This is a genomic window from Bacillus sp. AFS055030 (assembly GCF_002574545.1).
Taxonomy (GTDB): Bacteria; Bacillota; Bacilli; order Bacillales; family Bacillaceae_G; genus Gottfriedia.
Map to the genome: position 1 here is coordinate 1 of NZ_NUGT01000014.1, position 57,671 is coordinate 57,671.

Below are 57,671 nucleotides of genomic sequence, written 5' to 3' on the forward strand. Positions count from 1 at the left end.
TCATGAGGAAGTAAACCAGCAAAAATTAGAATGTTCCTTACTCATGACAGGTTTTAGTGGAAATCAACCAAAGATTGGCGTAGTTGACAAGCTCATTTTTCAACACTCTAAAGTTGCATCTGCAGCTTTTAGTAGAATCATCTTTTCCGCCGTGAAGAAATACCTCCTTAGAGATGATCTAAAGGGGTATTTTTTTATGTTATAAAGAGCAAGAAGTTTATAAATAATATTTTGAAAAAGTTCAGCAATATACCAAATTGGACCATATTCTTGAAGAATAAGAGGAAATAATAGAAAATAATACAGAGAACCAAAGCTGGTTTGTGACCCGAATTATTAATTTTTAGTGTTTAAAAGAAATCATCGTTAGCATATATAATTGGATAATCATCCACTGAATGTGACGATAAAGGAGGGAAATGAATGAAACCTATCTCTATTTTAATAGCGGATGATGAACAGGAGATTGCTGATTTAATAGCCTTACATTTAGAAAAAGAAGGGTATCATATTATTAAAGTTTCAGATGGACATGAGGCTGTTCGTGTAGTCGAGACTGGGTCAATAGATTTGTTGATATTAGATATTATGATGCCAAAAATGGACGGTTATGAGGTAACTCGGCTCATTCGCGAGCGGCATAATATGCCAATCATATTTTTGAGTGCTAAAACATCTGATTTCGATAAAGTACAAGGACTGGTTATTGGAGCAGATGATTATATAACAAAACCATTTACCCCCATTGAATTAGTTGCACGTGTGAATGCTCAATTGCGACGCTTTATGAAGTTGAACCAACCGAAAGTAGATGATCATAAAGCTCTTTTGGAATTTGGTGAAATAATGATTTCCCCTGATCAACGGACAGTTTTGCTTCATGGTGAAAACATTGGGCTAACGCCGAAAGAGTTTGATATTTTGTATTTATTAGCTAGACATCCGAAGAAAGTTTTCAGTGTAGAAACTATTTTTCAGCTCGTTTGGGGTGATGCCTATTTTGAAGGTGGTAATACAGTAATGGTACATATTCGCACCTTGCGGAAAAAACTCGGAGAAGATAAACGAAAAAATAAGTTAATCAAAACGGTTTGGGGAGTGGGGTATTCTTTTAATGGATAAAATTATACACAGTTTTCGCTCCAAAATAATCGTATTATTCGGTTTAAGTATGATGCTGGCTGGTATGATCACTTATTTAATTTTTAAAGGATTACAGCTTTATTATCACACGATGGTTCGTTTTGGTGACCCTTTGGCCCAGCTTCGTCAATTCATGCAGAGTATTGGAGACGTTAACTTCTTTTTATTTCTATTTATCCCACTTTCGATATTGTTTTTCTATTTACTCACTAAGCCCTATTCTACTTATTTTAAAGAAATAGCAAACGGAATTCATTATCTTGCACGTGGCAACTTTACACATCGAGTTTCAATCCAATCAAATGATGAATTTGGAGATATTGCTCAAGCAATTAATCTAGCAAGTGAAAAATTAGAAGAAGCTGTACAAAGAGGCGATTTTTCAGAAAACAGTAAAGAACAGTTAGTTGTAAATTTGGCTCATGATTTACGTACTCCGCTAACCAGTGTATTAGGTTATTTGGATTTAATTCTTAAGGATGAGAAGCTAACTAAGGAACAAGTTAAACACTTCTTAACGATTGCTTTTACTAAATCTCAGCGTTTAGAAAAGCTAATCGATGAATTATTCGAAATAACTAGAATGAACTATGGGATGTTACCGCTTGAAAAAGAGCAAATAAATTTAAGTGATTTACTGTTTCAATTAAAAGAAGAATTGTATCCTGTTTTCGAGAATAATCATTTGATTGCACGAATGAATCTGCTACCACATTTGCCTATTTTAGGTGACGGAGAGATGTTAGCTCGTGTGTTTGAAAATCTTTTAACAAATGCAAATCGTTATGGATATGATGGTCAGTTTGTCGATATTAATGGGTTTGTTGATGAGAAAGAAGTGGTTATTCAGGTTATTAATTACGGAGATTGTATTCCTCCTGAGGAACTCCCATATCTTTTTGATATGTTTTATACTGGTGATAAAGCAAGAACTCATCAAGAAGATAGCACAGGTCTCGGTTTATTCATTGCAAAAAATATTGTGGAACAACATAATGGAACAATTACAGCAGAAAGTAGTGTAATCAAAACAGTTTTTGAAGTTCGATTACCGCAAGAAAGTAGCTCAATTGACCAAGTTTAAAAGAGTATTTAAGAAAAATTTAAAGTTTACCCCACTTTTTATTTAAAAAATTTTTCCTATTCTAGAATCAATCAGAAATAGGAGGAATGTGATAATGAAGAAGTGGGGATTTTTAGTGATAATAGTAATTTTACTTAGTTTTACAATCGTGAATAAAGAAACGACGCTTCAAGATAGCGTAGTCATACAAACAGATAAAAAAATGAACGATGAACAATTAGATGATAGTAAGTCTTCTGAAAGTTTCCAAACGAAGAGCATAACAAAAGAATCGGTCTATAAAGGGAATTTACTCTTGGTAAACAAAAAATTTCCAGTGCACCAAGGGAGTATAAAAAAAGATGTTTTAAACTTATTTACTCACAAAGAATTGACAAAGGGATATGAATTGTTTGATACGAACATCGAATTGTCAGAGGATGTTGCCAGCAAATTTTTAAAGATGATCATTGCTGCAAACAATGAAGGGGTTAGGCATTTTAAAATTAATAGCGGCTTCAGAGACTTTGATGAGCAAAATGTGCTTTATCAACAAATGGGTTCAGACTATGCCATGCCTGCGGGTCGTAGTGAACATAATTTAGGTTTATCACTTGATGTAGGTTCTACCAAAATGAAAATGAATGAGGCACCTGAAGGTAAGTGGCTAGCAAATAATGCTTGGAAATACGGCTTTATCATACGCTATCCAAAGGATAAAACACAAATTACAGGTATTCAGTATGAACCGTGGCATATTCGTTATGTAGGATTGCCACATAGTGTGATTATGGAAGAAAAGAATTTTTCTTTAGAAGAGTATTTGGATTTCTTAAAAAAACAAAAGTCTATTTCAACTACTATAAATGGAGAAGAATACAAAATCTCTTATTACCCCGTTCGTAAAAGTACGACGATTCAGGTGCCTACCAATCTTCATTATGAACTATCAGGAAACAATATGGATGGTGTGATTGTGACGGTATTTAATAACTCAAAGGAGGATCGCATTGCAAAATGAAAATCGTAAAATTAATGAATAAACTAATTGTTTTTGCACTATTCGCCTTTTATCTATATGCAATCATTCGAGTTATTCTTTTTAAATTCCGCTTTAGAGATCTAACCTATCTTACGGATCAACTACAGACGAATCTAGGGAACCCTGTTCATCTCATAAATGAATTTAAAATGGGTAATTTTATCCCATTTAAAACAATATTCCTTAATAGTCATAGACTATCATCTTGGCCAGATTTTAGTAATTTAGTTGGAAATATTGTAGCGTTTATCCCATTTGGAATGTTTCTTATTCTCTTGTCGAAAAATAGAGGGATGTCATTTGGAGGCGTATTCGTTGGTTCTTTTTGTTTTACTTTATGCATAGAAAGTTTACAAGTTGTTTTTTCTTTAGGGGTTTTTGATGTGGATGATCTAATACTAAATACCTTTGGTGGATTATTAGGTTATTGTGCGATTAAACTTTGTGATACTGTTTATAATAAATTTATTCATACATCAAGCAGTATCCAGGATAGAGAAATTGTTGATAAATAGGAATTTTAAAGAAACGGCTGCTTTTGAGTAGCCGTTATTTTATTAAAACGAGCTAAATACAATGTTAGAATAGATTGAAGTTGTGGAGTAGACACTAACTGTAGAATGGATTGTCAAAACAAAATCATAGAAAATCTATGGTTTTTTTGATATATGTAGAGAGTACATATTAAAAAAGAAAAAAATGGAAATGGGGGATCTGATGACTCAGGGAAACGTAAAAAATGATGCAGGATGGAATTTTGACAATAGTTATGCAAGATTACCGGAATTCTTTTTTGCTATTCAAGACTTAAATCCGGTCAGTTCGCCGAAATTAGTTGTTCTAAATGAGCCATTGGCATTATCACTTGGTCTCGATGTTCAATCGCTTCAAAGCGAAGAAAGTGTAAATGTTTTTGCCGGGAATCGAGTACCAGAAGGTGGATTGCCACTTGCTCAAGCATATGCAGGGCATCAGTTTGCACACTTTAATATGCTAGGAGATGGAAGAGCTTTATTACTCGGTGAACAGATTACGCCAAAAAATGAGCGATTTGATGTACAACTGAAAGGTTCAGGTAGAACACCTTATTCACGAGGTGGAGATGGTCGTGCAGCACTTGGCCCGATGCTTCGCGAATATATTATAAGTGAGGCGATGCATGCGTTAAGGATACCAACTACAAGAAGCCTAGCCGTTGTAACGACAGGTGAACAAATCCAGCGTGAAACTCGATTACCTGGGGCAGTAATGACACGAATTGCTGCTAGTCATATTCGTGTCGGTACGTTTCAGTATGTTTCCAGATGGGGCAGTGTGAATGAACTTCAAGAACTTGCTGATTATACAATTCAAAGGCATTATCCTGAAATTGATCAAAATGATCAGAATCGATATCTTTCACTACTTCAAGGCGTCATTAAGCGCCAAGCTTTCTTAATTATCAAATGGCAATTAGTTGGTTTTATACATGGTGTGATGAACACTGATAATATGACGATTAGTGGTGAAACAATTGATTATGGTCCATGTGCATTCATGGATGCATATGATCCTGCAACTGTTTTTAGCTCAATTGATTTACGCGGTCGCTATGCATATGGAAATCAACCAAAAATGGCTGGATGGAATTTGGCTCGATTTGCTGAAACATTATTACCTTTATTGCATGATGATCAAGAAAAGGCATTAGAAATAGCACAGAATGCCATTTCTGAATACCCTATTATTTATGTTGATAATTGGATCGCAGGAATGAGAAAAAAAATAGGCCTATTTAATGAAGAAGAACAAGATAAGACATTAATTGATGAGTTACTTGAAATAATGGAAAGGCAAAAAGCTGATTATACGAATACATTTAGAGCGTTATCTTACGGTAATCAAGATGAGCTACCTTTATTTGCTTCATCTGAGTTTAAACAGTGGGAGAAGCAGTGGCAGGATAGATTAAGTAGACAATCAGAATCAAAAGAAGCCTCTCTTCAATTAATGCGAGACAATAATCCGGTTGTCATTCCAAGAAATCATCGCGTAGAAGAAGCTCTAGAAGCAGCGGTAGAGAACGGAGATTATAGCGTGATGGAGAAATTGCTTAAAGCACTTTCTACTCCATTTGTTGAATCAAAAGAACAGATAAATTATTGTACACTACCTCCTGATCCGGATCGTCCTTATCAGACTTTCTGTGGTACTTGATGATAAAAATACTACCTTTTTCAAGGGTAGTATTTTTATTTTTAAGAAAAATATTGAACATATTTTTAGTGAATTTGAGCATACACTTTGAATAATTCTCAAAAATTTACTATATTAGAAAAAGTACTTAAAAGTTTTTAAAAGAGGGGAACGTTCCCTCTTTTTATATTTTGGCCAGTAGAAAGAAGTGGGGAAGTTGAAGAAGCAACAAATTTATATCATTTTATTTTGTATTATGGTGGTATGGGGATTTAATGTAATTGCCACTAAAGTTCTAGTAGAGAACTTTATGCCAGTTACGATGACAGCTATTCGTGTTTTCACTGCTGGAGTAAGTGTTTTTATCATTTTATTTTTAATAAAAAAAGTTCGTCTGCTTACTAAGAGGGAGTTTGGGTATGTTTTTTTTGCGATGTTATTGAATGTCGTTGCACATCATTATTTTTTATCGATCGGTCTTTCTCAAACTTCAGCATCAAACGGGGGGCTAATTCTCGGAATGGGGCCGCTTTTAACAGCCTTATTGTCGGTTTTCTTTTTAGGTAGTGTAATGAACTTTGTTCGAATTTTAGGCGTGTTATTTGGTTTTGCAGGTGTTGCATTTATTGTGTTCCAGAGCGGTGGAGGTTTTCATGGCGTTTCACATGGCGATTTTTATGTGTTTTTAGCAATATTGGCGCAAGCATCTAGCTTTGTTTTAATAAAAAAGGTTTCAAAAACATTAGATCCAAGATTAATGACTGGATATATGCTAGTTATGGGTTCAATTATATTATTTGGAATTAGCCAAATTCTTGAGCCAGGTGGAATGGCTAGTATGGTGCATCATTCAGTAGGAATTTGGGCGGTATTTTTTGCATCAGCCGTTATTGCAACAGCTATGGGGCATATGCTATATAATTTTGCCCTCGGTAAAGTTGGCACAACAGAGGCGGCCATCTTTTTAAATCTAAATCCATTCTTTTCACTTATTGGCGCGGTATTATTTTTAGGTGAAAAAATTGTTTTAACTCAAGTAGTTGGATTTATTTTAATTTTAATAGGTGTGATGTTTGGTTCAGGAGTATATGAAGATGTATCTCGCAAATTTAAAAGGGATCATCAAATCCAAATCTAAAATAAAATAGTAATGTATTTTAAGACAATTACCGATTAGGTGATTGTCTTTTTTCATTTAGAAATGATTTCTAATTCTTCATTTCATGAAAAAAACCTGCTTATTTAGGGCATATTATAAAGTATTCAAGCTATTAGGAAGGACTCATCAAGATGACAATCGATCCAAGAACTCATTCATTAAATGCAGAAACATATGAGAATGAATTAGAAATACCTAGTTGGTTTATAAAATTAAATAAGTTTAAATCGAATTTAAATAATATGGAAATAGAGTCTCATTTTTATGAACAGTTCTTAACTTTATTAATGAATGAAGAAAAAGCGTTAGAGCTGCAATATAAAAATTTAAAGTATATTGAAAAGCTAGAAAATGAAATTCAAATAATGGAAGAACGATATCGAAAAGTAATGCACTCGAAGCTTGGCAGATTCATTCAGTTTTATTGGAAAGTTAAAAGATGGCTAATTAGAAAGTTAAGAGGTTGGTGAGTAAGTTTTGAACAAATTTGAAATTCAGCAAAGATTAGAAGAAATAGAAAAAATGAAGATTGAAATTTACCAACGAATGAAAAAGGAAATCCCGGAAGACTTAATATTTTCAAAATACAATTTTAAAAAATTAGTAAACGGTATTAGCGTAATCATCCCGACATACAAAGGTGAAAAAGTAATAAAAAAATGTATTGAATCATTAAAAAATCAAACTTTGTCACCTAAATATTTTGAAGTAATCTTTATTATCAATGGAGAAAAAGATCATACAGAAGAGATATTAATGAATTTCATGAAGGAACATACTATTCAACATTTTACCATTCTTCATTCAGAAGAAGCTAGTGTTTCTGCTGCAAGAAATATGGGGATTGAACAAGCATCTAAAAAATACATTACATTCTTAGATGACGATGATTATATTTCACCTAACTTTCTTGAAAAACTATTCGATCATGCAGATGAAGATTCTGTTGTTATTTCACAAGTTGTTGACGTAGACCTAGAAGGTAAACTTAACCCTAATAATCCTGTTAACTCGCAAATTAAAAAAGCATTAGATACTAAAATGTTTACTTATACGGATTTAAATAGTGTTTTAACAATGAATGCTTGTAAGTTAATACCAACAAAGAAAGTAAGAACGGGGCGGTACGAACTTGGTTTAAAAAGTGGAGAAGATGTAGTATTCTTTACAAAATTATTTGCTTTGCATCATTTTCATCTAAAAATTGTTCCATTAGAGGAGCAGGCAATTTATTATCGAGTTTTAAGAGATAACTCAGTTTCTAGACGTAATAATTCTTTTGAGTTTAATGTAAAAGAACGTTTGGAAGTCATGAAACATCTTGATGGACTACTAGGAGAAACGAATAGTCCAACAATCCAACAATTCATTAAAGGAAAAATACATGCTCAATATGGGTTTATCGACAGATATATAAACAATAATAATGAATTGAGGGATAAGGTAATCGAAGAAGTAAATAAACATTGTTTCGTCTATTTCCCTTATTTTAAGTTATACAATAGCCAGACGCGTTCTTTAATTATTTCCTATTGTTTCCCACCATACGTTGATACGAGTGGAACTGTTATGGCTAAGCGTATTATCGAAAATAATGAAGTGGTGGACGTAATTTATAATAACATGTCCAAAGTAAGGGATGTTGATTATAGACAAAATGCAATGGTGGATGGTTTTATTAATAATCGGATGGAAATATCATCTACTAGTAGTTTTAAACAATGGAAATCAATGAAAGACTTTATTAAAAAATCGCTTAAGGAAATTAAGCTTAATGAAAGAAAAAATGGTACATATCATAAAATTTATAGCCGAGCATTATGGCCTGCTTCTCACTTTTTAGCATTTGAATATAAATTAAAAAACCCGAAGGCAAAATGGATTGCAGAATTCTCTGATCCGATTCTATTAGATATTCACGGAAATGAACGAAAGTCTGCCATTATTGATTTAGGGTTTTATAAAAAAGTAAATGCTCTATTAAAGAAAAAAAATTTTCCAATAACGTTTAATAACAATATGTTTTTTTGGTGCGAATACATTGCTTATGCATTTGCAGATGAAATTATTTTTACAAACGAAAATCAATTGAAATACATGTCAGAAATGTTCCCAATAAAAGAAATGAGAGAAGTCATTTTAAGCAAAGCAAAAATTTGTCATCAACCGACTTTACCGAAGCAGTATTATTACGTTAAAGCAAGTAAATATAAGATTGATGAAAACAAAGTAAACCTTGGATACTTTGGAACGTTTTATCAAACGAGAAAATTAAATGAAATAATTGAAGGGCTTAAGTTAACTAAACCTGAACTACGAGATAAAATTAAACTTCATGTTTTCACTTCGGATCCTAAATCACTAGCAAATGAACTTTCAGGTGAAGTGATTGAAAAGCTTGTAAAAGTAAACCCATACGTTAACTTTTTGGAGTTTTTAAATTTCACAACAAAATTTGATTGTCTAATTGTTAATGACGCATTTACGAAGGATTACAAAAATATTAATCCATACTTACCTTCTAAATTAAGCGATTACAAAGGTAGTGGGAATAATATATGGGGAATAGTTGAAGAAGGTAGTATTCTTAGTAGGTTTGAAACAAAATACAAATCAGAAATAGGCGATATTGAAGGTGCTACTAAAGTGTTTGAATCATTAGTTACGGAGAAAGTAATTCAACAATTCCAGCAGCTTGATGAAGAATTATCGAATGAGAAATCAATGTAAAAGCGAATATAAACAAAGTTAATTTTAATAATTTTGTAAAGGGTAGATTCATTATGATTAAAAAGAGTTTTAATTTGCTAGGACCAATTCTAATCGGATTGGTCTGTAGCTATTTACTTGTTATTTGGTCTCATAATTATTTGTGGAAGAACAATGTTAATCTATATCAGAACTTGATCGAAACAGATTTTTTTAGGTGGAACTTTCTGATTGTTTCAGTCATTGTTTTAATCCTAATAGTAGGACTTCTTGTGCTTGGGTACAACGTTTGGTGGATCTTAATTACTACTGTAGGCTCAATCGGAATGTTCTCATATGCGTTATCAGAAAAAATTAAATATACTGGGGAACCATTTCATCCAAGTGATTTATTTTTCCTGCGTGACCCAATCGTATTTTTACAGTTTTCAAAACTTCCATTTCTTCTTAAATGGGGTGGACTACTTGCCGTTATTACATTTTTATTTTTAGGAACTTTTTTCGCATATAAAGAATGGCGAAATGCTTCTATGAAGAAAAATAGTCTGCGATTTCTTTTAATCGTATCGCTTGGCGTATTTTTTTCATTTGGTACGAAAGAAGGATGCGCTTATTTTGTAAAAAACTCGAATGTAAAATATATTCCGTGGAATTATGAAACGAGTGTTGAACGATATGGGATGTATAATGCATTTTTAGTAACCTATGTAAATAGCAAACGCGAAGAACCTAAACTATCGTCTAAAGTAAAAAATGAGGTTATTAAAGAGTTAAAGTCTTTAAAACCACTCACTGTACCTAAACAAAAACAATTACCAGATGTTTTAGTGATTCAAAGTGAAGCATATAGCATGTTAGATGACATGAAATTAAAATGGAATACTAATCCAAATGCACCTCTTTTGTCTATAAAAGAAGGCATTCATGGTACTTTAATTAGTAATACATTTGGTGGTCGGACAGCTAACGAAGAGTTTGAAATATTAACTAGTTTAAAATTAAAGCGGAAATTTGAAAATCGTACACCATATCAAGAAGGAAAAATGGCAAATAGAACTTCTCCTAGTTTCATTCAAGATGTTAGAGAATTTGGTATGGATCCAATCGCACTTCATCCGTTTAAAACATCATTCTTTAAACGGAGAGAAGTCTATCCTAACATAGGGTTTAATCAATTTTTGTCGGAAACAGATTTAACTTCTTGTAAAAAATTTGGCTCATACATATCTGACGATTGTGGCTCGAAAAAAGCATTATCATTAATTAATAAAAAAGGTAGTCAATTTGTATTTTTTGTGACAATGCAAAATCATTTTGATTGGCGTAAAGGCCACTTTCCTGAAGAAAACATGAAAGTTAGTGGAGTGCCTATGGATGAGGAGTTAAAAGGAAAAGTGGAGAGTTATGCAAGTGGTATTTATAAAAGCGGTAATTCTCTAGTTTCAGTATGGCAAGAAATTAAAAAACGTAAGAACCCTACGATCGTCCTTTTTTATGGAGATCATCGTCCAACATTTGGCGATAAAAAGGCAACATATGAGCATTGGGGAGCACCAGTGGAGAAGAGTGAAGGACAAGATTGGTATAATGAAACACCGATGTGGATTTGGAGCAATGACAAAAATACAATGGACAAAATAAGAAACTATTCGAAGCCATTTTTAGAGAAAGGAAATCTAAAATTAGAATCCTACGAAATTGCACCTCTCTTAATGAAAGTCTTAACAAACAATCAGATTGAACAGTCATGGTATGATTGGGTGCTTCAAAATCATTCAAATGATATTTGGGATTGGGTGATTTATGATCGAGTATATGGTGAAGGGGTAACCTTTAATAGAAAATAAAAATCGGGCCAATAGGTCCTTTTTTTATTGGGTAAAAAAACTGACTTATTTTTAGATGTTGGAAAGAAATCTTATTGTATTTCAAAGATGTTTACATAAATTGGGAGTTCTTGAAAAAAATACAAATAGAGATGTTTTAATTTTAGGAGGTTTGAAATGAGGAAACTAGTTTTTTTAAAAGGGCCGTTAATTTTTTTAATCGCCTTTGTTAGTTTTTTTAGTAATGTTCAACCAAACAATGTAAGTGCTTTTACAAACCAAGTGCTTCAAATGGGTGCAACTGGAGAAGATGTCATTGAATTACAGACTCGTTTAAAATACAACGGTTATTACACTAGTAAAGTAGATGGTGTCTTTGGATACAACACATACTGGGCGGTACGGAATTTTCAAAATAATTTCGGAATGCCAGTCGATGGAGTTGTAGGGGCAAAGACAAAAGCAATGTTAGTGAAAGCTACCAAATATGAAAATAGCGGTAGCACTGCTGGATCGAATGTGCCAAATGGTTATTCGCAAAATGACATTCAGTTAATGGCTAATGCAGTTTATGGTGAATCGCGTGGTGAGCCATATATCGGACAAGTGGCGGTGGCCGCAGTTATTTTGAACCGTGTAAGTAACCCTTCATTTCCGAATACAGTTTCAGGCGTTATTTTTGAGCCACGTGCTTTTACTGCAGTAGCAGATGGACAAATTTATTTAACACCAAATGAAACAGCAAAAAAAGCTGTACTGGATGCAATAAATGGTTGGGATCCAAGTGAAAATGCAATTTATTATTTTAATCCTGATACAGCAACAAGTGCTTGGATTTGGAGTCGACCACAAATAAAACAAATTGGCAGACATATATTTTGCCGATAGGAAAGGAGTGTTTGTGTGATTAAAGAAGCTGCAATAGGAGTTTTAGCAGTTGGTATTTTAGGAACATCATATTGGGGTTACCAAGAGCATAAGGCTAAAAACGAAATTAATATACAAGCAGAAAATAACTATCAACGTGCATTTCATGAATTAACGTATGAACTTGATCTATTACACGATAAAATTGGCGACACATTGGCAATGAAATCGAAAGCATCGATCTCACCAGCATTAGTCGAAGTATGGGGACTTACTTCTCAAGCACACTCCAATGTTGGGCAACTGCCTTTGAGGTTGTTACCTATTAATAAAACAGAGGAGTTTCTAACTGATATTGGTAATTTTAGTTATCGGACTGCTGTAAGAGATTTGGATAAAGAACCATTAACCGAAAATGAATATGCTACGTTGGAAAAATTATATGAGAACTCTGCTGAAATTCAAGGTGAAATAAGAAAAGTTCAGCATATGGTATTTGAAAATAAATTGCGTTGGATGGATGTAGAACTAGCCTATGCCAGGGATGAAAATCCTAAAAATAACGTCATAATTGATGGGTTTAAAACGGTTGAAAAGAATGTAATGACATATTCTGATGCAAATGCAGAACCTTCGCTGACAAATTATAAAGTAAATCGTTCAAATCTATCGAATGTAAAAGGTGAGAAAATAACAGAAGAACAAGCAAAGGATATTGCTAGAAAGTTTCTAGCATTAAATAGTACGGCCCAAATTAAAGCTGAGCTTACTGGTAAGAAATTGAAAGATCGTTACTATAGTTTAGAAATAAAGGAACCAAAGACGAATAGTGAAATTTATATGGATATTACCGAAAAGGGAGGATATCCTGTCTGGGTAATTGATAGTCGAGACATAAAGCCACAGAAAATCGACTTAAATCAAGCTTCAATTAAAGGTCTAAAATTTTTAGAACGCAATAAATTCTCAAATATGGAACTTACTGAAAGCTCGCAATACGATACAATCGGGGTATTTACCTATGTAACAAAGCAAGACGACGTAAGGATTTATCCTCAATCAGTAACGATGAAAATTGCACTGGATGATGGAAGTATAGTTGGATTTTCATCAAGAAATTACTTAGCTGCACTTAAAAATAGAACGATCCCAAAACCGAAAATTTCGGTTGAAGAAGCACGTAAGGGAATTAATTCAAACTTGAAAATAATGGAAGAGCGTCAAGCGATTATTTTAAACAAACTAAATCAAGAAGTCCTTTGTTATGAATTTGTAGGAACAAGAGGAAATGACACATATCAAATATTCATTAATGCGGATACTGGAATCGAAGAACAGATCAAAAAACTGAATGTCTTAGTCGAAAACTATGATTGAAAGTTAAAATAGAAAAGGGAAATGGTTTTAATTATAACCATTTCCTTTTTCATTTTTAGAGCTAGCTACCATTTAAAATATTTCATGTTTAGGATATTTAGATGAAAATACTATTTTAATATTTATGCCTACGATCAGCGCAAAATCGATCGATTACTCTGACAAGATATCATACTTTAGGCTTGTACAATGCTTTATTTTAAGCGACTTTTGGAGTAGCTATTTATAAAGTTAATTCATAAAAAAATATTTTTTATATTTGTCCTAATGTCCAAAATGATGAATATATATTTCTTGAGATTAAAATTCTAGAGGGAGAGAGGTAAGTGATCGATTCTGTTTGCTAGTAGAAGTTTAATTGCATTGTAAGCGTTTTCCTTAGAGAGAAAGGGGGATGAAATGAACATATTATTATGTTGTGCTGCAGGTATGTCTACAAGTTTATTAGTTACAAAAATGGAAGCTGCTGCAAAATCTGAAGGAATTGATGCAAGGATTTGGGCAGTGGGTGCTAATGATGTTAAAAATCATCTAGATCAAGCAGATGTATTACTTGTAGGTCCCCAAGTAAGGTACCTACTTCCACAATTAAAAAAAGAAGGTTTACAAAAAGGAATACCAGTTGATGCCATCAATCCGGTTCATTACGGGATGTGTAAAGGAGCAGAGGTCCTGAAATTTGCAATCGATTTAATAGGTTCATAATTTCATATAGGGGTGATTTGTGATGGCCAACTTTACTCAAATGTTAGAAGAGAAAGTAATGCCTGTTGCTGGTAAAATTGCAGGTCAAAGACACTTGCAAGCATTGCGTGATGGAATTATTTTAACACTGCCTCTTATTATTGTCGGTTCCATTTTCTTAATTTTAGGCTTCTTACCATTTGACGGATATCCAGATTTTATGGCAAAAACCTTCGGTGAGGCCTGGCAAACTAAGCTTCTTTATCCTGTAAGTGCTTCATTTGATATAATGGCGCTCATTGCAGGATTTGGTATTGCATATCGACTCGCTGAACATTACAAAGTAGATGCATTGAATGCTGGTGCGATCTCGATTGCCGCATTTATATTATCAACGCCATACTTCACAATGTTTTCTCCAGAAGGAGCAACTGCTGCTATTAAAGTAGGCGGGGTACTTCCTATGGCATTGTTAGGTAGTAAGGGTCTGTTTGTTGCTATTATAATTGCGTTATTCTCAACTGAAATTTATAGATGGGTAATTCAAAGAAATTTTGTTATTAAGATGCCAGATGGCGTACCACCTAGTGTAAGTAAATCATTCGTTGCTTTATTCCCTGCATTTTTAGTCATTTTACTAGTATGGATTATTCGTTTATTAATTGAAAATACACACTATGAAACTCTACACAATGTCGTTGGGGATCTCTTACAAGATCCACTTAGTAGACTTGGAGGATCATTAGCTGGCGCGTTAATTGCTGTTTTATTAATTCAATTATTATGGTCAGTTGGTTTGCACGGTGCGGCAATTGTTGGTGGTGTAATGGGGCCAGTATGGTTAGCAGCAACTGATGCAAACCGTTTAGCTCTGCAATCACATCATGCAATGCCAAATGTTGTTACACAACAATTCTTTGATATCTTCATCTACATGGGTGGTTCTGGTGCAACAATTTGTTTTGCAATTATGATGTTATTATTTGCAAAGAGTCAGCATGCAAAACAATTAGGAAGGCTATCGATTGGACCTGGTATTTTTAATATTAATGAACCAATTACATTCGGTGCTCCTGTAGTAATGAATCCATTGCTTTTAATTCCATTTATTCTAACGCCATTAGTACTTGTTGTCACCACATATATAGGAATGAAAACGGGATTTGCTCCAAAAACACATGGTATTGCAATTCCTTGGACGACTCCACCAATTATCGGCGGTTGGCTAGCAACTGGAGGTAACTGGAGAGGTTCTGCAATGCAATTGATTAATCTCGTTGTCGCATTCTTAATTTACTTCCCATTCTTTAGAATGTGGGATAAACAAAATTTACAAACTGAACAAGGCTCACCAAAATAAGAAATGGGGGCTTGCCCAGACTGCTCGCTAAGCGCTCGCTTTCTTTGATGCTTCGTCTGCTAAAGTGGTGCTCATTACCATTAATGGTAACTCCGCTTTTCATCAGAGACCCCGCTTCGATAAGACAAATGCTTTTGATCATTCTGGGTACTTATGGTTTCTGATTCTTTTTAAACACACTCGAGAAGCTTGCCTATAGGCAAGCTCTTGATATTGTTTTCTTAAAATCTAGTAAAGGGTGTGATTCTAGTGACTAAAGAAGAATTGTACAACCTTTCTTTTCAGTTAATCTTGCATAGTGGAAATGCTAGAAGTCTTTCAATGGAGGGAATTTATGCAGCAAAGGAAAAAAACTTTGAGCTAGCTTTTGAGAAACTTTCAGAGGCAGATCGTGAGTTTAGTCAAGCACATCGCTTTCAAACTCAACTGATTCAGGCAGAGGCTGGTGGAGAAGACTTTAATACACCAATCCTATTAATTCATGCGCAAGATCATTTAATGACAGCAATGACACTTAAAGATTTAGCAAGGGAGATTATTGAACTGCGGCAAGAAGTAAGCAATCAATAAAAGGAGGATTTACATAATATGGGTAAATCAATCAAAATTGCGACAATTGGTGGAGGTTCAAGTTATACTCCAGAGTTAGTAGAAGGTTTTATAAAACGGTACAATGAGCTTCCATTACGAGAACTATGGCTTGTAGATGTAGAAGAAGGCAAAGAGAAATTAGAGATAGTTGGTCAATTAGCAAAACGGATGTTTCAAAAGGCAGGTCTTCCTGTAGAAGTTCATTTGACACTGGATCGAAAAGAGGCACTTAAAGATGCTGACTTTGTTACAACTCAATTCCGTGTTGGTTTGTTAGATGCTAGGGCAAAGGATGAAAGAATTCCTTTAAAATATGGTGTACTTGGTCAAGAAACAAATGGACCTGGAGGGCTGTTTAAAGGTTTACGAACAATTCCAGTAATTTTAGATATCGTAAAAGATATGAAGGAGCTTTGTCCAAATGCGTGGTTAGTCAATTTTACGAATCCTGCTGGTATGGTTACTGAGGCTGTACTACGTTACACCGACCATCGAAAAGTAGTAGGTTTATGTAATGTCCCAATTGGAATGGAAATGGGTATTGCCAAATTATTAAATGTTGAGCATTCTCGTGTAAGGATTGATTTTGCTGGTTTAAATCATATGGTTTATGGATTAGATGTATTTGTAGACGGAGAAAGTGTTAAAGATCAAGTCATTGAATTATTAACGAATCCAACAAATTCTAGTTTTGTTAAGAATATTCAAGGATATGGATGGGAACCTGAGTTTCTACGTGCTTTAAACGCATTACCTTGTCCATATCATAACTATTATTATAAAACTCGAGAAATGGTTGAAAAAGATATAAAAAATGCCGAAACTGTAGGGACGCGTGCTGAAGTTGTAAAAAAATTAGAAGATGATCTTTTTGAACTTTATAAAGATCCTAATCTATCAATCAAACCACCTCAATTAGAAAAAAGAGGTGGAGCTTATTACAGTGATGCAGCAGTTCGCTTAATTTCTTCTATTTATAATGATAAAGGTGATATTCAACCAGTTAATACGATGAATAATGGTTCGATTGCTAGTATGCCAAATGACTCAGCAGTAGAGGTCAGCTGTGTGATCACTAAGGATGGGCCAAAACCAATTGTAATGGGGGATCTACCGGTAGCTGTAAGAGGGCTCGTTCAACAAATCAAATCATTCGAAAGAGTAGCTTGCCAAGCAGCGGTAACAGGTGATTATGATTTGGCCATTCTAGCGTTAACGATTAATCCATTAGTCGCATCAGACAAAGTTGCGAAAGAAATCGTTGATGAAATGCTAGAAGCCCATAAAAAATATTTACCTCAATTTTTTAAAGAGGTGAAAATTAAATGATCAAACTAATTGTGAATGCAGACGATTTTGGTTATTCAAGGGGAATTAATTATGGAATAATTGATGCTCATAAAAATGGAATTGTGAACTCAACTACGATGATGATGAATATGCCTGGTGCTAGTCATGCAGTAGAGCTAGCGAAAGAAAATCCTAGCCTTCAAGTAGGAATCCATCTTGTTTTAACTTGTGGAAAGCCACTTTTACATGATGTTCCAACACTTGTAAATGGAAAAGGTAACTTTAAAAGTAGACATGAGTTCTTTGAAGATAAAAATATATCACTAGCTGAATTAGAAAGAGAATGGACTGCACAAATCGAAAAATTTTTAGAGTCGGGCTTAAAACCAACTCATTTTGATAGCCACCACCATGTTCATACCGTACCTGAGTTTTTACCAGTCGTACAGAAGTTAGCTCGAAAATATAATTTAAGTGCTAGACGCATTTCTGAAAATGCTTTAGAAGGAATCGTTCCTTTTACGGATGTTTTTCTACATGATTTCTATGGAGAAGGTGTGACGAAAGACTATTTTGAAAAGTTATTAACACGGGTTGAAGACGGTCAATCTGTTGAAGTCATGTGTCATCCTGGTTATCTTGATCACGAGATACTATACAATTCTTCTTATGCTAAAGATCGCGTTAAGGAGACGCAAATTTTATCTGCTGTAAAACTACCAAAAGAGATTGATTTATTATAGCGTAAATTAAGTTACTAGCATGGAGTCTGAAAATAGATTCTATGCTTTTTTGGTATATATAGTTAATTAGAATTTTGGAAAAAAATATAAGATGAAATAGGGGTAGTTTTACACTATAATGAATATTAATAATATTAAAATAATATTTAAGGAAAATACCTATGAAAATTGGAAAAATTATTAATTACCATCGAAAAAAAAAAAAGATGACACAAGAGCAACTATGTGATGGAATTTGTTCAATTTCTCATTTAAGTAAGATTGAGAACAACTCAAAAGAGGTTAATATCGAAACTTTAAACTTATTGTGTATGAAGTTAAGTATATCAGTTGAAGATGAAAAAAATAAAATTAATCATATTAAAATAAAACTACAGGAATTCTACGACGCAATTGAACGACTGCATCATAAAAAAGCAAATACAATCTATCTAGAACTCACGAAATATAAGGAGTTTGTCCAATATACGGAATTGCTCTATTTATATGAATTATACATGTTAAGATATACTTTGTTTTTAAATCAAGTTGATCTAGCAGAGCAATTGATTGAAAAAATAGGTCAAAATACGAAGATGTTTTCTGAGTTTGAACGATTTGTTTGGAATGTATTAAATGCAATTTTTAATCATAAACGGAATAATTTTATTAAAGCTTTAGATTTATTAGAAGAAGTAAAAGATTTAAGGAAACAGTATCGAGATGAAATAACCGAATATTATTATTTAAAATCGTTAATGCATTGTCGATTAGGACAATCTGCATTAGCAATCTATTTCGGTAATAAAGCGCTAGAAGTTTTTAAAAAAAGGAATAATATTATTAGAATGTTAGATGTGAAAACAATATTATCAATCCATTTAACTGAAACTGGTGAATATGAAAGAGCAGAAAATTTATTAAAAGAAATATTAGATGATGCAGAATTAATTCAAAATACAACAATAGAAGAAATGGCTTGGCATAATTTAGGTTTCTTATATGGTACTCAAAATATTTCAGAAAAAGCGTTGGAGTGTTATTATAAATCACTTGCATTAATAGAGAAATATACTGAGAGTTATTACCTTACATTAGGAAATATTGCGACTCATTTGCTAAAGCTACAAAAAAATGAACAAGTTGTGAGTATGCTAGAAAAAGAATTAGCGTCATTCGAGGATACATCAAAATTAGAATATGTAAAATTACGAGTTTTATATTTTGAAGCAAAAAACGAAGAGAAGGCACTAATCCGTTATTTAATGGCAGACGGGTTACCAATTATGGAGAAACACGGTAATCGAATGAAGGTTTATGAATACAGTGAACGAATTGCAGAATATTACCAAAAACAAGGCGACCCACTTTTAGCTAATAAGTATTTACAAATCAGTTTACATCAAATGAAGAAGACACATAATACAGGAGTTCTTAGATGAAAAAAAAAATTAAACTTATCACACTTTCCCTAGTCATCACAATGCTGGTGAATGTAGGAATAAATACTAATCAAAATCATCATTCGCCAAAAAATGATATTTACGCATCCAATAAAAAGGAAGATGATCCAAAACCTCCAGGAAGTTGATGGGTGGATTTCTAACCAAAAAGGGATATCTCAAAAAACGAGATATCCTTTTTTTTTATAAACTTACTGGCTTACTAGTATCTTGCTGTCTACGTTGTTTTCTAGATTTTCTAAAATAAAGTAACTCATAAATAACAGGGATGACAATTAAGGTTAATAATGTTGAAACTGTTAATCCGCCAATTACTACAACAGCAAGACTTTGGGATACAAGGCTACCGGTTTCGGCTTTTTTGAATAGTAATGGTAGCATTGCGCAAATTGTAGCAACGGCCGTCATAAGAATTGGTCGAATTCGGGTTACTGCAGCATCGATAATTGCTTCACGAAGAATCATTTGTTTTTCTTTTTGTTTTACACGATCTAGTAATACGATTGCGTTTGTTACAACAATTCCGATGAGCATCAGTGCTCCTAAAAGTGCTGTTGGTTCAACGGATATACGACTGATCATTAATCCAAGCACTGCTCCAATCGCCGCTAAAGGTAAAGAACATAGTATAGCAATTGGTGCACGGAATGTTTTAAATGTAATAATCATGATTAAGAAAACTAATCCGATTGAGACAAGCATGATCATATATAAATCTGAGAAATCTTGTGATTGTTGTGCAAGGGCACCACCAATATAAACATTCACACCATCTGCAATTTTCATGCCTTTTGATTTTGTATCTCCAAAAATAACTTTATTCAAATCTGCATTAATTTTTGAAAGCTTATCTGGTTTTACTTCAGCAGATATACTTAAATAAGGATCGCCATCTTTATGATATAGATTAGTAGATTTTTCTTCTACTTTTAGTGTAGCTACTGATGATACTGGAATCATTCCAGTTTTCGTCATAATCGGTACTAATTTTATATCCTCAGGCGTTTTAGGTTCTAATATTGGTTCAAGATAAACATCAGTCGGTTGTTGATCAATTGTAACTGTTCCAAGTGGAGTTCGATTTAACATAACAAATAATTGTTGAGATAGTTGCTCAGTGTTACTTTTTGAAGGGTCAACTTCTAATGAATAAACAGTTTTTTTATCTTCCTCATTTGTTGTAACCTTTTTAACTCCATCAATCGTTTTAATTTTATTTTTAATCTCACTTGCAGTAGTCTCTAAATCATTTAAATTATTTCCAACAACGTCAATTGTAATTTGAGTTTTAGAACCTCCAAATAAACTAGATGCCATTGTACTTAATTCTGCATCGGCATAGTTAGTTTTTTGTGAATTAATTTTTTTTACAACTTGATCAGTCAGTTTTTTATCATTTAATGTAATTAAATAGATTGCTTGCGTAGAAGAGCGGACATCCCCATATTTTGCGGCATCAGCTGTACTTCCTAATTGAGTGTAAACACCTTTTATACCTTTTTGTTTAAGAATATACTTTTCTAGTTTAAGGGTGTTTTGTTTTACTTTTTCTACTGGTGTATCACTTGGATACGTTAAAGTCGTTTGAACAAAGTCTGAAGAAGATTGATCTGTTGCACCTTTTGGCATAGCGAAATAAGTACCTATTGAGCCGACGAATAATAAAAATGAAACGACTACTATTACCCATTTATGGTTCAATGACCATGTAAGAACTTTTTTATATCGTACTGAAGGATTGTGAGCTTTTAATTTAGCCTTTTTAAGGAAGAATGCACTTAATAATGGAACGACCGTTAATGCGACAAATAATGAAGCTAATAAAGAGTAAGTTATGGTTAAAGCAAATGGTAGCATGAAATCTTTAAGCCCTGTGCTAATCATTCCAATTGGTAAAAATACAGCAACAGTTGTTAAAGTAGAGGCTGTGATTGCACTACCGACTTCTTTCGTAGCGTCAATAATCATTTGAACTGAAAACTTCTCTGATTGAGTTTTTCTAAAAATATTCTCAATAACGACGATACTATCATCAACTAATCGTCCAACTGCTACAGCTACTCCACCGAGTGTTAAAACATTGAGTGTAATGCCAGACTCAGCAAGTAAAAATAATGTTAAACAGAGCGATAGCGGAATTGAAACAATGGTAATTAGTGTTGAACGTACATTTCTTAAGAATAACATGATGACGATCGTAGCGAATAATGCACCGAGTAAAACTTCCTTAATCATTGCATGTACAGAAGTTTTCACCATATCTGATGTTGCGACCATGACATCTGCATTCATATTTTTATATTTTTTATTTAAGTGTTTAGTAGCTTCTCTAACATCTTTAGTAATACTAACTGCATTGGAATTACGGTCCTTCGTGACAATTAATAATAATCCGTCTTTTCCGTTGATTCTTGTTAGGTTGTTTGTTGGCTTTTTTACTTCAACAGTTGCAATATCAGCTAATTTAACTTGATCAGCGACCATAAGATTCTTTACTTTGTCTATCTGATCTAAATTCCCAACAACTTTTATATTACTAGTTTTATCATTTATTATTCCTTCACCAACTGAAACTGCGGCATTTTGGCCTCGAATAATTCCCATGATCGTTTCTAATGATACTTTATTCTGCGCAAGCTTCGCATTATCGATTTTTACAGAAACAAAAGATTTTTCTGTACCGTACGTTTGAACGTCAGCTACGCCTTTTATGTCTTTGAAAGTTGGAATTACTTTTTTGTTTGCAAACTCAATATTATTTGGACTTAATCCATCTTCGAAAGTGATTGCAACATCTGCGATTGGGATCATGGAAGTGTTTAATTGTACAATTGTAGGTTTACTAACAGTTTGAGGTAGAGTGATATTATTTAAAGATTCTTGTACTTCTTGTTTAGCGTCTTTCATATTTGTTCCTGATTCATAATAAACATCAATTTTTGAAAAACCATTGCTTGTGCTTGAATAAATATGACTTTTACCTTTCACACCAGAGACCGCACTTTCAATAGGAGTTGTTACTTGTTCCTCCATTGTTTTCGAATCAGTACCATGGCCCATAACAATGACAGATACAATTGGTTGGTCAGCAGCAGGTAGGAATTCCATTGGAAGCTTTTTATAACTTAAGACCCCAATCAATAAAATGAGAATTGATAAAAAGGTAATGGCGGCTTTATTATTAAAGGCCCATTTTGTAAACCACGACATTCAAGTTATCCTCCTTTATGGTAAAAATATCCAGTGATACACAAGTTGAATCGTAACATACTCATCTTGAAAATAAAATACATTTTATTTGGAATTTACAAAATATTTAAAAGCACAATTCGACATCTGTTAATGAGATCAATTAATCAGTGCACTTTATTAAAATATGAGACAATTTACCTTTTATACTTGTTTAATGAAATTCAGTTTTGTGTTAGTTTCTTTTGTTAGTTGGAAAATTCAGAAATAATAGCACACTTAAATTACATGTGTTAAGGTATTAACATCTAACAAACTAGAAATTCAATAAAACTCGAGGTGTTGTATTTTGATTAAACGTTTTTTTAGTTATTATCGCCCGCACAAAAAGCTATTTTATATAGACTTTTTCTGTGCAATATTAGTAGGATTAATGGAACTTGGATTTCCTTTAGCAGTATCTTGGTTTATTGATCAACTGTTGCCTGAAGGGAATTGGAGCAAAATTATCTCAATCAGTATCGGACTTTTATTACTTTATTTGATCAGCTCTGGTATGCAGTTTGTTGTGAATTATTGGGGACATAAACTTGGTATTAATATTGAGACGGATATGCGTCGTGAGTTATTTAATCATGTACAACGTCAATCTTTTCGTTTCTTTGATAATACGAAGACTGGTCATATAATGAGTCGTATCACAAATGATTTAATGGATATTGGGGAATTAGCGCACCATGGTCCAGAGGATTTATTTATTGCAATTATGACCTTCATCGGGGCATTTTGGATTATGCTAGCCATTAATGTGAAGCTTGCATTAGTAGCAATCATAATCGTTCCTTTTTTAGTTTGGTTAATCTCATACTCAAACATGAAAATGAATAATGCATGGAGTAAAATGTATGGAAACATTGCCAATGTAAATGCGCAAGTTGAAGATAGTGTTTCAGGCGTAAGAGTAGTTCAATCGTTTACTAACGAAGAATATGAAATGAAACGATTTAATAAAAATAACCAATACTTCCGTAAAACAAAACTAAAAGCTTATAAAGTCATGAGCATGAATTTACTAGGAATCTATGTATCTACTCGATTAATGACGCTTGTTATTCTCGTTTTTGGAGCTTGGTTAAGTTATACGAAAATTTTATCATACGGAGAATTAGTAGCGTTTATTTTATATTTAAACATTTTATTTAAACCGATTGATAAGATTAGTGCTTTACTTGAATTATATCCAAAAGGTATGGCGGGCTTTAAACGTTTTACTGAATTAATTGATAATGAGCCAGATATTGTAAATACGCCTGATGCAATTGAAGTAGTTAATTTAAGAGGGGATATTAAGTTCAAAAATGTTTCGTTCGGTTACGAAAACAAACGTAGAATCTTAAATGATCTATCCTTCTCTATTGAGGCCGGTAAAACAATTGCCTTTGTAGGACCTTCAGGAGCTGGGAAAACAACAATTTGCTCATTAATTCCAAGATTTTATGATGTCCTAAACGGAGCGATCACAATCGATGGAATTGATATTCGAAACATGACGAAAGAATCGTTGCGATCAAATATTGGAATCGTACAACAAGATGTCTTCTTATTTACAGGTACATTGAAAGAAAATATAGCTTACGGTAAGTTAAATGCAACAGATGAAGAAATAGAAGAAGCAGCCAGAAAAGCCCACTTAACTGATTTAATTGCTTCATTGCCTGATGGTTACGAAACTCAAATTGGCGAAAGAGGATTAAAGCTTTCTGGGGGACAAAAACAACGATTAGCAATTGCTAGAATGTTTTTGAAAAATCCACCAATCCTAATACTGGACGAGGCTACTTCGGCATTAGATACAGAGACAGAAGCAATTATTCAAGAGGCATTAAATGATTTATCAAAGGACCGAACAACATTAGTGATTGCCCATCGATTAGGCACAATTAAAAAAGCAGATCGAATTTTAGTTATTACGGAAGAAGGAATTGCTGAAGATGGTACGCACACAGAATTACTATCTCAGGAAGATGGAATTTTTGCTAGACTGCATGCTCATCAAATTTAACGAAAAAACATTTTATAGAAGGTGTTTTAAATTGATTGAAAATTTTACAGGTAAGGCAGATCTATATTCGAATTTTCGTCCAAGCTATCCGAACGAATATATCCATTATTTGCTTTCAAGAAATCATTTAGGACCAAAAAGTGTTGTTGCAGACATTGGATCAGGTACGGGTATTTTAACGGAGCAATTACTTGAAAAAAGGTTAACTGTTTTAGCAATCGAACCAAATGATGACATGCGAGGGATCGCTGAGAAGACTTTAAAGGTATATGATCAATATAAGTCAATTAATGCAACAGCTGAACATACTTCTTTAAAAAATAATAGTGTTGATTTAATAACAGTAGCACAAGCATTCCATTGGTTTGATAAAGAAAAGTTCCGATTAGAATGTAAACGGATTTTAAAAAAGAATGGAAAAGTATCGCTAGTTTGGAATAGTAAAGATTTATTGAATCCATTAATGATTGAATTGCAGGAGATTTGCAAAGAAACTTGTCCTAAGTTTAAAGGATTTAGTGGTGGAATAGAAGATACGCCCGAAATGTATAACCAATTTTTTAAAAACGGGATTTATGAAACGATGATTTATAAAAATGATTTGGAAATGGATTTAGAAGGATTTTTAGGTAGAAACTTATCTTCTTCTTTTTCTCCATTAAGCGGTGAAAAAGAATTTGAGCCATATCGAACTGCACTGACAAATTTATTTTATAAATACAGTTTAAATGGGAAAATCATTTATCCTTATATTACTAAAAGTTATTTAGGTTTTGTGTAGATAAGAAGAGTGGGGCAACGTATGTTTTTTTGCGTTGCCTCTTTATTATTCATTTTGTGATATTTAAAGATTGAATGTATATTTAAAGGGAAAGTCATTAAGATTAGGAGATCAATCATGAGCGAGCAATTCACAGTAGATAAAGAAAAGAATTTAAAACAAATACTTTCTGCACTTAAAAAAGAAGAAATCATAAGCATTGTTCTAGACCTAGCACAGGAATATGAAGAAATCGAAAAAGGTTTATTATTTAAGTATTCATCAAATGATGACGTACTATCGAATAGCAAAAAATTAATTAAGGAAGGAATATATCAAAAAATCTAAATATCAAGGGTTTATAACATGGAATAATTTAGACGATGCATTACAAGGTGTTTATATGACATTAGATAAAGCGAGAGAAATGCTTTTAGAAGAAGATCATGATACGGCTATTTCATTATGTTTAATTATTCTTCCAGAAGTTATAAAAATGATGAATTATAGTGATGACTCTGGAGGCTACATAAATCCCGTTATTTCTAATAGCTTAGACATTATTGATGATGCAGCATACTTTGTAAGCTATTTAGATGAAAAGCAGCAAGAGTCTTTTTTTATGAAGATTTTAAAAGAGGCAGCTCATTCACGATACGATGATTGGAGTGAATGGAGATATAGTCTATTAGAGAGTTGTATACATTTTTGCAGCATTGAAAAATTAAGAAAGAAACTTGAGAATAAACTTGAAAAACTATTAAGTGAAATAAAGGGTAATTCTTGGAGTGCAGATTACAATAAAGAAAATATAAAGTTACTTCAATATCAGATCATTGAACAATATGATGGAAAAGAAGATGCAATGCAGTTCGTCTATAAAAATGTAAAATTAGGTGAATTTAGAGAAAAAGCAATTGATTACTTAATTGAAACGAATGATTATCTAGAGGCGCTGAGACTTTGTGAGGAAGGCATTATTGAAGATCAAGAATACCGTGGACAAGTTTTGAAATGGAAACAATATCAATTGAATATATACGAAAAGCTTGAAGACAAAAATAAACAATGTGAGTTACTCTTAGAATTTATTTATGAAAGCAATTTTGAGTGTTATTCAAAGTTAAAAATGCTTTGTCAACCAAGTGAATGGCCTAGTGTTTTAGAAGAAATTTTAACTGAATTAGAAAAGCAACGCTATATCCCTATCTATGAACAAATACTAATTGAGGAAAAAATGAGTAATAAATTGCTTCAATATTGTAAATCTCATATTTCATCAATTAAAAATCTATATCCTTATTTATTAAAAGAATATTTAGAAGAGGCAAGAGAAATCTATGCAAAACTTATTGAAGAAGAAGCAGGACAAGCAACTGACCGGAAAATGTATAAAAAAGTTTGTAAAACAATTGTAGAATTTAATAAAATTTTTGGTAGTCAATACGCTCAAGATATTATTAGCGACTTAAAAGAAAAATACGTTAATAAGCCAGCATTTATTGATGAATTAGGTTAATTAAAATAAAAGGGTAAAAAAGAAGGTCATTCCATCAATTGACCTTCTTTTAATATATTTCCTTATGAAAGTACTAAATCCCATCTTTCCTCAATTAACTTTGAGCCAGTCCATTCGAAGTTAGGTTTCTCCTCAGTTAAAGTAAAGTTATATTTTTTATAAAGATAACGTGCGGTCTCTAATGTGCTTACCGTCCATAAAAATACATTTTCGAATTGATTCTCATTACAGAAGTTGAGGGCTGTTTCGATCAGCTTTTTCCCGATCCCTAATCCTTGGTATTTTTCGTCTAATACAAACCATCTAAGCTGTGCTACTGACTCGTTTGATTTTGTAATAGCAATTGATCCGACGATTTCTCCATTTACTTCTGCGACCCAAAGTTCTCCTCCGCTAGGATTCAATAAAAATTCGCTTAGACCTTTCATTACATAATATTCAAAAACACGTCCAAATTGGTAGGTTGTACTATAAATTTTTCCATGAATATAAGCGACATATCCAACATCGCCAGGTTTAAATGGTCGTATTGATAGTTCAGTTAAAGATGTCCGATTTAATGAGAAAATCGCTTCAATTGTTTCCATTGATTTTACTAGCTCTTTTACTTCAGAAGTAGATAGGTTTTGAATCATATTTTCTACTCCAATATTCGCATCATCAACTAATTTATTGTAAATTTCGTTTCCCTTTGCCGTTAAACGAAGAGAATATTGACGTTTATCTTCAGCTGATTGGATTTTTGAAATGATGTTCTCGTCATCGAAACGCTGAATAATTCGACTTAAATAACCACGATCAATGCCAAGCTTTTCGATAATATCTGTAGCAGTACAGCCTTCGTTTTCGTTGATTTCCGTAATGATTCTAGCTTCGGTTAATGGAAAAGGGTGATTATAGATTTCTTGATCAATTTTTCCCAATACATTAGCATAATGTCTGTTAAATTTGCGTATTTTTTCAACATGATTCATATTTTTATCACCTTCAATATTCTGAAATTTTAGATTAATAACAATATAAACTAAAAAGTTGACTCAGTCAACTAGTTTGAGGTGGAAGTAGTGTTAGACTATTCAAAAACTTGGATAAGGAATTTATAAAGTAGAGAATATAATTAAAAAGGTTGAAAGTAAATCAAATAGGAGGAAAACATGGAACTATCTATGTTATTAGAGTATGGTTGGGTATTAATCATTCTAATTTTATTAGAGGGTTTATTATCAGCTGATAATGCTTTAGTGCTTGCTGTTATGGCAAAACATTTACCAGAAGAACAACAAAAGAAAGCGATAAATATTGGTTTACTTTTAGCTTTTATTTTTAGAATAGGTGCCATCTTTATTATTTCATTTCTTTTTAATGTTTGGCAGGTTCAAGCAATCGGAGCGGCGTATTTAATTTTCATAGCATTAAAGCATATATTTAAAAAGCATGATGATGAGAAAGAAAAAAAAGGAAAAAGCTTTCGTATGACAGTTGCTCAAATATCATTAGCAGATATTGCATTTGCGATTGATTCTATTTTAGCAGCAGTAGCACTAGTAATTGATCTACCTAATACAAAAATGGGGAATATAGGTGGCATGGATGGTGCTAAATTTATCGTCATTGTTATCGGAGCAATTGCAGGTTTAATCGTCATTCGCTTTGCGGCAGGTATTTTTGTTAAATTGCTGACAACCCGTCCAAGTTTAGAAACAGCAGCTATGCTTTTAGTTGGTTGGGTAGGGGTTAAACTACTAATGCATACTTTGGCACATCCTTCACTACACATTATTTCACATCAATTCGTGGAAGGACCAATCTGGAATACGATTTTCTGGTCAGTCATGCTATTAATCGCTATAGGTGGTTGGTTTCTCTCTAAAAAGAAAACCACAGATACGAACGTAGAATAAAGGAAAAATCGCTTAGGTTTTAGCGCTAAGCGATTTTTTTATTTTCACTATTTAACTAACATAATAAAATCATGCAGTTTATCAAGCGACATAATATTTTGATTGCATATTTGGCTATCCTTGCAAATGTAATTTCCTCTTTGTGTAAAAGTACCTTCAATTCTTCCTTTTGTTTTTGTCATGAATAATCCTAAGTCACTGTATTTATTACATATTGTGCAGTTGCCTCTTTTTTTCATAGGGCTAAAAGTACCTTGTAATCCTATTAGTTTGTCATTTAAATATGTGACAATAAACTTTGAATTAGAGCCTAAGTCATCCCATCCAATATATGTTGTCTCAACTAAGTCAATAGTTTGTAATAAGGGAAGCTTTAATTTTTTTGCTTTAGGAAATAGCTTTTTGATCGATTGTTCTGATACTTCTTTAAAAGGAATTACATAAGACTTTAGTCGGTTTAGTAAAGCATCTGCTTGATCAGAATTTTTAATTGTGCTAATTGGACTGAAGAGTAAAAGTTGATCTTCAGTTAGCTCAGGAAATAAACTTAGTATTTTATCATTAACTAATGAATGTAAAGCATTTAAAACAGTTTTATCATTTACCGTAGAATGTCCATTTGTTAAGACTTGAAGTTGATGTTTAATAAAATTATATTGTTCAGTTCTAATAAAAGGTTCCATCTATATCACTCCTAATTTGAAAGGAAAGTTTGATTTAATACTTAACATCTTTAATTTACATCAAAAAAGTGGATTTATATATGTTGAGTTTATGTAGGAAACAAAGTTGCCATAAAAAAAGAAGAATTCACTATTGTTTTGTATTGCCTCGTTATTAATGCGACTCGATGAAGATCTATTTTCTCCTTGTTCTAAAAAATGAAGTTTATTTTCAAAAAAATTTAACAAAGGTGGAATTTAATAACTTATTTTTTTAAGTATACTCTAATTAAAAGTAAAGGTAATCAATAGACAATTGTTACCCCGACATGGACAAAATTTAATTAAGTAGGTGTAAAAATATTGTCAAACTTTCCGATAAATACAGTTATTACATTAATTTTAATAATTGCTCTTATAATTGCTTTAAAAAGGATAGTTAGCTTTTTCTTAAAAAAAGCTAATAAGCCAAGAAAATAAAGGTGACTTTTACAATTTCTAAATAACTTGATCTGTTTGCCCTATTGTATGGACGTATTAAATTTCGACACTCTGAAAAAAAACACTGATTATGCGTTAATCAGTGTTTTTTATATTTATTTAGTATAGACAATTTTTTTTATCGTTTCGACTGAGAGAAAATATTCTTTCGCTAATTGCTCAATTGATTGACCGTTTTTAAATGCTTCTTTAATCGCTTTATTTCGATTATCAATTAGCTTTCTTGTACCTGAACGTGAGCCCCATTTTTTGTGACCTTTTTCAGATTTTGGAATATATAGTGTTTCTCCCTGTACGTATTTTTGTATTTCCAATAATAACTTTTCAGGTAAAATAGCAGTTGCTTTTATATATGTCATCTTTGATAAGCCCCTTATTTTTATTCAGTAAATAAGGTGCAAAGCCGTTGAATCAGAACTGCTTACTTGGGCGATTAGTGAAACCTACCCATGCAAAGTATCGCCTTTCTAAATCTAGGCTTTGCATGGGATGCTGATTTATCTGACAAACTAACAGTATTTGTCATAATAGATCACCTCCTAAAGTAATCGTGAAAACTTTTATTTATTATAAATTATATCTGTTCGGATTGCATTTGTTACTTATAAATAATATGAAAAAGGAATAGAGATGAATGATTCCTATTCCTTTTCATTATTTATTTAACTGAAATAATATGTGTTTAATAATCTCACTGGCTGAACTTGATAAGCCATGTTCTTGGGAATAAATTGCCCATACATCCTGATATATGTAATTTGTTTCGTCAGTATAAGTAATCGGTATTACCTTGAGTTCATCATTACGAAATGTTGGGTAGTTTTTTACTGTAAACTCATGAATAAAGGAAAAACCAGCACTTTCCTTAACGACGTTTAATAGCAGTCTAGGATTATTTGTAGTTAAGATAACATGATTCGTAATACATTTTGAAAACTTTTTTACGATGCTATTTTTTGTATTTTTTAAAATTACTATTTTCTCATTATTTAAATCTGCGGGTGTTACATATTCGTAGTTGAATAATTTAGAATTTTTTCCAACTACTATCCCTACTCTTGCTCTATTGATTAACTTTTTATCCAATTTTGGATACTTATCTAATTCTTCTTTCTCTATTGGTAGGAAGCCAACATCATATCGATCTGGATTAAAACTTTTTAGTAATTGCTCTTGAAGCATTTCCTCAACATCAATTGAGATTTGAGGATTTTCTAAATTAAAGTTTGTCACTGCTTCTTGAAAAATATCAAAAAATGCTGTTGCTGCAACGATTTTTAACTGCTTTTCTTTTTTTATATTTAAGCTAAAAAGTTCCTCATTCAATTGCTTAATATTTGATAATATATTTATTGCTTTCATTATTACAATATTTCCTTCAGGTGTGGGAGTAGTGCCTACCCTTGAACGATTAAATATTGTTATATTTAATTCTCTTTCTAGTTGCGAAATAGATTGGCTTATAGCTGATGTAGAGATATATAACTTTTCGGCAGCTTTAGATATTGATTTTTCATTTGCTACATAAACAATATACTCTAATTGTTCGAAATTCATAGTAATCTCCTAATAATAAAAAATTCTAATACATGTAGTAACTTAAAAACATAAAAACTTAAAAGATAGTGGACATCGTTGGTTAATTATCATTTCATTAATTTAGAGGCGCTAGTAAAATTATATTGCGGATATATAGTATGAAGGAAATCTTAAGAAAAGGAAACAGTTTAATAATACACCTTTTTCACTGGAAAATCTTGTAATTTTGAAATTTATATTATTAAAATAATTCTTGAATTTTGCCCTGAACCACTTTTTACTTAAAAAAGCAATAAGTTAAAACGTTGCAATGCTAAATTTTTCCTCGGGAAAATTATAGTAATAAAAAAATATCTGTACCTAAATATCATAATATAAGAGTGTAGGGATTTGAAACCTTTATTTTATGATTTAGTTTAAAATTTAATAACATTAATCCTATGTTTAAGAAGTGCTTAACTTTAATTTCAAAAATATTAAATTTATTTAATCAATTCAAATATGTACAATACAAATGTTGCTATAAAAAATTTGCAAATTGGAGGTGGCAGTAATGTTAGCAAAATTAGTTCCAAATCATCCAAGAAATAATAATACTGTTATTTTTGTTGAAAATTCGCTTTTTGTGGCGGGTATTCGTACAATATTAGAATTTAATCGAATAAATGCTATTAAAATTAATTTAGAAGATAGCTTTTCTTTTCAGGAAGTAAGTAATTCAATTCTTATAACTCAAGTTTCAGGAGAAGAAATGGTAAAGTATGCGAGAAGTATTATGTTACATGATGATTCTACGAAAATTATTACTATTAAAAACTCTTTAGACTTTTATGAAATAGATCGTTTATTGAATGTAGGAGTAAAAGGTATTTGTTTAACAGATGTTGACGAAGCGTATTTAGTGAATACTGTTAAGCTAGTGCAGGGTGGACAATTCATGGTAGATAATCGTTTTACAAATGAATTGATAAAAGAATACAAGTTTCTCAAGGATAATTCAATCCATTTTATGCCGCCCAATGATTCATATTTAAAAGAGATTCTTACTAATAGAGAATACGAAATACTTCACCTTTTAGTAAAAGGATTTTCGAATATCCAAATTGGTAAGGAATTATTTATTTCAAATAAAACAGTCAAAAATCACGTAGCTAATATTTTAATGAAATTGGACGTTCCAGATCGTTTAAATGCGGTAATAAAAGTAATTAAAAATAATTGGATTTCAATCAAACAATAGTTTAATAAAAGTAAAAAGAGCACTCTATTTAACATATTACATTACGTGTTAAATAGAGTGCTTTCATTTTCGAAGTATTAATTATTAATAGACGATGATTCTTCTAATTTTTTTAAGAAATACATTTCTTCTCTGTACATATGATCTGCCATTAAAGCGGAAAAGTTGCTTAACATTTGGTTTGATATATCCAATTCTTCAATTTCTTTTAGAAATATTTGAAATAGCTGAATTTCTAATTTTACGTCGTGATTCATTCTTTTTAATGCAGGAAATGTACTTAGTTTAGTACGTAAATAGCCGGTAAGTTCTACTGCTTTTAGATAGAAGTGTTCAAAATGCTTTGTGAACTCATGACTTTTCTTTCTTAGCATTTTTTCAGTACTATCGAGATTCGTATAAATGGCATCTGCATGACCTGCCGCATCTAGCACCCATAATAAATGATGATGAAGCTCGTTGAAGATCGGTGGGATTTGATTTTGTTTTAAGTAGGTTAATACTAATAAATATTCTTCCAACTCGTTAACCATATGGTTTAAAAATGTTGGTGTTAAGTAAATCGTAAAATTAGCGTCAGTAATATGTTTCGTTAGCAATGAAAGTTTGAAATCACGTAGAGCTAAGGCGCTTTTTTCTGCTTGAATTGTAATTTCGTTCATATTTTCATTGTTATTTACTCTAGTAAATAAATTATTAAAATGTACGTAAAATGACTTTGCAATCTTAATTTCTTCCTCTTGCTTAGATGGTAAAGCATCCAATATAAATTGAGAATGATCTCTTAACACATGTAACCAAAACGAATGCTCAAAATTGGCGGTTTTGTTAAAATCTGGCATATAATCCCCCCTATAAACTCTACAAGGTATTATATTAATGAATGTCCTAAAATATTGCAGAAAGTAGTAAGGTCGCATTGTTGTCTATTATTTTTTATTGTCTCCGTTAATCCTTTTCTACTCTCTAACTCTTCAAAACTTCAACGATTACTTTTTGAAAAATTCTAAATAAAATTTCACTCTTTTCTTTTACAAATTCGAAATTCTGTTTTAAGGTAATAGTAATAAAAATATGAAGGAGTGAATCATTTGGGTTATGCGGTTGGATTAATGTCGGGTACATCTTTAGATGGAATCGATGCAGCTTTAGTAGAAATCAACGGTTGTGGATATGACACAGAAGTAAAATTGATTGATTTTATGACAGTTCCTCTTGAGGAAGGTTTATTAAAAGAAATTCAAGATGCGATTACACTTGTTTCTTCAAACGCTCAGCATTTATGTAGTTTGAATTTTAAACTTGGCTATGCTTTTGCAGATGCTGTAAAGCAAATTTGTAGTAAGAACGAATTTACATTAGATCAACTTGAATTCATTGGATCACATGGTCAAACGATTTATCACCAGCCTGAAGCTCATGAGAATTTCATTCAATCTACATTACAGTTAGGAGAGCCAGCGATTATTGCCTATGAAACAAAAACGAAGGTTGTTTCCAATTTTCGAGTGATGGATATGGCAGCTGGTGGGTATGGTGCGCCTTTAGTTCCACATTCAGAGTTATTACTTTATAAAAGTAAAACTAAAACGCGTTTACTTCAAAATATTGGTGGGATCGGTAATGTTACGATCATTCCAAGAAATGCTTCAATTGATGATTTGGTAGCCTTTGATACAGGTCCAGGTAATATGATTATTGATGAAATTTGTAAGCGCTATTTTGATGTTCCATATGATGCGAATGGTGATTTAGCTGCTAAAGGTAATGTAAATGAGAGATTACTAGAAAGATGTATGAGTATTCCTTATATTTTAGCACCTATACCTAAAACAACAGGAAGAGAGTTATTTGGTACACAGTTTGTTGATGAAATATTGGAAGAGTTTAGTGATATTTCACCGATTGATTTAGTGACTACAATGACGATGTTTACTGCAAAATCGATCGCTGAAAATTATAAAAAATATATTTTACCAGACCATCCAATTGATGAAGTAATTGTAGGTGGCGGAGGTAGTCATAATAAAACACTACTACGCATGCTTCAACAATTATTAGGTGTGGATTCCAAAGTATTAGTTCAAGAAGATATCGGTTTTTCTTCGGATGCAAAAGAAGCAATTGCTTTTGCAATTTTAGCAAATGAAACATTAAACGGTTTACCAAGTAATGTACCTGGAGCAACAAAGGCGAGTCGTCTAGTCGTTTTAGGAAATATTACACCAGTACCATACTAGGGGGATTAATCATGAAAAAATTAGGAATTTCAATTTATCCAGAGCACTCAACTGTTGAAAAAGATAAGGCTTATATTCAATTAGCCCATCAATATGGTTTCAAACGAATCTTTACGTGTTTGTTATCAGTAAATGGTGACAAGGAACAAATTTTAAAAGAGTTCAAAGAAATAATTGATTATGCAAATAGTTTAGAGATGGAAGTCATTGTTGATATTGCCCCTCGAGTATTTGGCACATTAAATATTTCATATAATGATTTATCATTTTTTGCAGAATTAGGAGCATATGGAATTAGACTTGATATGGGGTTTACTGGGAATGAAGAGTCGATTATGACGTATAATCCATATGGGTTAAAAATTGAAATTAATATGAGTAATGCTACGAAATATTTAGAAAATATTTTAGCTTATAAGCCAAATCAATCTAATTTAATCGGATCCCATAATTTTTATCCTCATCGTTATGCAGGTTTGAGCTATTCACATTTCGTTAAATGCAGTGAAGAGTTTAAAAAGCATGGTATTCGTACAGCGGCATTTATTAATTCACAAGCTGCAACATATGGACCTTGGCCTGTATCAGAAGGGCTTTGTACTTTAGAGATGCATCGTAATTTATCAGTCGTAACTCAAGCGAAACACTTATTTTATTCAGACTTAATTGATGATGTGATAATCGCAAATGCTTATGCATCTGAAGAAGAGTTCAAACAACTAGCAGAGCTAAACGAGAATGGTAAAGACTTGTTTACACTGAATGTTGATTTACATGATTCAATTACAGATTTAGAGAAAAAGATTGTTTTAGAGGAGTTTCATTTTTACCGCGGGGACGTATCAGATTACTTAATTCGTTCTACCCAATCTCGCGTTAAATATAGAGATGAAGAGTTTAAACCTACTTATACTCCACCTATTCGTAGAGGCGATATTTTAATAGAAAATGAGTTATATGGACAATATAAAGGTGAATTGCAAATAGCACTGCAGGATATGGAGAATTCGGGGAAAACGAATGTAGTTGGACGCATTGCAGAGGAAGAAATCTTTTTACTAGATTTCTTACATCCTTGGAGTAAGTTTCAGTTTAAAGAAAACTAAATGATAAAATTTTAAGAAGGTGTGAAATTTTTTTTTACATCTTCTTAAAATAAAATTTCNNGAAATTTTATTTTAAGAAGAATATAATTGCTTCATAGAAAACGTTTTCAGTTTTTCGAATCTTTTATATTATCAAATTCAAATTAGGAGGATAAGAGTATGAAGGTATTATTCGTATGTGCAGGCGGGATGTCTAGTGCGATTGTAGTAAACGCACTAAAAAAAGAGGGAGAAAAGAACGGATTAAATCTAGATGTTTTAGCTGTAGGGACTCAAGAGTTTGCTGAAGAAGTTAAGAATGGTTGGGATGTAGCGATGGTTGCACCACAAGTAAGACATCGATTTGATGGGTTTAAAGCTTCATCTGACGAGGCGAATGTACCTTGTGCTGTAATTCCACCACAAGCATATAGCCCACTTGGAGGACCAACATTATTAAAATTAGTTCAAGAACTAGTTAAGTAGTTTAATAATTTAATAATTTAATAATTTAATAAAGGAGAAGGACAACATATGGATAAGTTTATTTCATTTTTGGAAAACAATTTATCAACACCAATGGCAAAACTATCTGAACAAAAGCATTTACGCGCTATTCGTGATGGTGTAGTTTCAGCTTTACCTTTTATCATTTTCGGAAGTTTGTTCTTAATTATTGCCTTTCCACCAGTGCCTGCAGATTCTGCGGTTGGAGTGTGGGCAGCTAAACATGTTGCGGATATTTTAATTCCTTACCGACTTACAATGTACATAATGACCTTGTATATTACTTTCGGAATTGGATATAGCTTGTCCCAAAGCTATAAACTAGATCCACTTTCTGGTGCACTATTGGCCGGCTCAGCGTTTTTATTTACAACTGGGGTTCAAATGATTGATAAAGTGGGATTTGTATTACCGATGGCAAACATGGGTGGCCATGGTCTTTTCGTAGGTATGATCACTTCTATTTTTGCAGTCGAAGTATTACGTTTTTGTAAAACAAAAAATATTACGATTAAAATGCCTGATTCAGTGCCGAGTTCTGTCGCACGTTCTTTTGAAGCACTTATTCCTGTAACACTTGTTTTATCAGTAATGACTTTAATTACAGTTGTATTTAAGATTGATACACATTCACTAGTAGACAAGGCTGTAGCTCCACTAATTAGTGCGGGTGATTCATTACCAGGTGTATTAGTTCCTGTATTCTTAATCACATTTTTCTGGGCATTTGGTATCCATGGGGTATCAGTAGTAGGTGCAGTTGCTCGACCTGTTTGGGAAGTTTATTTAGCTAATAACTCTGCAGCTGTTGCAGCTGGTAAAGTTGGAAGCCAGTTACCACATATTGCTCCTGAAACTTTCTTCCAGTGGTTTATTTGGATTGGTGGTTCGGGTGCAACATTAGGTTTAGTAATTGCCATGTTAATCGCTGGAAAATCTAGTTATTCAAAGGCTCTTGGAAGAACAGCAATTATCCCAAGTATTTTTAACATTAATGAGCCAGTAATTTTCGGTATGCCGATTGTATTAAACCCAGTCCTAATTATTCCATTTATGATCGTTCCAATCATTGGTGCAACAATTTCTTACCTTGCAACAGCAGGCGGATTAGTTAACCCAACATACGTAATGGTTCCTTGGACTTTACCTGCTCCAATCGGTGCATATTTATCAACAGGTGGAGATTGGAGAGCTATTATATTAGTAGTAATCAATCTGGCAATATCTGTTGTTATTTATTTACCATTCTTCAAAATGTACGATAAAAAATTGTTAGCGCAAGAATCTACAGTTGAAATGGATAATGATGTAAAAGTATCTTTATAAATTCATAGTAAAGGGAGTTTGGGATCATTAATCCCAGCTTCCTTTATTTATTATCAAGTAATCAAGAAAGGAAGATTAACATGAACACTACAAAGAATCTCCATTTTTTTAGTTATAAAGCTGCATTTACGTTTTTTGTATTTATTCTTGTGTTTAATCTTATCTTTAATCCTGTTCTACACTTTTTTGGAATGACGAAAGATCTTGCTGTATTTATTACAAATAGTATCGGTTTAAGTGTAGGACTTACAGGCGTGATTGTATTTATTGAAGGTAAGTTTAAGAATAAGAAACAAGCTTTAATTTTATTTTTTACATTATTAGTTTTCTGCACCGTGACTTGTTTTCTCGTTGTATTCAATTCATAAGAAAAAATATGAAATGAAGGTGTGTTTTAGATGAATAAAAAAAGAGGAATTAAAATCGTAACAATAGGTGGAGGTTCTAGTTATACTCCGGAATTAGTGGAAGGTTTTATTAAAAGATATGACGAGCTACCTGTCAGTGAATTATGGTTGGTTGATATAGTAGCAGGGAAGGAAAAGTTAGAAATCGTTGGTAATTTAGCTAAACGAATGGTAAAAGAAGCTGGAGTTCCAATGGAAATTCATTTAACTTTGGACCGAAAATTAGCGCTAAAGGATGCTGATTTTGTAACGACTCAAATGCGAGTAGGCTTATTAGAGGCTCGAATTAAAGATGAACGTATACCTTTACAATTCGGTATGATTGGTCAAGAAACGAATGGTGCAGGTGGTCTATTTAAAGGTCTAAGAACAATACCTGTATTACTTGAAATTGCTAGTGAAATGCAGCAACTATGCCCTGATGCATGGTTAATTAACTTTACAAATCCTGCTGGAATGGTGACTGAAGCATTACTTCGATATAGTCAACATAAAAAGGTGATTGGCGTTTGTAATGTACCAATTAATATGACAATGACGATTGCTAAATTGTTAGAAGTGGACATAAGTCGTGTACATATTGATTTTGCTGGGTTGAACCATATGGTATATGGACTGCATGTTTATGTTGATGGAAAAGAAGTGACTAAACATGTATTAGAGTTATTAGCTAATCCTAAAATTCAAATGACAATGAAGAATATCGCACCATTACCATGGCAAAAAGAATTTCTTATGTCATTAGGTGTATTACCTTGTCCATATCATCGTTACTATTACAAAACAAAACAGATCTTAGATGAAGAATTAGAATCTTTTAAAACTGGTACAACTCGTGCAGAAGTTGTTAAGAAGTTGGAAGATGAGTTATTTGAATTATATAAAGATGAGAATTTAGCCATTAAACCACCCCAGCTTGAAAAACGTGGTGGGGCTTATTACAGTGATGCTGCTTGTAGCTTAATTACATCGATTTATAACGATAAAAAGGATATTCAAGTATTAAACGTTCAAAATAATGGATCAATACAAGGAATTCCGAATGAATCAGCTGTAGAGGTAAATTGTATCGTGACTAAGCAAGGACCAATACCGATTTCAGTAGGTGAATTACCACCTCAAATAAATGGCTTAGTTCAGCAGATTAAATCATTTGAACGTGTTGGAGCATTGGCAGCTGTTACTGGATCTTATGAGAAGGCATTACTGGCACTAACGATTAATCCTTTAGTTCCAAGTGATGAAGTTGCAAAAGAAGTACTAGATGCACTCTTAGATGCTCATAAAGAAAACTTACCATTATTTTATAAAGAAGAATTGGTAGGTCAATAAAGATAAAATAAAAAAACAAACAGTAAGGGGGATGAATATGATGATGACTAACGAACAAGAAATTTTTGAAATTATTTCACACGGTGGGAATGCAAGATCACTAGCATATGAGGCATTAGAGGCAGCAGAATACAATGATTTTGAAACAGCAGATCGCTTAATCGAAGAGTCTCACAAAGAAATTGGTCATGCACATAAAACACAAACGACTTTAATACAAGCTGAATTAAATGGTCAGCCATGTGAAAAGTCACTATTAATGATTCATGCTCAAGATCATTTAATGACTGCTATGAGCGAACAAAAGCTAATTGAGCATATCATTCGTTTGCATAAGAAATTAGCCGATAAATAAATTGACTCATATAGTAATAGAATAGACGAAAGAGGGTAGGGGGTTAGTTTTAGTGCAATTTGTTATAGGTTTTGATGGTGGAGGAACTAAGTCAGAGGCTATTGCTTATAATTTAGAAGGTGAAGTGATTAGTCAAGGTTATTCTGGCTTTAGTAATTTACTCATCAATGAAGAAGATGGAATTAATCACATTATAGAAGCAATTGAAATTTGCTTGAGCCCTTTATCAAAAGAAAATTGCCTGTTCTTATTTTTAGGAATTGCTGGAATTGGTGGAGTGAAAGACCTAGGTCCTTTAGAAAGAGCACTAGAAGATACTTTTCATATACCGTTTAAAATCGTTAATGATGCCCAAATTGCACATGCAGCATTACTAAATGGACAAAGTGGTGTATTAACAATCGCTGGAACAGGTTCAATTTGTATCGGGATGCATAAAGAACAGACTGTTACGGCAGGCGGATGGGGACATCTTCTAGGGGATGAAGGAAGCGGATATTGGATTTGTATGGAGATCTTTAAGAAGATTACACAGGAATTCGATGAAGGTACTCCATTAAGTTATTTATCGTTAAAAATGCTGGAAATATTGCAGTTAAAAGAAGCAGAAGAACTTAAAAAATATATTTATCACAATACAAAAGCTGAGATTGCTTCACATGTTCCATTTATCGTTGAAATGGCAAATATGGGTGATTTAATGGCGTTGTCTGTTCTAGAAAGAGCTGGACAACATCTTGGCAAAACGACGATTCAAGCGATAAAAAAGTTAAATCTTAAAAAAGACCCAAGAGTTGCAACAAAAGGAAGTATTCTAAGTCGAATTCCAGTCGTTCAGAAAACGTTTATTCAAACAATTCATGAGCACTATCCAACAGTAACGTTTTACACAGACGAAATCTCTTCGACCTTCGGAGCATATCTATTAGCTATGAAAGAAGTAAATTCACGTAAGGAATAATTGTGTGTGGTAAAAACAGGGAGCAGGATGTACAAAAATCTTGTCCATGAACGAGGTGTAATTATGTTAGAGAACTTAACAACCGAAATTAGAAACAAGCGTACGAGTAACATAGATCAACTAAGCGTTGAAGAGTTTTTAAATATAATGAATGAAGAGGATCAAAAGGTAGCTCTAGCAGTTAGAGAACAAATTCCGATGATATCAAATGTAGTTCAGCTAGTAGTTGAAGCATTTCAAAACGGTGGACGTTTAATTTATACAGGGGCTGGCACAAGCGGACGAATTGGTCTACTAGATGCAGTTGAATGCCCACCTACATTTGGAACGAATCCTAGTGAAGTCATTGGATTAATTGCAGGTGGGGAGAGGGCTTTTATTAAAGCAGTTGAAGGTGCCGAAGATAGTGAAGAGCTTGGTAAGGAAGATTTATTAAAAATAGCCCTTACAAAAAATGATATTGTAGTCGGTATCGCAGCATCAGGCCGAACGCCGTATGTAATAGGTGCTTTAAAGTATGCAAACGAAATAGGAGCAAAAACTGTAGCGGTAGCGTGTAATAAAGGATCAAAAATTGGTGAGATTGCATCCCATAAAATTGAAGTTGATAATGGTCCAGAAGTATTAACTGGATCTACTCGATTAAAAGCCGGGACATCTCAAAAGTTAATTTGTAACATGATTTCTACTGCTTCCATGATCGGAATTGGAAAAGTATATAAAAATTTAATGGTCGATCTACAATTGACGAATATTAAACTAGTTGATCGAGCAAAAAGAATAATTGTTGAAGCTACCGGTTGTGATTATGAAACTGCAAGTAATTATTTAATGAAAGCAAATAATCAAACGAAAGTAGCCATCGTTATGATTTTAACGGGAATGAATTATGATGATGCAATTAACAGCTTGAATAAAGCTAGTGGATTTATTAGCAGAGTAGTAGAAAATTAATTAGAAGGCGGCAGTAGAAATTTTATTCTAGTCTGTCGCTTTTCTTTTTTTATATCAAAATATGATTTCGGTTTTAAGTTGTATACTTTATAATTTGTTTGTAATCATATCATGACGATGAATTTTTTATACAAAACAAACCTATTTAAATTTATCAAAATTGTTAATTTTATATCAATGAAGAGAGTTGAGTAGATTAAATGAATGCATTAAATGGTGGCTTAATCATGTTAAACGAAATGCTGTATAAACTTCCACCATCGGAAAGAAGAGCAGCTAAATATATAATTGAAAATCCAGAAAAATCGATTCAATATACAGTTTTTGAACTTGCAGAAAAAAGTCAAACAAGCAATTCTGCAATTATTCGATTATGTCGTTCTCTTGGATTAAAAGGTTTTCAAGAGCTTAAGCTACGAATTGCAGGTGATATCATTACGACAACAGAAGTAGGATCAAGAGATATCAATTTAGGAGAATCCACTGGTTCTATAATTAAAAAGATGATGAATAACAATATTCAAGCCATCAAAGATACAAGCGATATTATTAATGTGAGTGATTTAGAGGAAGCCGTACAAGCTTTAACAAAAGCGAGGAATATTTATTTCTTCGGTGTAGGTGGGTCAATGGTAGTGGCCTTAGACGCACAGCAAAAGTTTTTACGTATAAAAAAATACACCTCTTCTTTCACTGATTTGCATATGTTAGCTGTTCAAATAGCGAACCACGAGGAGAATGATGTCTTAGTAGGAATTTCATTTTCTGGAGAAACGCTAGAGGTACAAAAGGCTCTTCAAATTGCAAAGGAAAACGACGTGAAGACCATTAGTATCACGGGCTTTGGTTCCAATTCTGTATCAAATTTAGCAGATATTAAATTATTCAATTCCCCACACAGAGAAGCAACATTTCGAAGCGGAGCAACCTCATCAAGGATGGCTCAACTACATGTCATCGATATTTTATTTATGGCAGTCGCGACACAAGAGTACGATCAAACAATCCAATACATTGATCAAACAAGAACGGCTATTTCTTCATTAAAAAAGTAAATAGTACTGGAATAAGGATAAAGTAGGTCGAATAAAAAGCACAAGGAAATCAATATTCCTTGTGCTTCAGAGTGTTGAAATATATTAGTCAATACGAACATTAATTGAATTTCATGTAAAAATAGTATATTTATTATTTTATTGTCATCTTATTGATAAACCAGTGCTATTGGATGGAATATAAATGTTTTAACTAACTGTCAAAAATAAGAATATTTTCTTTTTTTAAATCTATATTTGTAAAGTTGTCATAAGTCGTCACCATTGGTTTCAATTCGATGTTGAAGAATAAGTGTAATTCATTAAATTGAATATTCCAAGGTTTTTAAGATTATTATTTTTATAAAGAACTTGATTGGAACGAAAGGTTGCTCGACTCCTATGGGATATGCGGGAAGGCTGAGACCCCGCAAGGCAACGCCGAGGAGGCTCAGGTCTCGCCCCATGGAAAGCGAGCAACCTGTAGTGGAAATCTGAGACACAACTTATGTATCAATGATTAGATATTCCAATAATTTAATTGACTAATTCTTTTTTTAACAGCATGAAGCACAAGGAAAATCAATATTCCTTGTGCTTTTTATTTTTTTAAGCAATGTCTAGAAGCCTTAAATCAAAACTTTTTAATAATAGCACTGGGTAGTTAGTTAAACTTTAGTTTCTTAATTGATATTAATTAAGAATTAATTTTGCTATTTCAATATTAATTTGTGGGTCTTTCTTAAATTCTACATCAACTTGTAAAAGAATAATAATTAACTATTGGTTATTTAAATCAAGATGAGGTGATGTCATTGATTCAAAAATTAATACTTTCAATGGAGCAAATGATACACATAATTCAAAATGGACTACCGAAAACTAGTTTACCAAAACATGTAACCATAATTGGTTCAGGAATCTCTGGTCTGGTTGCTGCTTCACTTTTAAAAGATGCGGGACATAAGGTTACGATTATAGAAGCAAATAACAGAATAGGGGGGAGGATTTACACAAAAAGGGAGCCTTTTATAAATAATCAGTATATAGACCTCGGAGCTATGCGTATCCCCTCATTTCACCATTTAGTAATTGAATATATAAAAAAGTTTAATTTGAAAGTTAATGAATTTATTAATAGTACGCCTAATGATCTTATTTTCATTAATAACGTATTAACTAATGAGCAGAATTTAAAGGCTAATCCAGACCTATTAAACTTTAAAGTCTTACCAAGTGAAAAAGGGAAAACTGCATTAGAGTTACTCTTATTAGCAGTAGGTCCTGTTGTTGATTTTATTAATCAAGATCCTGAAAAAAATTGGGAAACCGTTATTAATTTGTATGATCATTATTCAATGGCAAATTTTTTAAAATATAACCCTGTTGGAGTTTCGTTATCAACTGAAGCTATTAATTACGTTGAAACCATAGTTGGATTAGAAGGGTTTCCGGAACTTGCATTTACGGCAATATTAAGGGAAGTTTTAATCCTTATCTCAAAAGATTTAAAGCTTTATGAAATTACCGGTGGAACAGACCATCTTATTAATGGATTTTTACCTCAACTTAAAGACGATATTATTACGAATCAAAGAGTTAAAAAAATTATTCAACATGAATCAAACGTAACAATCTATACTGAAAATCAAATCCTTAATACAGAGCATCAACTTACTAGTGACTATGTTATTTCAACGATTCCTTTTTCTTTATTAAATTTTGTAGATTTACTACCATTTGATTCTATTTCATATGAAAAACGGAAAGTTATTAGAAAGGTCCATTATGCAAACTCAACTAAAATAGCTCTTCAATTTAAATCTAGATTTTGGGAGAAATATGGATTATGGGGTGGCAAATTAACTACTGACCTACCTATTAAGTTTTCATATTTTCCTAGTCATAACCCTGAAGATTCAGTTGATACAGGGATTATGTTAGCGAGTTACACATGGGAAGATGATTCAAGTATTTGGAATCATATGACACAAGCAGAACGGATAAAAATTGCTTTGAACGATTTATCGTATATATTTGGAAATGAAGTGTTTTCGGAATTTTTAATAGGTTATTCGCAAGATTGGAATGAATTCCCTTATTCTGGGGGAGCGTTTGTCATGTTTAAACCAGACCAAATTAAGGAATTAGGTCAGTATATTAGTACACCAGAGGGAAGAATTCATTTTGCTGGTTCTCATTCATCTACTACACCAGGCTGGATGCAAGGTGCAATCGAAGCCGGTATTAGAACAGCTCATGAAGTGAATAGTCGATAATTTATGGTGTTTCCTTATTGGGCCAAGGGTTCATAGTAAGACAGTAAAAAACACAAGGATTAAGTTCCTTGTGTTTTTTTATCTTTAATTTGCTTTATATTCAGCAGCTTTTAAAAGTAAATCAACTATGTGTACAACTTCCACATGTTCTGATTGATTTTCTCGGTCTACACCTAGTTTCATTTGTAATAAGCATCCAGGGTTAGCAGTTACAATAGTAGTAGCTTGTGTTTTTGTTGCTTGCTTCATCTTGTAATCTAGTATTTGCATCGACATTTCGGATTCGACAATGTTATAAATGCCAGCTGAGCCACAGCAACGATCTGCATCTTTCATTTCGTGATAGTATACATTTTGAATTGACTTTAATAATGTTCTTGGAGCAGAAGCGGTTTTCATGACATTTCTTAAATGACATGAATCCTGATACGTAATAATTTGTTCTGGTAAACTTAATTTTACTTTATTATGAAACTCAACTTCTACTAGAATTTCTGATATATCTTTTAGTTTATTTTTAAACGCAAGAGCTCGATCTTTCCAATTTGGATCATCTTTAAGAAGATGGTCATAATCAATTAGGAAACCACCACAGCCTCCTGCATTTGTAATGATATAATCGACTCCGAGATTTTCGAAGGCCTCGATGTTTTTCTTAGCCATATCTTTTGCAATTGACTTTTCACCACTATGACCATGTAATGCCCCACAACACGCCTGGTCTTTTGGAATGACAATTTCACAACCAGCTAATTGTAAAAGCTTCATCGTTGCATTGTTTGTTTCTAAGAACATTGTATCCATTAGACATCCAGAGAAAAATGCGACCTTCTTTACTTTTTCTTTTAATGGTGGCAAATAGTCAGGACGTGACTTCATTTGTTTCATTGACGGGACCTTTGGTAAAACCTTTTCCATTGCAGACAGATTGTTTGGAATCAACTTCATAATACCAGCTTTTCTTGCTACGACTTGAAGGCCTGTTCGTTGATATAAACCTAATAAACCAACAGCTAGTCTCATTCGGTTTTGATGCGGGAAAAGTTCTTTAAATACAACTTTACGAACAGCTCGTGCAGGAAGTGAATGTTTTTTATGTTGAGCAATAATATCTCTAGCTTCTTCTAATAAATGACCGTATTTTACACCAGAAGGGCAAACAGGCTCACATGCACGACAACCAAGACAAAGCTCAAGTGTGCGTTCAACATCTTCATCTGGTTCGATTAATCCATCCGTTACTGCTTTCATTAAAGCGATGCGACCACGAGGTGAGTGCGATTCTTTTTGACCTGATTCAATATAAGTTGGACAGCTTGGTAAACAAAATCCGCATCGCATACAGTTTAACAATTCGTCTTCGTTCATACGCTCTTTAAATTGTTGACCGATTGTTTGTTGTTCTTGAAGTGTTGTCATTTTGACACCACCATTCTTTTACGGCTATCTTTAGCAAAGACCTTACCTGGGTTCATAATATGATTCGGATCTAAAGCTGATTTGACAGCAAGCATTGCGTTAATCCCTTCTTTACCAAGCTTTAGTTCAAGGTAAGGAGCTTTTACGATTCCAACACCGTGTTCACCTGTAATTGTACCACCTAGTTCAATGGCTTTTTCAAAGATCTCTGCAAATGCCATTTCAACTCGTTCCATTTCTTCGTGATCACGAGCATCGGTAGGACAGGTAGGGTGAAGATTTCCATCGCCTGCATGACCAAATGTACAAATTTTTACATTATGTTTTTCTGCGATCACATTAATTGCAGTGACCATCTCAGCAATTTTAGAACGAGGAACAGTCGCATCTTCTAAGATTGTTGTTGGTCTTAATTGTGCAAGAGCTGAAAGAGCAGAGCGTCTAGCCGTACGTAATGCTACTGCTTCTTCTTCAGACTTAGCTACACTAACTGAAATACATTTTTCTTGCTGGCAAATGGATTTTATTAATTCGATATCTCTGTTTACGACTTCACTAGGACCATCTTGTTCAATTAATAAGACAGCTTTTACATCGGTCGGTAGACCAATTTGGGCAAAGTTTTCAACAACTTCTAGAGTAGGTTGATCCATAAATTCAAGGGAAGTTGGAATAATTTTATTAGCGATAATTTTAGAAACTGTCTTGGCTGCGTCTTCCAAGCTATCATATAATGCAAGCATTGTTTTTTTTGTTTCTGGCATTGGAATAAGCTTTAATGTAGCCTCGGTAATAATCCCTAAAGTGCCTTCAGAACCAACAAATAGACGTGTAAAATCATATCCTGCGACATCTTTTGCTAGCTTTCCACCAGTTCGAATTATGTCTCCGTTTGCTAACACGATTTCAAGAGCAATGACATAATCACGTGTTACACCATATTTTAAACCACGTAAGCCACCTGAATTTTCATTAATATTTCCACCAATTGTAGAAATTTTCATTGAGCTTGGATCGGGCGGATAAAATAAGCCTTTTTCTTCGATTGTATTAATCATATCCAGAGTCACAACACCAGGCTGAACTGTAATGGTTAAGTTTTCTTCATCTATTTCAAGAATATTGTTTAAGTGTTTAAATAAGATCACGATCCCGCCATCTGTTGGACAAGTACCACCGCATAAATTCGTTCCAGATCCTCTAGGAACGATTGGAATGTGGTTTTCGTTACAGATTTTAACGATTTCGGATACTTCTTTAGTAGAACGAGGACTAATGACTGCATCAGGAAGAGATTGCAAATTTGGTGTTGCATCGTAAGAATATACAAGTCTCTCCACTTTTGAATCATCATAATTTTCTTTTCCAACAATTGCTATAAAACGTTGAGCAATGTCATTTGTAATCATAAATAAATTCCCCCCATTATCTTAATTCAAGTATAAAGAGTTAATAGATGAATTTACTATAGAGGAACATACAGAAAAAACACCATTTATCGGTGTTTTTTTGTAGATTCATCTAGTAGGTATGTTCCAATATACAATTTAACCAAATCTTGGATGTCTTTAGGATTCAATTTCGTTAATTCAGTAATTTTACCGAGGCGATACAGAAGTGTGTTTATATGAATATGTAAAGATTGTGCGGTATTTTTAAGAGATTGATTTTGATTTAAATACTCTTTCATTGTAATAAATAAATCCTCTTCACTTAATAAAGGTGCAATTGTCCGTTCTATAAATGTTTTCTTAATTTCTTGTGAAAGTTCCTGCAGAATTAAATCAATTGTTAAATCTTCATCAAATATAATTGAACTTGTTTTTAATGCAACTTTTAAAGCTCGATCCGCTTGATGATATGATTGATGTAATTGTTTTGGAGTGATTTGTTGCCCAACTCCTACAGCAATGGGTGAGTTTAATCGACTTTTTATCAATTCATATAAATCTTGAATTCTTTGTAGTTTATGAATATTTTTATTCGTATTATCTATTTTCATCAAAAATACAATTCGATTATTGCCCCAGCGGACAAATACGTCATCATTATTTCGATTCGCTAAATCGATTATTAGTTGTCTTGTATCGACAGGGAGCATATTTGTATTTTCCCATTCGAAAATAATAACCTGCCTAATAGAATTTAAATCAATATTTAGCATAGTAGAACGTTCATAAAAATAATCATCCCACTCAATACCTTGAATCCAATCAAATACAAATGCTTCTAAAGTTCTTTGTTGCAAATCAATTTGATCTGTATAATAGTTTTCTCTAATTAATAATTCTGTCATCCTACGAAGCATTTCTCCAAAAGGTGAAATTTGTTCGGGATTTCCTGTAATGCCAATTACTCCGACTATTTCATTTTGAAAATAAATAGGAAGATTAATGCCAGACTTCACACCTTTTAAACGATTTTCATCATCAGATGTGATCGTAAACGTTTTCCTTTCATTAATTGCAATCAATGAGCCTTCATGAAATGTACCAGTTCGTGCTGGGTCTGTACTAGCTATAATGATGCCATCTGTATTAATAATAATAATATCTTCTTGTATTAATTTTCTAACTTCATTAATGATCTTTAATGCCAACTCATCAAGTACCATGTCAAACTCCCTCGAAATTGTTACTATTAGTATAATGTAAAATGACTCATTTCAACTATATCGTCTTTGAGTAGTTTGTGAAAATGTGAAAAAAGTTATGAACTTTGCTCAAATGGGCTAAAAATAGGATATGTAATAAAAAAGTGGTAAAGTGTTAAGAGCAGGAAGTACAAAAGATTTTAATATCTTAAACTTAAAAAGGCAAAAATGTACATACATAGAGTTAGATAAAGGAGCAAGAGATGAACAATTATAAATTAGTCATTCAATATGATGGGGGCCGTTATAAAGGCTGGCAAAGACTTGGTAATGGAGAAAATACAATTCAAGGTAAAATCGAAAACGTACTATCTGAAATGGTAGGAAGAGAAATTGAAATTATTGGAAGTAGTCGAACGGATGCAGGTGTACACGCATTTGAACAAGTTGCTAATTTTAAAATAAAAGAGAATATGCCTGAAAAAGAAATTAAGAGTTATTTAAATCGTTATTTACCTAAAGATATTAGTATAAAGGAAGTTTCGATTGAATCTGACCGTTTCCATTCGAGATATAATACTAGTGCAAAGACGTATATTTATAAAATTTGGAATGAGGAATATACGAATCCATTTATGCGCAAATATAGTATGCATGTAGAAGAGAAACTAAATCTAAAAAATATGCAAGCTGCAGCCAAGTACTTTTTAGGGGAACATGATTTTACAGCATTTTCAAATGCTAAATCTAAAAAGAAGTCGATGGTACGAGAAATCTACTCGATTGATTTTGAAAAGATAGACGGATTTATTCAAATAAGAATAAGTGGAAATGGTTTCCTATATAATATGGTAAGAAAAATCGTAGGAACACTGATTGAAGTTGGTGCAGGTAGATTACATGCAGAAAATATACCGAAAATAATTGAGGTAAAAGATCGTGCTCAGGTGAGTAATCTTGCAGATCCTGGTGGATTATATTTGGAGAGCATTGAATTTAAGTTATAACATAGAATTAAAAAAGCATTGGGATATGTTGGATTCCAATGCTTTTTTAAATTAACTAGTTATTACATTCTAAGTAATCAACTGCTTTTTTTAGACGATTTAATCCTTCTATAATCTTAGATTTAGGACATCCGATATTCATACGGATAAATCCTTTTCCAGCATCACCATATGTCTCACCGGGCATAATGGCTACTTTTGCGTGATGAACAAGTGCATGTTGTAATTGCTCACTAGAATAAGGCAGCCCTGAAATATCAATCCATGCTAAGTATGTTGATTCTGGTAATGTAAATTTAAGTTTTGGAAGATGATTGTTAAGATAATTTTCTACTGTTTTTAAATTATCAAAAGTATATTCAGCCAATTCATCAACCCAGTTCTCACAGGTTTTATAGGCTTCGATCGTCGCTAGTGTTCCAAAGATGCTTGCAGATGAAAGGCCATCGCGATTTTTTAGAGATAGAAGAAACTCTTTATTAATCTTTTTGTTTGGTAAAATTAGATAAGATCCACCTAACCCAGGAATATTAAACGTTTTACTTGCAGAAGTACAAATACATACATTCTCCAAATTGATGCTTGTGTTTATAACTGGAATATGGAAATTAGGTTCAAATACGATATCCATATGAATTTCATCAGAAATGATAAATACATTATGTTTATTACATAAATCTACAAGCCTTTCTAATTCATGCATTGTCCAAACACGACCAGTAGGATTATGCGGGCTACACAGTAGAAGGATCTTGGCACGCTCGTGAGATAGTTTTTGTTCTAAATCATCAAAATCGATTCGATATTTACCATTTTCATAAAGTAATTGATTTTCAGAAATAAAACGATTGTTATCTTGAATTACTTTAAAGAAAGCATCATATGCAGGAGTTTGGATTACGACATGATCTCCAACACTAGTCATGTATTCAATTATTTTTGAGATAGAATAAATGACACTAGGACTATAAACAATCCAATCTTCTTTTATTTCGCAAGAGAATCGATTACGAAACCATTCTATAATTGATTTTTTAAATTCAAGATGATTCCATCGCGTATAGCCAAATATACCGTGTTTCATTCGCTGTTCTAATGCATGAATTATTTCATCTGGACTTTTGAAGTCAGTATCTGAAATCGAGAATGGTAGTAAATCTGGCACCCCAAACCGATCTTCAATATAGTCCCACTGTGTACAATACGTACCGGTCCGATCAACTATTTGATCAAATTTGTATATCATTTCGTACAACCCCAATTTATTTAAGATGATAATTTTTCTAATTGTGTTTTAAGAACTCCAACTTGTGGACCAATAACGACTTGTAAATTATGTTCGTCTAATTTCACAACACCAAGTGCACCACAATCCTTTAGAACTTTTTCATTAATAATATTCATATTATCTACAACAAGTCTTAATCTTGTAATGCAGTTATCTAGTGATTGGATGTTCTCTTTCCCACCTAAAGCAGTAAGAATTTTTAATGCTTGTGCATTTGTGCCTTTAATCACTGGTTCCTCACTTTGTTGATCATCATTTTTTTCTTCTCTACCAGGAGTTTTTAAGTTGAATTTCAAAATTGCATATCTGAAAACTGAATAGTAAACGATAAACCAAATTGCTCCTACTATAGGTACGAGATACCATTTTGTTTTAACTCCTTGTAAAACGCCAAAGATAACAAAGTCTAATATTCCACCGTCTGTGTTACCAATTGTTAAATGTAATAAAGCCATTAACATAAAACCTAGTCCTGTTAAAATAACGTGAATGAAATATAAAGGTGGAGAAATAAACAAGAATAAGAATTCGATTGGTTCAGTGATACCGGTTACAAAAGTGGCAATAACACCAGAAATTAATAGCCCTTTAATTTTATTACGAATTTCTGGACGAGCAGTATGATAAATCGCAAGTGCTACTGCTGGTAAACCAAACATGAATGTAGGCATTTTTCCTTGAGATAAGAAAGCTGTCGCTGATGGACTGATCGGAGCACCAGCTTTTAATTGTGCATAGAAAATATTTAGAGCGCCTGATACCGTTTGACCGTTAACGATTTCAGTACCACCTGCTTCTGTGAATCGTATCATTGCAACTAAAATATGGTGAAGACCAAAGGGGAGTAGTAAACGTTCACCGGCACCGAATAAAAATGGTCCGAAAACGCCAGATTTTTGAATTAAACTTCCGATTCCTGTAATGGCTATTGCGAAAATTGGCCAGATCATCGGAATAATAATCCCAATAACTGATAATGCAAGTGTCGTTATGATTGGAACAAAGCGGGCACCTCCAAAAAATGCGAATGCATCTGGAAGTTTAATACTATAAAAGCGGTTATGTAATAAATAGACAACTATACCGGCGATGATTCCGCCTAATACACCCATTTCAATGGTTTGTATACCCATAACCATACCTTGACCAGCTTGGCGCATTTTATCTGCCGCTACTAATTGGTTTGTTTCTGTTAAATAAAAATTAATCGATAAGTGCATGATGACGTAACCAACAAATCCAGAGAAAGCAGCGACGCCCTTTTCATATCGTACAAGTCCAAACGGAATTGCCATTGCAAATAAAACTGGTAAGTATGAAAATGCAAAACCACCAATAGTGGACATAAAGCTAAAAATAATCTGAAGTACAGAGTTTCCTAAAAATGGGAAAGTCTCAATTGTTGTCGGACTAGTAAATGAACTTCCGATCCCTAATATAAGTCCCATAAAGGCTAATAATGCGACAGGCACCATAAAGGTTTTACCTAGCCCTTGAAAAAACTCCCAAAGCTTTGATTTAACGGACTTCTTCTTTGCCATGTGTTTAGCTCCTTCGTTTTTTATTATGTCTTAAGAATACTAACGGCAAAATCGTTTAACAACCATTTGAGGTGTTAATGTAAGCGTGTACATTTTTTGTATATTGCTTACATTAAGTAGATTAATAAGTTCATAAATAAAAAGAGACAGTTGTGGTCCAATCATTAACAATTTGGCGTCTCTTTTTGATTAACTACCATATTTTCATTTCGTTTAAATAGGCAATAATAATGAAATCTAGTACCATACTTAATGGAAATCTTGAGGTCATATCAAGTTCACCAAAGTAAGTATTTGTAATATAAGCTTGAAGAGATAAACTTACTTCATTTTGTAAACGATTTGAGTGGCTTCCAGTTATGGCAATCGATTTGACGTTCCTTTTCTTTAAAATATGGGCAAATTCTAACATATGTAAAGTCTCCCCACTATATGAAACTAATATGGCTAAATCATTTTCTGTTAAACTATTTGCAGCACTACGTAACTCGTCCCAATCAGTTCGCGCATTACATAACTTTCCTGCAAACATGAGTTTTCTAGAAGCGTCAACACAAGTGGGAAGTGAGTTGCCAACTCCGAATAGTTCAACATGTGTACTATGTTTTAGATAATTAGCAGCTAACTTAATCTTTTCTTCATCAATATAATCCAATGTTTTTTCCATTTCTACTTTCATTCTCTCAATATGGGTTTTAAGAAGATAGGAGGTTGAAGAAACTGGTTTTTGAAGTTTATTCGTTTCCTTTGAAAGAGTATATTTTAAATCTTGAAACCCACGAAAACCTAATTGCTGGCATGTTCTACTAATTGTTGCTGTAGATACATAAAGCTCTTTTGATAATTCATCAAGATTTTGCTTCGTAATATAATCGGTATTTTGTAAAATATAATCCAATACTTGTTTTTCAAGCTGGCTAAGTTTTTCTCTATTTTGTGATAATCGTTTTAATAGTATTTGCATATAATTTCACCTGCTTTTAGAGAACTAGAAATATATCTTATTATATAGTAAATATTCTGAATGAAAAGAAATATAGATAAATGGAGCAAGCTGATTGTCTTAAGTAAGAAAGAGTAGAAGAGATTGTAGTTCATCTTAAGGAGTTAAATTAAAAAAAGGAAATGAACCCTATTAAAGAAGGATTCATTTCCTTTTTTATCTATAAATTAAAAATCACCAGTACCGTGATTAAACATCCAATGAATGCCGAATTTATCTGTTAGGCTTCCATAAGCTTTACTCCAAAATGTTTCTTGAAGTTCCATTTCTACCTGACCGCCATCACTTAATTTCGTAAAGACAGATCTAAGTTCTTCTAAGTCCTCACTTAAAAAAGATAGATGGATATTATTGCCTTGTTTAAACGGGGAACCAGGGAAAGTATCAGAGAACATAACGTTACTACCGTTAATGTTCAGTCTAGTATGCATAACTAAATTTTTCGCTTCTTCAGGTAGTGGGTAATCCGGATTTTGTGGTGCTTCACCGAAAGTCATAATCTTAGGTATTTCTGTGTTAAATACAGCCGCGTAGAATTCAACTGCTTCACGTGTATTACCATTAAAATTTAAATAAACATCAATTGGCATTTTTTCACTCCTAATGTTATGTATTTAAGACTTTAAAAGCCTACAAATCCATTCTATCCAAAAAAAGGTAATTTAACAAACTAAGATTTGAAAATTGTATGGAAAATTCTGATTTTATTATAAGGTTAAAAAATGCTTCATTTTAGAGTAACTAAACAAACATTCCACTGTCCAGTAGTTGAAAAAAGTAGAAATTTGTCGTAAGTGTAGTAAAGACAGATTATTCAGACTAATTTTAAATACAATATTTTTACCTATTCAAAAAAAATAAACCTCGGTCATAAATGACAAGAATGCTTCTTTTATCTAAATCAAACAAATATAAACTCAAATTGTCTCAACTTAATTAATACAAATTCCCTAAGTGAATAAATTATTTTCGAACTTCTTCGACTGAATATTTCAAAATCCCCTTTTTTTCTACTCGAATACTTCCAATCTTCTCCAAATCGAATATGTCAAAAGTCTGGTTTAATAACCCAATATCTTTATAGGGTGAACGTAATTAAAATAAATAGTAGTAATTAATTAAATCAGTTAGGCTGAATCTATTTTTTATTTTTAATAGATTCAAAACATTAAAGTTTACTATAGAGGAGATTAAAGATGAAAAAGAGAAAGAGCTTTCCTTACAAAGTCCTTGCAACGACAACTTTAGCTTCAATGTTATTTACATCAACTGGATTTGCGGAAGGAACAAATGAAAATCAAGTACCGGCTCCAAGTTTAGAAGAGATTGCAAAGCAGGGTCAAAAGATTTTTGCTGAAGAACAAAAACAAAGTGCAAATAAGGCTGAAGACCCATTTGGCTACGAAAATTTAAATAATGCTCATGCTTATAAACCAAATGAAAAAGTACGTGTAATCGTTGAGGTAGAGCAACCAGCAACTTCTGATGATTCTAATCAAACTAAAAAGGCACGTTTTAAAGAAAAGCAAGATCAAGTTATCTCAAGGATTTCAAAGGAAAGATCCGTACCTAAAATTAAACAACGCTTCTATGAGGGCTTTAATGGTTTTAGTTTGGAGACAGAATATCGTAACTTAAAAGATATTCAACAAACACAAGGTGTAACGAATGTGCATATTGCAAGAAAATTCCAACCTTCAATGGGGGCAAGTAAAGAATTAGTACAAGCTCAAAAAGTTTGGCAAAGTTACGGATACGAAGGTGAGGGATTGTTAGTAGCGGTGGTCGATACAGGTATTGACTATACGCATAAGGACATGACAATCACCAAAAAAGGTAAAGCAAAACAAAAATGGAATCAAGAAAATATTAAAAGTAAACTAGATGAAACAAGTGTAGGAGATGTTTGGTATAGTGACAAAGTTCCAACTGGTTATGACTGGGCGGACCATGATACAGATGTCATTCCACATGGTTCAGGAAATGAACATGGTATGCACGTATCAGGTACAATAGGTGCAAACGGTGATGAAGCTAATGATGGTGTAGAAGGCATTGCTCCAGGCGTACAGTTACTAGCAGAAAAAGTATTCTCTGATACAGCAAATGGGGCGTATGAGGATGACATCATTGCAGGGATTGAGCATGCGGTAACAATGGGTGCTGATGTTATTAATATGAGTTTAGGAACTGATTCAGGTTTTGTTAGTGAAGTTGATGATCCGATTCAAAAAGTGATCCGTGAAGCGACTGAGCAAGGTACGCTTGTAGTTGTAGCTGGTGGAAACTCTGCTTATAGTACACAAAATAATTTGCTACAATCTTCTTTAAAACCATATGCTGAAAATCCGGATATTGGGACAGTTGGAGAACCAGGTGTAAGTCCTTTTGCATTATCTGTAGCTTCATATGAAAATTCAAGTATACATATGAGTACGTTACAAGAAGAAAATGGATTACAACTTCCATATCAAGATCAAACACAATTTAACTTTAATTTATCAAAAGTCTTATCACCGCTTGAATCTTATGAATTGGTTTTTGTAGGAGAAGGTAAAACTGCCGATTTTAAAAATCTTCCAGATTTAAGTGGGAAAATTGTAGTAGCAAAACCAAATGTAAAGTATGCTACTTACTCTTATATTCAATCAGAAGCGAAAAAGAAGAACGCAAAAGCGATCATTCTTGTTCCTGCTGATGAAGATATTGACTATCCATTAGTTTATTTTAGTCCTTATCTTAGTGTAGAAGGAGCTACAACAAGCAGAGCGATTGGAAACTCTTTAATTTCTAAGTTAAAAAGTGGTTATATTGTAAAAATGAAACCATCTAAAGGGGTATATGTTGATAACCCAGATAAGAATACGATGTCATATTTTTCATCTTATGGAGCACCACATACTTTAGACTTTAAACCTGAAATTTCAGCACCAGGGGGTAATATTTACTCTACTGTACCAGGGAATGGTTATGAGGTTATGAGCGGTACATCAATGGCATCTCCACATGTTGCTGGTGGTTCGGCATTAGTTTTACAATCTCTTTATGAAAAAGGATTAAAGCATTCAGAAAGTACAGCTTTAAAAACGAAAATTGCTTTAATGAACACTGCCAAACTAGTACAGGATCCTAGTACGAATAATGAAGTGCCGTATTCTCCACGTATACAAGGATCTGGTTTAATGCAAATTCAAAATGCAATTAAAACACCTGTACTTGTGACAAGAGAGAAAACTCCACTTGAACAAGCCGGAGCAGTTGCATTAAAAGAAGTTAACAAAAATATTCACTTCAAATTAAATGCAGAAGCTCTTCAAAATGTGAAGGTAAAAGATTTGGAATATCAAGTATATGTAGATGTATATACAGATGGTAGAGAAACAAAAGAATTTGACCTTGATAATGATGGAACATTGGATTCAAAAGAATATTTAACACTAAAAAGTGAGCGAATCAATGGTGCAATTGCAACTGTAAATGGCGAAAAAGTAACAAG

General features: G+C 32.9%; 51 protein-coding genes (1 of these 51 running past the window's edge). 38 read left to right on the plus strand and 13 right to left on the minus strand.

All coding sequences use genetic code 11. From position 1 onward, the window contains the following. The 19 genes from CN925_RS21470 to CN925_RS21215 form a co-directional block, all read left to right on the plus strand. The coding region (locus tag CN925_RS21470) for a hypothetical protein (protein ID WP_218937219.1) at positions 1-205 on the plus strand (205 nt) is incomplete at its 5' end. A gap of 218 nt (positions 206-423) precedes the next feature. Next, on the plus strand, positions 424-1,122 hold the full coding sequence (vanR, locus tag CN925_RS04730) for a vancomycin resistance response regulator transcription factor, VanR-F/VanR-M family (protein ID WP_098845121.1): 699 nt from the start codon (positions 424-426) through the stop codon (positions 1,120-1,122). Beyond that, positions 1,115-2,227 carry a HAMP domain-containing sensor histidine kinase gene (locus tag CN925_RS04735; protein WP_098845122.1) on the plus strand — a complete coding sequence of 371 codons (1,113 nt, stop codon included), beginning with the start codon at positions 1,115-1,117 and terminating at the stop codon, positions 2,225-2,227. The genes vanR and CN925_RS04735 overlap by 8 nt, the downstream gene beginning before the upstream one ends. A 94-nt stretch (positions 2,228-2,321) precedes the next feature. After that, on the plus strand, positions 2,322-3,227 hold the full coding sequence (gene vanY / locus CN925_RS04740; protein ID WP_098845123.1) for a VanY-A/VanY-F/VanY-M family D-Ala-D-Ala carboxypeptidase: 906 nt from the start codon (positions 2,322-2,324) through the stop codon (positions 3,225-3,227). Next, entirely contained in the window at positions 3,224-3,763 is a 540-nt protein-coding gene (locus tag CN925_RS04745) for a VanZ family protein (RefSeq protein ID WP_098845124.1), read from the plus strand. Before vanY ends, CN925_RS04745 begins: the two co-directional genes overlap by 4 nt. 202 nt (positions 3,764-3,965) lie before the next feature. After that, positions 3,966-5,444 (plus strand): protein adenylyltransferase SelO, encoded by a 1,479-nt coding sequence (locus CN925_RS04750; RefSeq protein WP_098845125.1) that lies wholly within the window; start codon positions 3,966-3,968, stop codon positions 5,442-5,444. 196 nt (positions 5,445-5,640) lie between these two features. Continuing rightward, a complete protein-coding gene (locus tag CN925_RS04755) occupies positions 5,641-6,561 on the plus strand; it encodes a DMT family transporter (protein ID WP_098845126.1) in 921 nt (306 codons plus the stop codon). Between the two features lie 152 nt (positions 6,562-6,713). Continuing rightward, on the plus strand, positions 6,714-7,052 hold the full coding sequence (locus CN925_RS04760) for a hypothetical protein (protein WP_098845127.1): 339 nt from the start codon (positions 6,714-6,716) through the stop codon (positions 7,050-7,052). A 7-nt stretch (positions 7,053-7,059) separates the two neighbouring features. Further along, complete coding sequence (locus CN925_RS04765; protein WP_098845128.1) at positions 7,060-9,312, plus strand: glycosyltransferase; 2,253 nt, start codon at positions 7,060-7,062, stop codon at positions 9,310-9,312. Positions 9,313-9,365: 53 nt separating this feature from the next. Next, the gene (locus CN925_RS04770) at positions 9,366-11,138 is read left to right on the plus strand and encodes an LTA synthase family protein (RefSeq protein ID WP_098845129.1); all 1,773 of its coding nucleotides are present in this window, start codon (positions 9,366-9,368) and stop codon (positions 11,136-11,138) included. 156 nt (positions 11,139-11,294) lie between these two features. Further along, positions 11,295-12,005: a spore cortex-lytic enzyme gene (gene sleB / locus CN925_RS04775; RefSeq protein WP_098845130.1), complete on the plus strand. Its 711-nt coding sequence runs from the start codon at positions 11,295-11,297 to the stop codon at positions 12,003-12,005. Positions 12,006-12,020: 15 nt separating this feature from the next. After that, entirely contained in the window at positions 12,021-13,361 is a 1,341-nt protein-coding gene (gene ypeB, locus CN925_RS04780) for a germination protein YpeB (protein WP_098845131.1), read from the plus strand. Positions 13,362-13,760: 399 nt separating this feature from the next. Continuing rightward, the gene (locus tag CN925_RS04785) at positions 13,761-14,066 is read left to right on the plus strand and encodes a PTS sugar transporter subunit IIB (protein ID WP_025671987.1); all 306 of its coding nucleotides are present in this window, start codon (positions 13,761-13,763) and stop codon (positions 14,064-14,066) included. Between the two features lie 22 nt (positions 14,067-14,088). After that, positions 14,089-15,405 (plus strand): PTS cellobiose transporter subunit IIC, encoded by a 1,317-nt coding sequence (celB, locus tag CN925_RS04790; protein WP_098845132.1) that lies wholly within the window; start codon positions 14,089-14,091, stop codon positions 15,403-15,405. Positions 15,406-15,654: 249 nt separating this feature from the next. Further along, positions 15,655-15,975, plus strand: coding sequence for a PTS sugar transporter subunit IIA (locus tag CN925_RS04795; protein ID WP_098845133.1), 321 nt, complete (start codon positions 15,655-15,657; stop codon positions 15,973-15,975). Positions 15,976-15,993: 18 nt separating this feature from the next. After that, on the plus strand, positions 15,994-17,325 hold the full coding sequence (locus tag CN925_RS04800; RefSeq protein ID WP_098845134.1) for a 6-phospho-beta-glucosidase: 1,332 nt from the start codon (positions 15,994-15,996) through the stop codon (positions 17,323-17,325). Continuing rightward, entirely contained in the window at positions 17,322-18,029 is a 708-nt protein-coding gene (gene chbG, locus CN925_RS04805; RefSeq protein WP_098845135.1) for a chitin disaccharide deacetylase, read from the plus strand. Before CN925_RS04800 ends, chbG begins: the two co-directional genes overlap by 4 nt. Before the next feature lie 161 nt (positions 18,030-18,190). Then, entirely contained in the window at positions 18,191-19,450 is a 1,260-nt protein-coding gene (locus tag CN925_RS04810) for a helix-turn-helix domain-containing protein (protein ID WP_098845136.1), read from the plus strand. Further along, entirely contained in the window at positions 19,447-19,599 is a 153-nt protein-coding gene (locus CN925_RS21215) for a hypothetical protein (protein WP_180232851.1), read from the plus strand. The genes CN925_RS04810 and CN925_RS21215 overlap by 4 nt, the downstream gene beginning before the upstream one ends. 55 nt (positions 19,600-19,654) lie before the next feature. On the opposite strand, the gene CN925_RS04815 is transcribed toward CN925_RS21215, so the two are convergent. Beyond that, complete coding sequence (locus CN925_RS04815) at positions 19,655-22,681, minus strand: efflux RND transporter permease subunit (protein WP_098845137.1); 3,027 nt, start codon at positions 22,679-22,681, stop codon at positions 19,655-19,657. Between the two features lie 328 nt (positions 22,682-23,009). Between CN925_RS04815 and CN925_RS04820 the strand changes: the two genes are divergently transcribed. The 4 genes from CN925_RS04820 (at position 23,010) to CN925_RS04835 (ending at position 27,001) form a co-directional block, all read left to right on the plus strand. Further along, entirely contained in the window at positions 23,010-24,722 is a 1,713-nt protein-coding gene (locus CN925_RS04820) for an ABC transporter ATP-binding protein (protein WP_098845138.1), read from the plus strand. Then, complete coding sequence (locus CN925_RS04825; RefSeq protein WP_098845139.1) at positions 24,706-25,503, plus strand: class I SAM-dependent methyltransferase; 798 nt, start codon at positions 24,706-24,708, stop codon at positions 25,501-25,503. Before CN925_RS04820 ends, CN925_RS04825 begins: the two co-directional genes overlap by 17 nt. A 117-nt stretch (positions 25,504-25,620) precedes the next feature. Further along, positions 25,621-25,830 (plus strand): hypothetical protein, encoded by a 210-nt coding sequence (locus CN925_RS04830; protein ID WP_098845140.1) that lies wholly within the window; start codon positions 25,621-25,623, stop codon positions 25,828-25,830. 55 nt (positions 25,831-25,885) lie between these two features. Next, on the plus strand, positions 25,886-27,001 hold the full coding sequence (locus tag CN925_RS04835; protein ID WP_098845141.1) for a hypothetical protein: 1,116 nt from the start codon (positions 25,886-25,888) through the stop codon (positions 26,999-27,001). 62 nt (positions 27,002-27,063) lie between these two features. Here CN925_RS04835 and CN925_RS04840 read toward each other — a convergent pair whose 3' ends face one another. Continuing rightward, on the minus strand, positions 27,064-27,975 hold the full coding sequence (locus CN925_RS04840; RefSeq protein ID WP_098845142.1) for a bifunctional helix-turn-helix transcriptional regulator/GNAT family N-acetyltransferase: 912 nt from the start codon (positions 27,973-27,975) through the stop codon (positions 27,064-27,066). A gap of 180 nt (positions 27,976-28,155) precedes the next feature. Here CN925_RS04840 and CN925_RS04845 point away from each other — a divergent pair, with 180 nt between their 5' ends. Continuing rightward, positions 28,156-28,902: a TerC family protein gene (locus CN925_RS04845; RefSeq protein ID WP_098845143.1), complete on the plus strand. Its 747-nt coding sequence runs from the start codon at positions 28,156-28,158 to the stop codon at positions 28,900-28,902. A gap of 47 nt (positions 28,903-28,949) precedes the next feature. On the opposite strand, the gene CN925_RS04850 is transcribed toward CN925_RS04845, so the two are convergent. The 3 genes from CN925_RS04850 to CN925_RS04860 form a co-directional block, all read right to left on the minus strand. Continuing rightward, positions 28,950-29,585: a FusB/FusC family EF-G-binding protein gene (locus tag CN925_RS04850; protein WP_098845144.1), complete on the minus strand. Its 636-nt coding sequence runs from the start codon at positions 29,583-29,585 to the stop codon at positions 28,950-28,952. Positions 29,586-30,160: 575 nt separating this feature from the next. Further along, the gene (locus CN925_RS04855; protein WP_098845145.1) at positions 30,161-30,424 is read right to left on the minus strand and encodes a CD3324 family protein; all 264 of its coding nucleotides are present in this window, start codon (positions 30,422-30,424) and stop codon (positions 30,161-30,163) included. A 295-nt stretch (positions 30,425-30,719) separates the two neighbouring features. Next, entirely contained in the window at positions 30,720-31,622 is a 903-nt protein-coding gene (locus CN925_RS04860; RefSeq protein WP_098845146.1) for a LysR family transcriptional regulator, read from the minus strand. Between the two features lie 535 nt (positions 31,623-32,157). Here CN925_RS04860 and CN925_RS04865 point away from each other — a divergent pair. Then, a complete protein-coding gene (locus CN925_RS04865; protein WP_098845147.1) occupies positions 32,158-32,844 on the plus strand; it encodes a response regulator transcription factor in 687 nt (228 codons plus the stop codon). Positions 32,845-32,921: 77 nt separating this feature from the next. Here CN925_RS04865 and CN925_RS04870 read toward each other — a convergent pair whose 3' ends face one another. Next, the gene (locus CN925_RS04870) at positions 32,922-33,686 is read right to left on the minus strand and encodes a DUF2935 domain-containing protein (RefSeq protein WP_098845148.1); all 765 of its coding nucleotides are present in this window, start codon (positions 33,684-33,686) and stop codon (positions 32,922-32,924) included. A gap of 249 nt (positions 33,687-33,935) precedes the next feature. Here CN925_RS04870 and anmK point away from each other — a divergent pair, with 249 nt between their 5' ends. The 11 genes from anmK to CN925_RS04925 all read left to right on the plus strand — a co-directional run bounded on the left by anmK (position 33,936) and on the right by CN925_RS04925 (position 45,324). Further along, positions 33,936-35,084 carry an anhydro-N-acetylmuramic acid kinase AnmK gene (gene anmK / locus CN925_RS04875; RefSeq protein WP_098845149.1) on the plus strand — a complete coding sequence of 383 codons (1,149 nt, stop codon included), beginning with the start codon at positions 33,936-33,938 and terminating at the stop codon, positions 35,082-35,084. 11 nt (positions 35,085-35,095) lie between these two features. Beyond that, on the plus strand, positions 35,096-36,190 hold the full coding sequence (locus tag CN925_RS04880; protein ID WP_098845150.1) for a DUF871 domain-containing protein: 1,095 nt from the start codon (positions 35,096-35,098) through the stop codon (positions 36,188-36,190). A gap of 159 nt (positions 36,191-36,349) precedes the next feature. Then, positions 36,350-36,655 (plus strand): PTS sugar transporter subunit IIB, encoded by a 306-nt coding sequence (locus CN925_RS04885; protein WP_088014092.1) that lies wholly within the window; start codon positions 36,350-36,352, stop codon positions 36,653-36,655. A gap of 48 nt (positions 36,656-36,703) precedes the next feature. Further along, the gene (locus tag CN925_RS04890; RefSeq protein WP_098845151.1) at positions 36,704-38,002 is read left to right on the plus strand and encodes a PTS sugar transporter subunit IIC; all 1,299 of its coding nucleotides are present in this window, start codon (positions 36,704-36,706) and stop codon (positions 38,000-38,002) included. A gap of 80 nt (positions 38,003-38,082) precedes the next feature. Beyond that, on the plus strand, positions 38,083-38,370 hold the full coding sequence (locus CN925_RS04895; protein ID WP_098845152.1) for a hypothetical protein: 288 nt from the start codon (positions 38,083-38,085) through the stop codon (positions 38,368-38,370). Positions 38,371-38,400: 30 nt separating this feature from the next. After that, positions 38,401-39,741, plus strand: a complete 1,341-nt coding sequence (locus tag CN925_RS04900; RefSeq protein ID WP_098845153.1) for a 6-phospho-beta-glucosidase — start codon at positions 38,401-38,403, stop codon at positions 39,739-39,741. A gap of 37 nt (positions 39,742-39,778) precedes the next feature. After that, on the plus strand, positions 39,779-40,096 hold the full coding sequence (locus CN925_RS04905; protein ID WP_098845154.1) for a PTS lactose/cellobiose transporter subunit IIA: 318 nt from the start codon (positions 39,779-39,781) through the stop codon (positions 40,094-40,096). A gap of 52 nt (positions 40,097-40,148) precedes the next feature. Next, a complete protein-coding gene (locus CN925_RS04910) occupies positions 40,149-41,057 on the plus strand; it encodes a BadF/BadG/BcrA/BcrD ATPase family protein (protein WP_098845155.1) in 909 nt (302 codons plus the stop codon). Positions 41,058-41,120: 63 nt separating this feature from the next. Continuing rightward, complete coding sequence (gene murQ / locus CN925_RS04915) at positions 41,121-42,011, plus strand: N-acetylmuramic acid 6-phosphate etherase (RefSeq protein ID WP_098845165.1); 891 nt, start codon at positions 41,121-41,123, stop codon at positions 42,009-42,011. Between the two features lie 200 nt (positions 42,012-42,211). Beyond that, on the plus strand, positions 42,212-43,066 hold the full coding sequence (locus tag CN925_RS04920; RefSeq protein ID WP_180232853.1) for a MurR/RpiR family transcriptional regulator: 855 nt from the start codon (positions 42,212-42,214) through the stop codon (positions 43,064-43,066). Between the two features lie 794 nt (positions 43,067-43,860). Continuing rightward, on the plus strand, positions 43,861-45,324 hold the full coding sequence (locus CN925_RS04925; RefSeq protein WP_353616062.1) for a flavin monoamine oxidase family protein: 1,464 nt from the start codon (positions 43,861-43,863) through the stop codon (positions 45,322-45,324). An 84-nt stretch (positions 45,325-45,408) separates the two neighbouring features. On the opposite strand, the gene CN925_RS04930 is transcribed toward CN925_RS04925, so the two are convergent. The 3 genes from CN925_RS04930 to CN925_RS04940 all read right to left on the minus strand — a co-directional run bounded on the left by CN925_RS04930 (position 45,409) and on the right by CN925_RS04940 (position 49,357). Next, the gene (locus CN925_RS04930) at positions 45,409-46,743 is read right to left on the minus strand and encodes a (Fe-S)-binding protein (protein ID WP_098845156.1); all 1,335 of its coding nucleotides are present in this window, start codon (positions 46,741-46,743) and stop codon (positions 45,409-45,411) included. Beyond that, on the minus strand, positions 46,740-48,152 hold the full coding sequence (glcD, locus tag CN925_RS04935; RefSeq protein ID WP_098845157.1) for a glycolate oxidase subunit GlcD: 1,413 nt from the start codon (positions 48,150-48,152) through the stop codon (positions 46,740-46,742). Before glcD ends, CN925_RS04930 begins: the two co-directional genes overlap by 4 nt. A gap of 86 nt (positions 48,153-48,238) precedes the next feature. Beyond that, positions 48,239-49,357, minus strand: a complete 1,119-nt coding sequence (locus CN925_RS04940; RefSeq protein WP_098845158.1) for a CdaR family transcriptional regulator — start codon at positions 49,355-49,357, stop codon at positions 48,239-48,241. Between the two features lie 242 nt (positions 49,358-49,599). On the opposite strand from CN925_RS04940, the gene truA reads away from it, so the two are divergent. Beyond that, positions 49,600-50,343 (plus strand): tRNA pseudouridine(38-40) synthase TruA, encoded by a 744-nt coding sequence (gene truA, locus CN925_RS04945; protein WP_098845159.1) that lies wholly within the window; start codon positions 49,600-49,602, stop codon positions 50,341-50,343. 55 nt (positions 50,344-50,398) lie between these two features. On the opposite strand, the gene CN925_RS04950 is transcribed toward truA, so the two are convergent. The 4 genes from CN925_RS04950 to CN925_RS04965 form a co-directional block, all read right to left on the minus strand. Then, complete coding sequence (locus CN925_RS04950) at positions 50,399-51,589, minus strand: MalY/PatB family protein (RefSeq protein WP_098845160.1); 1,191 nt, start codon at positions 51,587-51,589, stop codon at positions 50,399-50,401. A gap of 20 nt (positions 51,590-51,609) precedes the next feature. Beyond that, positions 51,610-53,172, minus strand: coding sequence for a maltose/glucose-specific PTS transporter subunit IIBC (gene malX / locus CN925_RS04955; protein ID WP_098845161.1), 1,563 nt, complete (start codon positions 53,170-53,172; stop codon positions 51,610-51,612). A 193-nt stretch (positions 53,173-53,365) separates the two neighbouring features. Next, positions 53,366-54,136, minus strand: coding sequence for a MurR/RpiR family transcriptional regulator (locus CN925_RS04960; RefSeq protein ID WP_098845162.1), 771 nt, complete (start codon positions 54,134-54,136; stop codon positions 53,366-53,368). Between the two features lie 206 nt (positions 54,137-54,342). Continuing rightward, positions 54,343-54,765 (minus strand): VOC family protein, encoded by a 423-nt coding sequence (locus CN925_RS04965; protein WP_098845163.1) that lies wholly within the window; start codon positions 54,763-54,765, stop codon positions 54,343-54,345. Between the two features lie 606 nt (positions 54,766-55,371). Between CN925_RS04965 and CN925_RS04970 the strand changes: the two genes are divergently transcribed. After that, positions 55,372-57,671, plus strand: the 5' portion of a protein-coding gene (locus tag CN925_RS04970; RefSeq protein WP_098845164.1) for a S8 family serine peptidase. It continues 1,207 nt past the right edge of the window; 2,300 of the gene's 3,507 nt are visible here — the first part of the coding sequence; it begins with the start codon at positions 55,372-55,374; its stop codon lies off the right edge, out of view.

What these genes read in the sequence shown, in the direction of transcription:
- vanR (WP_098845121.1), top strand. Translation starts at nt 424, where the DNA reads ATGAAACCTATCTCTATTTTAATAGCGGATGATGAACAGGAGATTGCT.
- CN925_RS04735 (WP_098845122.1), top strand. Translation starts at nt 1,115, where the DNA reads ATGGATAAAATTATACACAGTTTTCGCTCCAAAATAATCGTATTATTC.
- vanY (WP_098845123.1), top strand. Translation starts at nt 2,322, where the DNA reads ATGAAGAAGTGGGGATTTTTAGTGATAATAGTAATTTTACTTAGTTTT.
- CN925_RS04745 (WP_098845124.1), top strand. Translation starts at nt 3,224, where the DNA reads ATGAAAATCGTAAAATTAATGAATAAACTAATTGTTTTTGCACTATTC.
- CN925_RS04750 (WP_098845125.1), top strand. Translation starts at nt 3,966, where the DNA reads ATGACTCAGGGAAACGTAAAAAATGATGCAGGATGGAATTTTGACAAT.
- CN925_RS04760 (WP_098845127.1), top strand. Translation starts at nt 6,714, where the DNA reads ATGACAATCGATCCAAGAACTCATTCATTAAATGCAGAAACATATGAG.
- CN925_RS04770 (WP_098845129.1), top strand. Translation starts at nt 9,366, where the DNA reads ATGATTAAAAAGAGTTTTAATTTGCTAGGACCAATTCTAATCGGATTG.
- sleB (WP_098845130.1), top strand. Translation starts at nt 11,295, where the DNA reads ATGAGGAAACTAGTTTTTTTAAAAGGGCCGTTAATTTTTTTAATCGCC.
- CN925_RS04785 (WP_025671987.1), top strand. Translation starts at nt 13,761, where the DNA reads ATGAACATATTATTATGTTGTGCTGCAGGTATGTCTACAAGTTTATTA.
- celB (WP_098845132.1), top strand. Translation starts at nt 14,089, where the DNA reads ATGGCCAACTTTACTCAAATGTTAGAAGAGAAAGTAATGCCTGTTGCT.
- CN925_RS04800 (WP_098845134.1), top strand. Translation starts at nt 15,994, where the DNA reads ATGGGTAAATCAATCAAAATTGCGACAATTGGTGGAGGTTCAAGTTAT.
- chbG (WP_098845135.1), top strand. Translation starts at nt 17,322, where the DNA reads ATGATCAAACTAATTGTGAATGCAGACGATTTTGGTTATTCAAGGGGA.
- CN925_RS04810 (WP_098845136.1), top strand. Translation starts at nt 18,191, where the DNA reads ATGAAAATTGGAAAAATTATTAATTACCATCGAAAAAAAAAAAAGATG.
- CN925_RS21215 (WP_180232851.1), top strand. Translation starts at nt 19,447, where the DNA reads ATGAAAAAAAAAATTAAACTTATCACACTTTCCCTAGTCATCACAATG.
- CN925_RS04815 (WP_098845137.1), bottom strand. Translation starts at nt 22,681, where the DNA reads ATGTCGTGGTTTACAAAATGGGCCTTTAATAATAAAGCCGCCATTACC.
- CN925_RS04825 (WP_098845139.1), top strand. Translation starts at nt 24,706, where the DNA reads ATGCTCATCAAATTTAACGAAAAAACATTTTATAGAAGGTGTTTTAAA.
- CN925_RS04830 (WP_098845140.1), top strand. Translation starts at nt 25,621, where the DNA reads ATGAGCGAGCAATTCACAGTAGATAAAGAAAAGAATTTAAAACAAATA.
- CN925_RS04835 (WP_098845141.1), top strand. Translation starts at nt 25,886, where the DNA reads ATGACATTAGATAAAGCGAGAGAAATGCTTTTAGAAGAAGATCATGAT.
- CN925_RS04840 (WP_098845142.1), bottom strand. Translation starts at nt 27,975, where the DNA reads ATGAATCATGTTGAAAAAATACGCAAATTTAACAGACATTATGCTAAT.
- CN925_RS04845 (WP_098845143.1), top strand. Translation starts at nt 28,156, where the DNA reads ATGGAACTATCTATGTTATTAGAGTATGGTTGGGTATTAATCATTCTA.
- CN925_RS04850 (WP_098845144.1), bottom strand. Translation starts at nt 29,585, where the DNA reads ATGGAACCTTTTATTAGAACTGAACAATATAATTTTATTAAACATCAA.
- CN925_RS04855 (WP_098845145.1), bottom strand. Translation starts at nt 30,424, where the DNA reads ATGACATATATAAAAGCAACTGCTATTTTACCTGAAAAGTTATTATTG.
- CN925_RS04860 (WP_098845146.1), bottom strand. Translation starts at nt 31,622, where the DNA reads ATGAATTTCGAACAATTAGAGTATATTGTTTATGTAGCAAATGAAAAA.
- CN925_RS04865 (WP_098845147.1), top strand. Translation starts at nt 32,158, where the DNA reads ATGTTAGCAAAATTAGTTCCAAATCATCCAAGAAATAATAATACTGTT.
- CN925_RS04870 (WP_098845148.1), bottom strand. Translation starts at nt 33,686, where the DNA reads ATGCCAGATTTTAACAAAACCGCCAATTTTGAGCATTCGTTTTGGTTA.
- CN925_RS04880 (WP_098845150.1), top strand. Translation starts at nt 35,096, where the DNA reads ATGAAAAAATTAGGAATTTCAATTTATCCAGAGCACTCAACTGTTGAA.
- CN925_RS04885 (WP_088014092.1), top strand. Translation starts at nt 36,350, where the DNA reads ATGAAGGTATTATTCGTATGTGCAGGCGGGATGTCTAGTGCGATTGTA.
- CN925_RS04890 (WP_098845151.1), top strand. Translation starts at nt 36,704, where the DNA reads ATGGATAAGTTTATTTCATTTTTGGAAAACAATTTATCAACACCAATG.
- CN925_RS04895 (WP_098845152.1), top strand. Translation starts at nt 38,083, where the DNA reads ATGAACACTACAAAGAATCTCCATTTTTTTAGTTATAAAGCTGCATTT.
- CN925_RS04900 (WP_098845153.1), top strand. Translation starts at nt 38,401, where the DNA reads ATGAATAAAAAAAGAGGAATTAAAATCGTAACAATAGGTGGAGGTTCT.
- CN925_RS04905 (WP_098845154.1), top strand. Translation starts at nt 39,779, where the DNA reads ATGATGATGACTAACGAACAAGAAATTTTTGAAATTATTTCACACGGT.
- murQ (WP_098845165.1), top strand. Translation starts at nt 41,121, where the DNA reads ATGTTAGAGAACTTAACAACCGAAATTAGAAACAAGCGTACGAGTAAC.
- CN925_RS04920 (WP_180232853.1), top strand. Translation starts at nt 42,212, where the DNA reads ATGAATGCATTAAATGGTGGCTTAATCATGTTAAACGAAATGCTGTAT.
- CN925_RS04930 (WP_098845156.1), bottom strand. Translation starts at nt 46,743, where the DNA reads ATGACAACACTTCAAGAACAACAAACAATCGGTCAACAATTTAAAGAG.
- glcD (WP_098845157.1), bottom strand. Translation starts at nt 48,152, where the DNA reads ATGATTACAAATGACATTGCTCAACGTTTTATAGCAATTGTTGGAAAA.
- CN925_RS04940 (WP_098845158.1), bottom strand. Translation starts at nt 49,357, where the DNA reads ATGGTACTTGATGAGTTGGCATTAAAGATCATTAATGAAGTTAGAAAA.
- truA (WP_098845159.1), top strand. Translation starts at nt 49,600, where the DNA reads ATGAACAATTATAAATTAGTCATTCAATATGATGGGGGCCGTTATAAA.
- CN925_RS04950 (WP_098845160.1), bottom strand. Translation starts at nt 51,589, where the DNA reads ATGATATACAAATTTGATCAAATAGTTGATCGGACCGGTACGTATTGT.
- malX (WP_098845161.1), bottom strand. Translation starts at nt 53,172, where the DNA reads ATGGCAAAGAAGAAGTCCGTTAAATCAAAGCTTTGGGAGTTTTTTCAA.
- CN925_RS04960 (WP_098845162.1), bottom strand. Translation starts at nt 54,136, where the DNA reads ATGCAAATACTATTAAAACGATTATCACAAAATAGAGAAAAACTTAGC.
- CN925_RS04965 (WP_098845163.1), bottom strand. Translation starts at nt 54,765, where the DNA reads ATGCCAATTGATGTTTATTTAAATTTTAATGGTAATACACGTGAAGCA.